The sequence below is a fragment of the Streptomyces sp. NPDC048566 genome, assembly GCF_043199735.1.
Lineage (GTDB): Bacteria > Actinomycetota > Actinomycetes > Streptomycetales > Streptomycetaceae > Streptomyces.
Genome location: NZ_JBICWL010000033.1, coordinates 1 through 56,082 on the forward strand (window position 1 = coordinate 1; position 56,082 = coordinate 56,082).

General features: G+C 72.7%; 52 protein-coding genes and 1 tRNA gene (1 of these 53 only partly in view). 23 read left to right on the forward strand and 30 right to left on the reverse strand.

Annotated features, from left to right (window positions below):
- Positions 1–104: 104 nt before the first annotated feature.
- From fabF to fasR, 5 genes are all read right to left on the reverse strand, one after another.
- Complete coding sequence (fabF, locus tag ACGFS9_RS29860; protein ID WP_393257421.1) at positions 105–1,376, reverse strand: beta-ketoacyl-ACP synthase II; 1,272 nt, start codon at positions 1,374–1,376, stop codon at positions 105–107.
- 127 nt (positions 1,377–1,503) lie between these two features.
- Positions 1,504–1,752 (reverse strand): acyl carrier protein, encoded by a 249-nt coding sequence (locus ACGFS9_RS29865; RefSeq protein WP_028800941.1) that lies wholly within the window; start codon positions 1,750–1,752, stop codon positions 1,504–1,506.
- A 76-nt stretch (positions 1,753–1,828) separates the two neighbouring features.
- A complete protein-coding gene (locus tag ACGFS9_RS29870; RefSeq protein WP_393257423.1) occupies positions 1,829–2,860 on the reverse strand; it encodes a ketoacyl-ACP synthase III in 1,032 nt (343 codons plus the stop codon).
- 13 nt (positions 2,861–2,873) lie between these two features.
- On the reverse strand, positions 2,874–3,791 hold the full coding sequence (locus ACGFS9_RS29875; protein ID WP_393257425.1) for an ACP S-malonyltransferase: 918 nt from the start codon (positions 3,789–3,791) through the stop codon (positions 2,874–2,876).
- An 89-nt stretch (positions 3,792–3,880) separates the two neighbouring features.
- A complete protein-coding gene (fasR, locus tag ACGFS9_RS29880) occupies positions 3,881–5,086 on the reverse strand; it encodes a fatty acid biosynthesis transcriptional regulator FasR (protein WP_393257427.1) in 1,206 nt (401 codons plus the stop codon).
- 94 nt (positions 5,087–5,180) lie between these two features.
- Here fasR and ACGFS9_RS29885 point away from each other — a divergent pair, with 94 nt between their 5' ends.
- Positions 5,181–5,837 (forward strand): pirin family protein, encoded by a 657-nt coding sequence (locus ACGFS9_RS29885; RefSeq protein ID WP_393257513.1) that lies wholly within the window; start codon positions 5,181–5,183, stop codon positions 5,835–5,837.
- Positions 5,838–5,944: 107 nt separating this feature from the next.
- On the opposite strand, the gene ACGFS9_RS29890 is transcribed toward ACGFS9_RS29885, so the two are convergent.
- Together ACGFS9_RS29890 and ACGFS9_RS29895 are read right to left on the reverse strand one after the other, a co-directional pair.
- Positions 5,945–6,763: a serine hydrolase domain-containing protein gene (locus tag ACGFS9_RS29890; protein ID WP_393257429.1), complete on the reverse strand. Its 819-nt coding sequence runs from the start codon at positions 6,761–6,763 to the stop codon at positions 5,945–5,947.
- A 114-nt stretch (positions 6,764–6,877) separates the two neighbouring features.
- Positions 6,878–7,348: a GNAT family N-acetyltransferase gene (locus ACGFS9_RS29895; protein WP_393257431.1), complete on the reverse strand. Its 471-nt coding sequence runs from the start codon at positions 7,346–7,348 to the stop codon at positions 6,878–6,880.
- A gap of 96 nt (positions 7,349–7,444) precedes the next feature.
- On the opposite strand from ACGFS9_RS29895, the gene ACGFS9_RS29900 reads away from it, so the two are divergent.
- Positions 7,445–7,927 carry a MerR family transcriptional regulator gene (locus ACGFS9_RS29900; protein ID WP_393257433.1) on the forward strand — a complete coding sequence of 161 codons (483 nt, stop codon included), beginning with the start codon at positions 7,445–7,447 and terminating at the stop codon, positions 7,925–7,927.
- A 48-nt stretch (positions 7,928–7,975) separates the two neighbouring features.
- On the opposite strand, the gene ACGFS9_RS29905 is transcribed toward ACGFS9_RS29900, so the two are convergent.
- The 3 genes from ACGFS9_RS29905 to ACGFS9_RS29915 all read right to left on the reverse strand — a co-directional run bounded on the left by ACGFS9_RS29905 (position 7,976) and on the right by ACGFS9_RS29915 (position 11,060).
- A complete protein-coding gene (locus ACGFS9_RS29905) occupies positions 7,976–8,839 on the reverse strand; it encodes a DUF4429 domain-containing protein (protein ID WP_393257515.1) in 864 nt (287 codons plus the stop codon).
- Between the two features lie 64 nt (positions 8,840–8,903).
- Positions 8,904–10,112: an alpha/beta hydrolase gene (locus ACGFS9_RS29910; RefSeq protein WP_393257435.1), complete on the reverse strand. Its 1,209-nt coding sequence runs from the start codon at positions 10,110–10,112 to the stop codon at positions 8,904–8,906.
- Between the two features lie 225 nt (positions 10,113–10,337).
- Positions 10,338–11,060, reverse strand: coding sequence for a TetR family transcriptional regulator (locus ACGFS9_RS29915; protein WP_393257436.1), 723 nt, complete (start codon positions 11,058–11,060; stop codon positions 10,338–10,340).
- Between the two features lie 294 nt (positions 11,061–11,354).
- Here ACGFS9_RS29915 and ACGFS9_RS29920 point away from each other — a divergent pair, with 294 nt between their 5' ends.
- Both ACGFS9_RS29920 and ACGFS9_RS29925 read left to right on the forward strand, forming a co-directional pair.
- On the forward strand, positions 11,355–12,977 hold the full coding sequence (locus ACGFS9_RS29920; RefSeq protein ID WP_393257438.1) for an MFS transporter: 1,623 nt from the start codon (positions 11,355–11,357) through the stop codon (positions 12,975–12,977).
- A 275-nt stretch (positions 12,978–13,252) separates the two neighbouring features.
- Entirely contained in the window at positions 13,253–13,555 is a 303-nt protein-coding gene (locus ACGFS9_RS29925) for a small hydrophobic protein (RefSeq protein WP_393257440.1), read from the forward strand.
- Positions 13,556–13,811: 256 nt separating this feature from the next.
- Here ACGFS9_RS29925 and ACGFS9_RS29930 read toward each other — a convergent pair whose 3' ends face one another.
- Both ACGFS9_RS29930 and aceE read right to left on the reverse strand, forming a co-directional pair.
- The gene (locus ACGFS9_RS29930) at positions 13,812–14,597 is read right to left on the reverse strand and encodes a potassium channel family protein (RefSeq protein ID WP_393257442.1); all 786 of its coding nucleotides are present in this window, start codon (positions 14,595–14,597) and stop codon (positions 13,812–13,814) included.
- A gap of 93 nt (positions 14,598–14,690) precedes the next feature.
- Positions 14,691–17,438 (reverse strand): pyruvate dehydrogenase (acetyl-transferring), homodimeric type, encoded by a 2,748-nt coding sequence (aceE, locus tag ACGFS9_RS29935; RefSeq protein WP_393257444.1) that lies wholly within the window; start codon positions 17,436–17,438, stop codon positions 14,691–14,693.
- A gap of 467 nt (positions 17,439–17,905) precedes the next feature.
- Between aceE and ACGFS9_RS29940 the strand changes: the two genes are divergently transcribed.
- The 6 genes from ACGFS9_RS29940 (at position 17,906) to ACGFS9_RS29965 (ending at position 22,551) form a co-directional block, all read left to right on the forward strand.
- Positions 17,906–18,334, forward strand: coding sequence for a DUF3052 domain-containing protein (locus ACGFS9_RS29940; RefSeq protein WP_081217087.1), 429 nt, complete (start codon positions 17,906–17,908; stop codon positions 18,332–18,334).
- A 250-nt stretch (positions 18,335–18,584) separates the two neighbouring features.
- A complete protein-coding gene (locus ACGFS9_RS29945; protein WP_393257517.1) occupies positions 18,585–19,043 on the forward strand; it encodes a peroxiredoxin in 459 nt (152 codons plus the stop codon).
- 113 nt (positions 19,044–19,156) lie between these two features.
- Positions 19,157–19,732 carry a TerD family protein gene (locus ACGFS9_RS29950; RefSeq protein ID WP_393257446.1) on the forward strand — a complete coding sequence of 192 codons (576 nt, stop codon included), beginning with the start codon at positions 19,157–19,159 and terminating at the stop codon, positions 19,730–19,732.
- Positions 19,733–19,833: 101 nt separating this feature from the next.
- Positions 19,834–20,409, forward strand: a complete 576-nt coding sequence (locus tag ACGFS9_RS29955) for a TerD family protein (RefSeq protein ID WP_393257448.1) — start codon at positions 19,834–19,836, stop codon at positions 20,407–20,409.
- Positions 20,410–20,543: 134 nt separating this feature from the next.
- Positions 20,544–21,692 (forward strand): DUF475 domain-containing protein, encoded by a 1,149-nt coding sequence (locus ACGFS9_RS29960; protein ID WP_393257450.1) that lies wholly within the window; start codon positions 20,544–20,546, stop codon positions 21,690–21,692.
- 121 nt (positions 21,693–21,813) lie between these two features.
- On the forward strand, positions 21,814–22,551 hold the full coding sequence (locus tag ACGFS9_RS29965; RefSeq protein ID WP_393257452.1) for a Tellurium resistance: 738 nt from the start codon (positions 21,814–21,816) through the stop codon (positions 22,549–22,551).
- 61 nt (positions 22,552–22,612) lie between these two features.
- On the opposite strand, the gene ACGFS9_RS29970 is transcribed toward ACGFS9_RS29965, so the two are convergent.
- Complete coding sequence (locus ACGFS9_RS29970; protein ID WP_393257453.1) at positions 22,613–23,518, reverse strand: TerD family protein; 906 nt, start codon at positions 23,516–23,518, stop codon at positions 22,613–22,615.
- 194 nt (positions 23,519–23,712) lie between these two features.
- On the opposite strand from ACGFS9_RS29970, the gene ACGFS9_RS29975 reads away from it, so the two are divergent.
- The 3 genes from ACGFS9_RS29975 to ACGFS9_RS29985 are packed head-to-tail and all read left to right on the forward strand — an operon-like array spanning position 23,713 to position 28,261.
- Positions 23,713–24,882 (forward strand): HpcH/HpaI aldolase/citrate lyase family protein, encoded by a 1,170-nt coding sequence (locus ACGFS9_RS29975; RefSeq protein WP_393257455.1) that lies wholly within the window; start codon positions 23,713–23,715, stop codon positions 24,880–24,882.
- Between the two features lie 44 nt (positions 24,883–24,926).
- The gene (locus tag ACGFS9_RS29980) at positions 24,927–27,434 is read left to right on the forward strand and encodes a phosphoribosyltransferase (RefSeq protein WP_393257457.1); all 2,508 of its coding nucleotides are present in this window, start codon (positions 24,927–24,929) and stop codon (positions 27,432–27,434) included.
- Positions 27,434–28,261 carry an HAD family hydrolase gene (locus ACGFS9_RS29985; protein ID WP_393257459.1) on the forward strand — a complete coding sequence of 276 codons (828 nt, stop codon included), beginning with the start codon at positions 27,434–27,436 and terminating at the stop codon, positions 28,259–28,261. Before ACGFS9_RS29980 ends, ACGFS9_RS29985 begins: the two co-directional genes overlap by 1 nt.
- A 215-nt stretch (positions 28,262–28,476) precedes the next feature.
- On the opposite strand, the gene ACGFS9_RS29990 is transcribed toward ACGFS9_RS29985, so the two are convergent.
- Positions 28,477–28,704 carry a zinc ribbon domain-containing protein gene (locus tag ACGFS9_RS29990; RefSeq protein ID WP_393257461.1) on the reverse strand — a complete coding sequence of 76 codons (228 nt, stop codon included), beginning with the start codon at positions 28,702–28,704 and terminating at the stop codon, positions 28,477–28,479.
- Positions 28,705–29,399: 695 nt separating this feature from the next.
- Here ACGFS9_RS29990 and ACGFS9_RS29995 point away from each other — a divergent pair.
- On the forward strand, positions 29,400–31,367 hold the full coding sequence (locus tag ACGFS9_RS29995) for a transglycosylase domain-containing protein (RefSeq protein WP_393257519.1): 1,968 nt from the start codon (positions 29,400–29,402) through the stop codon (positions 31,365–31,367).
- A 93-nt stretch (positions 31,368–31,460) separates the two neighbouring features.
- Positions 31,461–32,759, forward strand: coding sequence for a hypothetical protein (locus ACGFS9_RS30000; protein ID WP_393257463.1), 1,299 nt, complete (start codon positions 31,461–31,463; stop codon positions 32,757–32,759).
- Positions 32,760–33,119: 360 nt separating this feature from the next.
- On the opposite strand, the gene ACGFS9_RS30005 is transcribed toward ACGFS9_RS30000, so the two are convergent.
- Both ACGFS9_RS30005 and ACGFS9_RS30010 read right to left on the reverse strand, forming a co-directional pair.
- On the reverse strand, positions 33,120–34,604 hold the full coding sequence (locus ACGFS9_RS30005) for a hypothetical protein (protein WP_393257464.1): 1,485 nt from the start codon (positions 34,602–34,604) through the stop codon (positions 33,120–33,122).
- A 212-nt stretch (positions 34,605–34,816) separates the two neighbouring features.
- Positions 34,817–35,548, reverse strand: coding sequence for a DUF4097 family beta strand repeat-containing protein (locus ACGFS9_RS30010; RefSeq protein ID WP_393257466.1), 732 nt, complete (start codon positions 35,546–35,548; stop codon positions 34,817–34,819).
- Positions 35,549–36,074: 526 nt separating this feature from the next.
- Between ACGFS9_RS30010 and ACGFS9_RS30015 the strand changes: the two genes are divergently transcribed.
- A tRNA-Val gene (locus ACGFS9_RS30015) sits at positions 36,075–36,149 on the forward strand.
- Positions 36,150–36,293: 144 nt separating this feature from the next.
- On the opposite strand, the gene ACGFS9_RS30020 is transcribed toward ACGFS9_RS30015, so the two are convergent.
- The 3 genes from ACGFS9_RS30020 to ACGFS9_RS30030 all read right to left on the reverse strand — a co-directional run bounded on the left by ACGFS9_RS30020 (position 36,294) and on the right by ACGFS9_RS30030 (position 37,629).
- On the reverse strand, positions 36,294–36,608 hold the full coding sequence (locus ACGFS9_RS30020) for a hypothetical protein (RefSeq protein ID WP_393257468.1): 315 nt from the start codon (positions 36,606–36,608) through the stop codon (positions 36,294–36,296).
- A gap of 67 nt (positions 36,609–36,675) precedes the next feature.
- Positions 36,676–37,122: a hypothetical protein gene (locus ACGFS9_RS30025; protein WP_393257470.1), complete on the reverse strand. Its 447-nt coding sequence runs from the start codon at positions 37,120–37,122 to the stop codon at positions 36,676–36,678.
- A gap of 318 nt (positions 37,123–37,440) precedes the next feature.
- Complete coding sequence (locus ACGFS9_RS30030) at positions 37,441–37,629, reverse strand: hypothetical protein (protein WP_393257471.1); 189 nt, start codon at positions 37,627–37,629, stop codon at positions 37,441–37,443.
- A gap of 139 nt (positions 37,630–37,768) precedes the next feature.
- Here ACGFS9_RS30030 and ACGFS9_RS30035 point away from each other — a divergent pair, with 139 nt between their 5' ends.
- Positions 37,769–38,191: an excalibur calcium-binding domain-containing protein gene (locus tag ACGFS9_RS30035; protein ID WP_393257521.1), complete on the forward strand. Its 423-nt coding sequence runs from the start codon at positions 37,769–37,771 to the stop codon at positions 38,189–38,191.
- Between the two features lie 430 nt (positions 38,192–38,621).
- Here the strand turns inward: ACGFS9_RS30035 and ACGFS9_RS30040 are convergent, their stop codons facing one another.
- From ACGFS9_RS30040 to ACGFS9_RS30055, 4 genes are all read right to left on the reverse strand, one after another.
- A complete protein-coding gene (locus ACGFS9_RS30040; RefSeq protein ID WP_393257473.1) occupies positions 38,622–39,233 on the reverse strand; it encodes a hypothetical protein in 612 nt (203 codons plus the stop codon).
- A 69-nt stretch (positions 39,234–39,302) separates the two neighbouring features.
- Positions 39,303–40,076, reverse strand: a complete 774-nt coding sequence (locus tag ACGFS9_RS30045) for a hypothetical protein (RefSeq protein ID WP_393257475.1) — start codon at positions 40,074–40,076, stop codon at positions 39,303–39,305.
- An 88-nt stretch (positions 40,077–40,164) separates the two neighbouring features.
- Positions 40,165–40,920 carry a hypothetical protein gene (locus ACGFS9_RS30050; RefSeq protein ID WP_393257477.1) on the reverse strand — a complete coding sequence of 252 codons (756 nt, stop codon included), beginning with the start codon at positions 40,918–40,920 and terminating at the stop codon, positions 40,165–40,167.
- A 357-nt stretch (positions 40,921–41,277) separates the two neighbouring features.
- Positions 41,278–41,610 (reverse strand): hypothetical protein, encoded by a 333-nt coding sequence (locus ACGFS9_RS30055; protein WP_393257479.1) that lies wholly within the window; start codon positions 41,608–41,610, stop codon positions 41,278–41,280.
- Positions 41,611–41,783: 173 nt separating this feature from the next.
- Between ACGFS9_RS30055 and ACGFS9_RS30060 the strand changes: the two genes are divergently transcribed.
- From ACGFS9_RS30060 to ACGFS9_RS30070, 3 genes are all read left to right on the forward strand, one after another.
- Entirely contained in the window at positions 41,784–42,248 is a 465-nt protein-coding gene (locus tag ACGFS9_RS30060; protein WP_393257481.1) for a MarR family winged helix-turn-helix transcriptional regulator, read from the forward strand.
- A 551-nt stretch (positions 42,249–42,799) separates the two neighbouring features.
- Positions 42,800–44,170: an MFS transporter gene (locus tag ACGFS9_RS30065; RefSeq protein ID WP_393257483.1), complete on the forward strand. Its 1,371-nt coding sequence runs from the start codon at positions 42,800–42,802 to the stop codon at positions 44,168–44,170.
- 2 nt (positions 44,171–44,172) lie between these two features.
- Positions 44,173–44,760 carry a hydrolase gene (locus tag ACGFS9_RS30070; protein WP_393257485.1) on the forward strand — a complete coding sequence of 196 codons (588 nt, stop codon included), beginning with the start codon at positions 44,173–44,175 and terminating at the stop codon, positions 44,758–44,760.
- A gap of 253 nt (positions 44,761–45,013) precedes the next feature.
- On the opposite strand, the gene ACGFS9_RS30075 is transcribed toward ACGFS9_RS30070, so the two are convergent.
- A complete protein-coding gene (locus ACGFS9_RS30075; RefSeq protein ID WP_393257487.1) occupies positions 45,014–45,928 on the reverse strand; it encodes a ketopantoate reductase family protein in 915 nt (304 codons plus the stop codon).
- Between the two features lie 425 nt (positions 45,929–46,353).
- On the opposite strand from ACGFS9_RS30075, the gene ACGFS9_RS30080 reads away from it, so the two are divergent.
- Complete coding sequence (locus ACGFS9_RS30080; RefSeq protein WP_393257488.1) at positions 46,354–46,584, forward strand: DUF2277 domain-containing protein; 231 nt, start codon at positions 46,354–46,356, stop codon at positions 46,582–46,584.
- Positions 46,585–46,687: 103 nt separating this feature from the next.
- Here the strand turns inward: ACGFS9_RS30080 and ACGFS9_RS30085 are convergent, their stop codons facing one another.
- The 5 genes from ACGFS9_RS30085 to ACGFS9_RS30105 form a co-directional block, all read right to left on the reverse strand.
- Complete coding sequence (locus tag ACGFS9_RS30085) at positions 46,688–47,320, reverse strand: DedA family protein (protein WP_393257490.1); 633 nt, start codon at positions 47,318–47,320, stop codon at positions 46,688–46,690.
- Positions 47,321–47,636: 316 nt separating this feature from the next.
- Positions 47,637–48,092 (reverse strand): DoxX family protein, encoded by a 456-nt coding sequence (locus ACGFS9_RS30090; protein WP_393257492.1) that lies wholly within the window; start codon positions 48,090–48,092, stop codon positions 47,637–47,639.
- Between the two features lie 84 nt (positions 48,093–48,176).
- Positions 48,177–50,126: an FAD/NAD(P)-binding protein gene (locus ACGFS9_RS30095; RefSeq protein ID WP_393257494.1), complete on the reverse strand. Its 1,950-nt coding sequence runs from the start codon at positions 50,124–50,126 to the stop codon at positions 48,177–48,179.
- 178 nt (positions 50,127–50,304) lie between these two features.
- On the reverse strand, positions 50,305–51,966 hold the full coding sequence (locus tag ACGFS9_RS30100) for an alkaline phosphatase D family protein (RefSeq protein WP_393257496.1): 1,662 nt from the start codon (positions 51,964–51,966) through the stop codon (positions 50,305–50,307).
- Between the two features lie 144 nt (positions 51,967–52,110).
- Complete coding sequence (locus tag ACGFS9_RS30105; protein ID WP_393257498.1) at positions 52,111–52,755, reverse strand: HNH endonuclease family protein; 645 nt, start codon at positions 52,753–52,755, stop codon at positions 52,111–52,113.
- 603 nt (positions 52,756–53,358) lie between these two features.
- On the opposite strand from ACGFS9_RS30105, the gene ACGFS9_RS30110 reads away from it, so the two are divergent.
- Both ACGFS9_RS30110 and ACGFS9_RS30115 read left to right on the forward strand, forming a co-directional pair.
- Complete coding sequence (locus ACGFS9_RS30110) at positions 53,359–53,940, forward strand: TMEM165/GDT1 family protein (protein WP_393257499.1); 582 nt, start codon at positions 53,359–53,361, stop codon at positions 53,938–53,940.
- 325 nt (positions 53,941–54,265) lie between these two features.
- Entirely contained in the window at positions 54,266–54,925 is a 660-nt protein-coding gene (locus ACGFS9_RS30115) for an HAD-IA family hydrolase (protein ID WP_393257501.1), read from the forward strand.
- Positions 54,926–54,968: 43 nt separating this feature from the next.
- Here ACGFS9_RS30115 and ACGFS9_RS30120 read toward each other — a convergent pair whose 3' ends face one another.
- Positions 54,969–56,082, reverse strand: partial view of a peptidoglycan-binding protein gene (locus ACGFS9_RS30120; protein ID WP_393257503.1) — the 3' portion only. The gene runs 35 nt beyond the window's last position; 1,114 of the gene's 1,149 nt are visible here — the last part of the coding sequence; its start codon lies beyond the right edge, outside the window; it ends in the stop codon at positions 54,969–54,971.

Consider the following 56,082-nt stretch of genomic DNA (forward strand, 5'->3'; position numbering starts at 1 on the left):
CGAACGCGAAGTCCTCACCCGCTTCAAGGCGGGCCGTCTGGAGCGGGGAGAGGCCGTCCGGATGCTCACCGCCCTGATGTCCGCCGGCCCGCCCGGGGCCGGCGTCAGACCGAGCGGAACGCCAGCACCACGTTGTGTCCGCCGAACCCGAACGAGTCGTTCAGGGCGGCGATACGGCCCTCGACGGGCAGCTTGCGGGCCTCGCCGCGGACGATGTCGGCGGCGGCCTCGGCCTCCGGGTCGAGGTTGTCCACGTTGATGGTCGGCGGCGCGACGCGGTGGTACAGCGCGAGGACGGCGGCGACCGACTCCACGCCACCGGCGCCACCGAGCAGGTGACCGGTCATCGACTTGGTCGCCGACACCGCGAAGTGGTCGGCGTCGTCGCCGAACACCTTGCGCAGCGCCTTCAGCTCGGCCACGTCGCCGGCCGGCGTCGAGGTGGCGTGCGCGTTCACGTGCACGATCTCGGCGGGGTCCAGGTCGGTGTTGTCGAGCAGATTCTGCAGGGCGTGCGAGATGCCGCGGCCCTCGGGCTCGGGCTGCACGATGTCGTGCGCGTCGGCCGAGATGCCCTGGCCCACCGCCTCGGCGTACACCCGGGCGCCGCGCGCCGCGGCGTGCTCGGCGGACTCCAGGACGAGGACGCCGGCGCCCTCGCCGAGGACGAAGCCGTCACGGGCGACGTCGTAGGGGCGGGAGGCGCCCTGCGGGTCGTCGTTGTTCTTGGACATCGCCATCATGTTGCCGAACGCGGCGATGGGAAGCGGGTGGATGGCCGCCTCGGTGCCGCCGGCGACGACGACGTCGGCGCGGCCCGTGCGGATCATCTCGATGGCGTAGCCGATGGCCTCGGCGCCGGAGGCGCAGGCGGAGACCGGGGTGTGCACACCGGCGCGGGCGCCGACGGCGAGACCCACGTTGGCGGACGGACCGTTCGGCATCAGCATCGGGACGGTGTGCGGGGAGACCCGGCGGACGCCCTTCTCCTTCAGCACGTCGTACTGGTCGAGCAGCGTGGTCACACCGCCGATGCCGGAGGCGATGACCGCGCCCAGCCGGTCGGGGTCGACGCTCGCGTCCTCGCCCGCCTTGTCGGTGAAACCGGCGTTCGCCCAGGCCTCCTTGGCCGCGATCAGCGCGAACTGCGCCGAGCGGTCCAGGCGGCGGGCCTGCGGACGGGGAATGACCTCGCCCGGCTCCACGGCGATCTGCGCCGCGATACGGACCGCCTGGTCGGCGGCCCAGTCCTGCTCCAGGGGGCGGACACCGGAACGTCCGGCGACCAGGCCCTCCCAGGTAGAGGCTGCGTCGCCACCCAGCGGTGTGGTTGCGCCGATACCGGTGACGACCACGGTGCGATTGGTCGGGCTCACGGGAATTCTTTCTCCAACGGATACGAGGATTCAGCGGCGCCACCGCCGGGTGGCGGGGCATCAGCCCGGGCGGACCGGGGCACGGGGCCCGGGTGAGCCCGGGCGGTCGGCCCAGGTGACCGGAGGATCAGGCCTGGTGCTTGAGGATGTAGTCGGTGGCGTCACCGACGGTCTTGAGGTTCTTGACGTCGTCGTCCGGGATCTTGACGTCGAAGCGCTCTTCGGCGGCGACGACGACCTCGACCATGGACAGCGAGTCGACGTCCAGGTCGTCGGTGAAGGACTTGTCCAGCTGGACGTCCTCGGTGGGGATCCCGGCGATCTCGTTGACGATCTCGGCGAGACCTTCGACGATCTCTTCCTGAGTGGCGGCCATGTCAGGCGCTCCTTCGGTGTGTTTCCAGCAGGGGTGGCGGTGTTCCGTACGGATGGGATGATCCGGTACGGAGTGCCTAGGGGAGGGTAACGACCGTCGCGGCGTATACGAGACCCGCCCCGAAGCCGATGACGAGCGCGGTGTCGCCGCTCTTCGCCGCTCCGGTCGCCAGGAGCCGCTCCATCGCGAGCGGGATCGAGGCGGCCGAGGTGTTGCCGGTGGTGCGCACGTCACGCGCGACCGTGACGTGCTCCGGCAGTTTGAGGGTCTTCACCATCGAGTCGATGATCCGCTCGTTGGCCTGGTGGGGGATGAAGACGTCGAGGTCGGCCGGGCTGATGCCGGCCGCGTCCAGTGCCTGCTGCGCGACCTTCGCCATCTCGAAGACGGCCCAGCGGAAGACCGCCTGGCCCTCCTGGGTGATGGCGGGGAACTTGACCTCGCCCTTGGAGTCGAGCGGCAGCCCGGAGGCGTCGCCGGCCCGGAAGCGGTCCCAGGAGACCGTCTGCTTGATCGTTCCGGCTTTGTCGCCCTCGCTGCCCCACACCGTCGGGCCGATGTGCGGCTCGTCGGAGGGACCCACGACGACCGCGCCCGCGCCGTCGCCGAACAGGAAGGCCGTCGTGCGGTCCTCCAGGTCGGTCAGGTCGGACAGCCGCTCCACGCCGATGACGAGGACGTACTCGGCCGAACCCTCGACGATCATGCCCTTGGCGAGGGTCAGGCCGTAGCCGAAGCCCGCGCAGCCGGCCGAGATGTCGAAGGCGGCGGCCTTGTTCGTGCCGAGCCGGTCGGCGATCTCGGTGGCGATGGCGGGGGTCTGCGCGAAGTGCGAGACGGTGGAGACGACGACGGCGCCGATCCGGTCGGCGTCGATCCCGGCGTCGGCGATGGCCTTGCCGGACGCCTCGATCGACATGGCGGCGACGGTCTCCTCGTCGGAGGCCCAGTGCCGGGTCTCGATCCCGGAGCGCGAGCGGATCCACTCGTCCGACGAGTCGATCGTCTCCAGGATCACCTCGTTGGGCACCACGCGGACCGGGCGGTAGCCGCCGACGCCGACGATGCGCGCGAACGGGGCGCCCTTGGGTGCCTTGATCTTCGACATGCTCTCGGGCTCCTTAGGCCGCGCCGTGCTCGGCGATCAGCGCGCGAGCGGCGTCCAGGTCGTCGGGTGTCTTCAGGGCCAGCGTCGGGACGCCGGGCAGCGCGCGCTTGGCCAGACCGGTCAGCGTGCCGCCCGGGCACACCTCGACCAGCGCGCTCGCGCCGAGGGACCCGAAGGTCTCCATGCACAGGTCCCAGCGCACCGGGTTGGCGACCTGGCCGACGAGCCGCTCGACGACCTCGGCGCCGGTGGCGACGGTCCGGCCGTCCCGGTTCGACACGTAGGGGACGGACGGGTCGGCGGGCGTCAGGCCCGCGGCGGCCTCCGCCAGCGCCGCGACGGCCGGGGCCATGTGCTCGGTGTGGAACGCGCCCGCGACCTTGAGGGCGACGACACGCCGGACACCCTCGGGCTTGTCCGCCTCCAGGGCGGCGAGCTGCTCCAGCGTGCCGGCCGCGACGATCTGGCCCGCGCCGTTCACGTTCGCCGGGGTCAGACCGAGCTTCTCCAGGTGCGGGACGGTCGTCGCGGGGTCGCCGCCGAGCAGCGCCGACATGCCGGTCTTCGTGATCGCGGCGGCGTCGGCCATCGCGAGGCCGCGCCTGCGCACCAGGGTCAGCGCGGCGGTGTCGTCGAGGACTCCGGCGAACGCGGCCGCGGTGATCTCGCCGACGCTGTGGCCCGCGACGGCACCGGGGCGCACGTCACCGAGGGCGGCGGCGGACAGCAGGCCCGCGGCGACCAGTAGCGGCTGGGCGACGGCCGTGTCGCGGATCGCGTCCGCGTCGGCCGCGGTGCCGTAGTGGGCGAGGTCGAGCCCGATGGCGTCCGACCACGCGGCGACGCGGTCGGCGGCACCGGGGAGTTCGAGCCAAGGAGTCAGGAAGCCGGGCGTCTGGGCGCCCTGGCCGGGAGCGACGAGTACGAGCACTCTCACACTCTCTCTTGTGGACGGCCACGGCCGCCCGTGGGGACAGGGACGAAGAACACGAGGGGGAATTGTAGGTCCCCGACAAAAGGCTAGGTCTGGGGATCTCCGTCGGCGAGACGCCCCAGGATCAGTGCGATCCGCAGCGTGAACGCGGATCGTACATCCGAAGGCGACCAGCCGGTGACGTCAGTCACACGTCGGAGCCGGTAGCGCACGGTGTTGGGATGGACGAAGAGCATGCGGGCCGCGCCCTCCAGGCTGCTCGCCTGTTCCAGGTAGACGCTGAGCGTCTCCAGCAGGGCGGAGCCGGCCTCCTCCAGCGGTCTGTAGATCTCCTCCACCAGCTGCTCGCGGGCCGACGGATCGGAGGCGATCGCGCGCTCCGGCAGCAGATCGTCCGCCAGCACCGGGCGCGGCGCGTCCTGCCAGGCGGTGCACGCCTTCAGCCCGGCGGCCGCCGCCTGCGCGGAGCGGGTCGCCGCCAGCAGGTCCGGCACGACCGGCCCGGCGACGACCGGGCCCGCGGCGTACGGGCCGATCAGCGACTTGGCGACGGCGAGCGGGTTGTCGCTGCCGCCCGCGATCACCACCAGCCGGTCGCCGAGCACGCCGGTCAGCACCTGGAGCTTGGCGTGCCGGGCGGCCCGCCGGATCGCCTCCACGGTCAGCTCGCTGTCGCCGTCGGGCGCCGTGCCCAGCACCACGCACACGTGCTCGGGCGAGTTCCAGCCGAGCGCGGCGGCCCGGGACACGGCGCCCTCGTCCGCCTCGCCGGAGAGCACGGCGTTCACCACGAGGGATTCGAGCCGGGCGTCCCACGCACCGCGCGCCTCCGCCGCCTGCGCGTACACCTGGGCGGTCGCGAAGGCGATCTCCCGGGCGTACACCAGGAGCGCCTCGCGCAGCACCGACTCGTCGCCGGGCGCGGCCACCTCGTCGATGGCCGACTCCATGACCTCGATGGTGGTCCGCACCATCTCCACGGTCTGGCGCAGGGTGATCGCCCGGGTCAGCTCGCGCGGGGCGGTGCCGAAGACGTCGGTGGAGATCGCCTGGGGCGCGTCGGGGTGCCGGAACCACTCGGTGAAGGCGGCGATTCCGGCCTGGGCGACCAGCCCGATCCACGACCGGTTCTCCGGCGGCATGGCCCGGTACCAGGGCAGCGTCTCGTCCATCCGCGTGATCGCCTGCGCGGCGAGGCTGCCGGACGACCTCTCCAGCCGCTTCAGGGTCGCGGAGTGCGCGTGGACGTCGTGCGCGGGGCGCTCGGTGTTGCTGGCTTCGGGTTCGGGCACGGGACAAGACTGCCTTATCAGGACGGAGCCGTGCGGCGGCGGGTCGCCCGTAAAGCCGGGCCGTGCCGGACGCCGGGGCTACGGTGGGGGAGTGATGGACGTCCGCCGCGCCGAGGAGCGCTACCGCGGAGGGGACCCGGCGGCCGGGATCTCCTCGCTCCACGCCTTCTCCTTCGGCCCGCACTACGACCCCGGCAACCTCCGCTTCGCAGCGGTGATTGCCTGCAACGAGGAGCGGCTCGAACCGGGCGCCGGGTTCGACGAGCACCCGCACCGGCACACCGAGATCGTCACCTGGGTGGTGGAGGGGGAGCTGACCCACCGGGACTCCGCGGGCCACGAGTCCGTGCTGCGCCACGGCGACGTGCAGCGGCTGAGCGCTGCGGGCGGTGTCCGGCACGTCGAGCGCAACGACGGCGCACTCCCGCTGGTCTTCGTCCAGATGTGGCTGGCCCCGCTGGAGCCGGGCGGCGATCCCGGGTACGAGATCGTGCGCGGCATCGCCGACTCCACCCCCTACGCGCTGCCCGGGGCCGGCGCCATGCTGCACGTGCGCCGGCTGACGTCGGGCGAGCGCGCCGCCGTCCCGGACGCGCCGTTCGTCTACGTCCACGTCGTGCGGGGCGAGGTCCGCCTGGACGGCGAGGAACTGGGCGAGGGCGACGCGGCCCGCCTCACGGACGCGAAGGGCGTCGAACTCGTCGCCGGCGCGCCCGCGGAACTGCTGATGTGGGAGATGGCGGTCGGCTGACCCCGCGTCCGGCGTTCCCCGCGCGCGGCGCCCCGGCGCGCCGGACGGCACCGGGCGGGCCGGCCCCGGGGAGCGGGAGGCCCGGCGCGCCGGTCTGCGGGCCGGGGTCAGGCGAGGTCGGCGAGGACCGCGTCGGTGAAGGGGGGCCACGCCTCGACGGCCCAGGGGCCGAAGGCGCGGTCGGTCAGGGCGACGCAGGCGGCGCCCGCGACCGGGTCGACCCACAGGAACGTGCCGGACTGGCCGAAGTGCCCGAACGTCCGCGCGGAGGACGAACCGCCGGTCCAGTGAGGGGACTTGCCGTCGCGGATCTCGAAGCCGAGGCCCCAGTCGTTGGGGTTCTGGTGGCCGTAGCCGGGCAGCACGCCCTTCGTCCCCGGGTACTGCACGGTCATCGCCTCCGCGACGGTGCGCGGGTCCAGCAGGCGCGGCGCCTGGAGTTCGGCGGCGAAGCGCACCAGGTCCTCGACCGTGGAGACGCCGTCCTTGGCCGGGGACCCCTCCAGGGTGGTCGCGGTCATGCCGAGCGGTTCGAGGACGGCCTGGCGCAGGTACTCCGCGAAGGGCATCTCGGCCGCCTTCGCGATCGTCTCGCCGAGCACCTCGAAACCGGCGTTGGAGTACAGCCGCCGCTCCCCGGGCGCCGAGGTCACCCGGTGCTCGTCGAAGGCCAGGCCCGAGGTGTGCGCGAGCAGGTGCCGGACCGTCGATCCGGGCGGACCGGCTGGTTCGTCCAGCTCGATCGCCCCCTCCTCGTACGCGACCAGCGCGGCGTACGCGGCGAGCGGCTTGGTGACGGAGGCGAGCGCGAACCGGTGCCGCACCGGGCCGTGGCTGCCTGCCACGGTGCCGTCCGCGCGGACGGCCGCGGCGGCGGCGGTGGGGACGGGCCAGTTCGTGATCAGCGCCAGACTCTGCAAAGACATGCGGCCGAGCCTAGTGCCGCGGCGGGCGGCGTCCGCCCGCCGGGGAGCGGCGGCCGGGGCGGCGGAGCCCGGGCGGGAGCGGGGCCGGGGCGGGGCGCGGGCCGCCCCGGGCGCTCACAGGTGCAGCCGCATCGCGGGGTCCGGTTTGCGGACGAAGCCGAGGGAGGCGTAGAGCGGCTCCGCCTCGGCGGACGCGTTGAGGTCGACCTGCGCGACGCCCCGCTCGCGGAACCAGTCGAGGAGGGTCTCCACGCAGGCGCGGGCGTACCCCCGGCGACGGGCGTCCGGGTCGGTGGCGACGCTGAAGACGTGGCCGACGGCTCCGTGCGGGTTGTCCGCCCGCCCGATCCGGTACTCGACCGTCCCGGCGACGAGGGCGGCGAGCGCGCCGGGACGGTCCGGGTGGTCCACCACGAAGGCCGCGAAGGACCCGGCGGGATCGGCGAGCCGCGCGCGTACGGTGGGCAGCGAGGCGGCGTGCCACGCGGTGGACCCGTCCGCGGCGAAGACCGAGTCGATCATCACCTGGCGCAGGCGCAGCACTTCCCGGGCGTCCTCGGCGGTGGCGCGGCGTACCAGGCTCATGACCGGCACGGTATCGGGCGGCGGGCGGTTGCGTCCGCCGCTTTTCGGCGGCCCCCGCTTGCTTCGAGCGCACTCCAGGGTTCTAGCGTGGGGAGCATGACCGTGACGGAGACCACAGCCGAGACCGCGACCGGCGCCGACACCTGCGCCGGCCCGCCCGAGGAGGTCCGGCGCCCGGACGGCCAGGACCAGTACACGATCAGCGAGGTCGCCGGGTACACCGGTCTGAGCGCGCACACCCTGCGCTGGTACGAGCGGATCGGGCTGATGCCGCACATCGACCGCTCGCACACCGGGCAGCGCCGCTACAGCAACCGCGACCTGGACTGGCTCGGCCTGGTCGGCAAGCTCCGGCTCACCGGCATGCCGGTCGCCGACATGGTGCGCTACGCCGAACTGGTGCGCGCCGGCGATCACACGTACCGCGAGCGCTTCGAGCTCCTGGAGGCGACCCGCCGGGACGTCCGGGCCCGCATCGCCGAGCTCCAGGACACCCTCGCGGTGCTCGACCGGAAGATCGGCTTCTACGGGGACGCCGGGCGGGCCCTGGCGTCGGAACCGTCGCCGGCGCGCACCTGACCCGGGCGGCCGGGCCGGCGGGGAGCGGGGCGCGCCCCCGGGGTCCCGCTACAACTGGGCCAGCAACTCCGCCTTCTTGGCGGAGAACTCCTCGTCCGTGACGAGCCCCGCCTCGTGGAGTTCGCCGAGGTGGCGGATGCGGTCGGCGATGTCGGCCGGGTCGCGGCGCGGCGCGGTGGACGCGGGCGGCGGCGCGGGGCTCGCGGAGCGCGCCGCGGCGAGGACGGCCGCCGCGAACGGCAGCGATTCGTGGACCGGACCGTAGCCGAGTCCGAAGACGACGGACGCGGGGTCCTGGTCGGCCTGTGCGGGCTGCGCGGCGCCGGGCTCGCGCCGCAGCAGGCGCAGATGGCCCTCGAACACCTCCGGCGAGCGCCATTCGACGCCGCTCAGCGCGGAGACGGGGAAGGTCTGGTCGCCGGACTTCCACTTCGCCGAGGAGGCTCCGGTCCAGAACCAGCGGAAGGACACGGACCGGCCGTCGAAGGACGCCTTGCCGTCGTAGGCCTTGAAGGCGAGGGGACCCTCGGGCGGGTCGACCAGGTAGCGCTCGGCCGGCGTCCCGTCCGCGGTGAGCTGGGAGCGCAGTTCGTCGGCGTAGTACTCGGCGAGGGTCTCCCGGTCGGCGGGCAGCACCAGGCGGTAGGGGTCGCACCCCTCCTTCAGCTGTCCCGCCGCGGCGTCCATGAGCGGGTCGGCGCCCGGCCTCGGCTCCGCGCGCAGCACCACCGTGCCCCGCTTCCCCGGCGTCAGGGTCACCCCCGCCACCGCGTCCAGCGGGATGCGGCGTTCGCCGAGTGCCTGGAACAGTTTCGGCGTGCGGATCCCCCGCTCGAAGCGGATGAGCACGGAGTCGGAATCGAACTCCCAGGCGGCATGCATTCCGGCCAGTACGTCACCCATGCGGGCCATCGTATGCGGCACCCCGCCCTCCGTCCCTCTGCGGCCGTACCGCGGCCCGTCCGGTCCCCGCGCGTCAGGCCGGCGTCCCGGCGGGCAGTCCCGCCCGGCAGCCGCCGTCCCGGTGCGCGCACCGGACCGCGCGGTACGCGCCGATGCCGATCTCCGCGAAGTTGCGGAGGCTTTCCGTTCCCGGCTGGAAGTAGCCGCCGTGTCCCTTCGCCCCGTCGGCGGACAGGACGCGTGCCCCGAAGCCCTTCGACACCGGGTCCGCGCCGTGCCCGAGGCCGCCGACCTCCAGGTAGGGCACGTCCTGGATCCAGTCGTCCGCGTCGCGCATCGCCCAGACCCGGGCCGAGGTGTGCAGGTGCGCGGCCTTCGCCGTCCGCATGCCCGGGCTGCCCGCGACCGCTATGTCCGACACCCGGGAGGGCAGGGCGTGGGCGGCCACCCCGCACAGCACCGAGCCGTAGCTGTGGCAGTAGAGGGCCACCGGGGCGCCGCCGGGCAGTGCCCGCAGCAGGGCGTTGAGCCGGACCGCGCCGTCCTGGGCGCGCCGGGCGGTGGCCGATTCGATGCCGAGTCCGCTGGGCGCGGTGTAGTCGGCCCAGGCGATCACGGCCGTCCGCGCGTCCGGTCCCGCCGACCGCTCCGCCGCGTACAGCGAGCGCGCCATGCCGACGGGCGCGGAGTAGGGCTTGTTGGTGCGCTGGAAGGTGAGCAGGTCGGTGTCGACGCCGGGCACCACGACCGAGACGCGCCGTGCGGTGTCGAGGTTGCCGAACACCTGTGCCACCCGGCCCGATCCGTTCGGGTCGAAGGCGAGGACCTTGCGGCCGTCCCCGAGGAGCGCGTCGTAGCGGTGCATCCGGCGGCCGGCGTCCTGCTGGCCCGCGGAGGAGAGGCGTTTGTCGTGCATCCGCTGCCGCTCGACGGTGCGTTCGTGGCGCAGGGCGAGGCGGTTGGCCTGGTACCGCAGGGTCACCGGGGCGCCGTTCATGTTGCCGACGGCGAGCGGGTAGCGGTGCGCGAGCCGGGAGCGCTGGTGGGCGTCGAGCCCGTCGAAGAACGCGGCCAGCCGCGCGGGCGCGGCGTCGGGCTCCGGCAGCGGCCGCCCGGCGAGGGTGCCGTGCTCCCACGCGGAGCGGGACGCCTGGAGCGGGGAGGGGCCCCGGTGGCTGTGGAGCGCGGTCCAGCCACTGGTGGCCAGCATCACGAACACCACGGCCAGCGCGAGCAGTGCGCGCCAGACGTTGAGTTGGGGGGTGGTGTCGAAGGAAGTCACTGGGAGGACACCCTAGGAGAAGCCGGGCGCCTCCCGTTAAACGAGTGATCGGGATCACGTTTCTGGTGGGGTAATTGGGGCAAAGCGGGTTCAGTTTGAGTTAAATAGTCACACTCTGTAGGTGAATTCCGGGGACGGGTGTGCGAGTTGTGACGCTCTGTGCGGGGGTTCGGGGGTCGTCCGCGCGGGCCGTCCCGCGGGGCCGGCCCGGCCCGGGCCGCACCGTCAGTCCGCCCGGGTGTCCCACTTCCGCGCCAACGCGGGTCCCAGGTGGTCGAGATAGCCGGCGGTCAGCTCGCGGATCGCCGCGACGCTGGTGTCCCCGCCCGCGCCCCAGCGGCGCCCCGCCACCCGCATCACCCCGCCGAACACCGCGACCGCGACGCGCGGCCGGGGGTCGGCGTCCACGTCGAGCCCCTCGCGTTCGGCGATCAGGCGGGCGATCTCCTCCTCGATCTCCTCCGAGCGGCGCAGGTGCGCCGCCAGCAGCGCCGGTGTCGACTCGATCAACTGGTAGGTGCGCATGTGCAGTTCGATCGGAACGACGGCCTCGATCGCCTCGCCGATGGTGTCCCAGCTCTCCAGGACGGCCCGCCGCAGCGCTTCCAGCGGGGCCTCGTGCGGGGGCCGTTGGCGCACCGCGTCGATGAAGTGGGACTCGGAGAGCCGGGGCAGGAAGAGGGCCGCGTCCTCCTTGCCGGCGAAGTAGCGGAAGAAGGTCCGCTGCGAGACGTCGACGGCCTCGGCGATCTCGTCCACGGTCGTCCGCTCGTACCCCTGCGTGGTGAAGAGTTCCAGGGCGGCCCGCAGCAGGGCGTCGCGGGTGCGCTGCTTCTTGCGCTCGCGCAGCCCGGGGCGGCGGTCCGGTGGCGCCGCGGCGGGAGCGGTCCCCGCCGGCTCCGCCGTGCCGGGGCTCGCCCCGCCGGTTCCGCCGGCCGTGTCGCTCATGCTCGCAAACCCTCTCTCGTCCACCCCTCCCCGCCGTGTCGGCCCTGCTCAGCCTAAGGGCTGTCCCGTCGTCCCCGGCGGGCGCGCGGCGACGGCCACGGCACCTCGCCGCGTTGCCGGACCGCCCGCACACGCCCGGTGTGAGGAGGCCTCCGCCGTGCGATGCACCGCGTCCGACGCCGTGCGCTGATGCACCGGGGATCGCGGGACGACTCCTGGCTGTGAGCGAGGTGACAGTTACCGACTTGTGAAAGGGTTTGTCAACTGTCAGCGACTGTCACTAGATTCGAAAACATGACTAGTCAGACCACCATCGACAAGCCGGAGCCCGGTGACGGCGCTCCGGTCTCCCCGTCGGACGGGCCCGCGTCCACGGGCCTGCGCGGCCATCCGTGGTTCACCCTCATCACCGTGGCCGTCGGGGTCATGATGGTGGCCCTGGACGGCACCATCGTCGCCATCGCCAACCCCGCCATCAAGGACGACCTCGGCGCGACCTTCGCCGACGTCCAGTGGATCACCAACGGCTACTTCCTCGCCCTCGCGGTCACCCTGATCACCGCGGGCAAGCTGGGCGACCGGTTCGGGCACCGGCAGACCTTCCTCATCGGCGTCACCGGCTTCGCCGCGGCCTCCGGCGCGATCGGGTTCTCCGGCAGCATCGCCCTGGTCGTCACCTTCCGCGTGTTCCAGGGCCTGTTCGGCGCGCTGCTCATGCCGGCCGCGCTCGGCCTGCTGCGCGCCACCTTCCCGGCCGAGAAGCTGAACATGGCGATCGGCATCTGGGGCATGGTCATCGGTGCCTCCACCGCCGGCGGCCCGATCCTCGGCGGCCTGCTCGTCCAGCACGTCAGCTGGCAGTCGGTGTTCTTCATCAACGTGCCGGTCGGCGCACTGGCCCTGGTCCTCGGCGCGCTGATCCTCACCGACCACCGTGCGGCGAACGCCCCGCGCTCCTTCGACCTCCTCGGCATCGCCCTGCTCTCCGGTGCCATGTTCTGCCTGGTCTGGGCCCTCATCAAGGCCCCGACCTGGGGCTGGGGCGACGGCCTGACCTGGACGTTCATCGCCGCGTCCGTCGTCGGCTTCGTGCTCTTCGCCCTCTGGGAGCAGCGTGTCCGGGAGCCGCTCATCCCGCTCGCCCTGTTCCGCTCCGTGCCGCTGTCGGCCGGTGTCGTGCTGATGGTGCTGATGGCCATCGCCTTCCTCGGCGGCCTGTTCTTCGTCACCTTCTACCTCCAGAACGTGCACGGCATGAGCCCAGTCGACGCCGGCCTGCACCTGCTGCCGCTGACCGGGATGATGATCGTGGGATCGCCGCTGGCCGGCGCCCTCATCACCAAGGTGGGCCCGCGCATCCCGCTGGCCGGCGGCATGACGCTCACCGCGGTGTCCATGTTCGGGATGTCCACGCTGGACACCGGCACCAGCAGCCTGGTCATGTCGGTCTGGTTCGCGGGTCTCGGCCTCGGCCTCGCGCCGGTCATGGTCGGCGCCACCGAGGTCATCGTCGGCAACGCGCCCATGGAGCTGTCCGGTGTCGCCGGCGGCCTCCAGCAGGCCGCCATGCAGATCGGCGGCACCCTCGGCACCGCCGTGCTGGGCGCCGTGATGGCCTCCAAGGTGGACAACGACCTCGCGGGCAACTGGGCCGCGGCCAAGCTGCCGCCGCTCACCCCGGACCAGCTCGCCCAGGCGTCCGAGGCGGTCCGGGGCGGTGGCGCGCCGGTGCCCGAGGGCACCCCGGCGGGGATCGCCGCGAGGATCACGGGCGTGGCCCACGACACCTTCATCTCCGGCATGAGCCTCGCCTGCCTCGTCGCCGCGGGGGTGGCCCTGGTGGCCGTGTTCGTCGCGACGCTCACCAAGCGCGGTGTGAACGCCGACGCGGCGGGGGCGGGCGCCGGGCACATCTGACGGGCCGCGAGGCGCCGGACGCCCCCGCCTCCGGCGTCCCGTGGCGCGCCGCCCCGGCCGGGATTCGCCTATCCGGGTGATCACCCCCGGGTTCCCTCCCGGCCGGCGCACGCCGCAGGTCACATTGGGTCATGCCCTCCGTACGGCCTGGAGGGGGACCGGGTCTGCGGCGCGCTGCCGGAGGGGGGCGGCGCGCGCAGGTCTGTCCGCGGGGAACGGGGGTACCCGGACCATCGACCCGAACCGACCGAGAGGTCACGGGAGTTCAGGAGTTGATGATGGCGGGATTCGGTAACGGTACGCGCAGGTACCCCCGTTCACGTGGCCGGATGGGACCACGGACCGGGCCGGACAGCGCGACCCTGGGCATCATCGGAGTCGTGTGCGCGGTGGCCGGCTTCTTCACGCTGGGCATCGTCCTCGGGCCCGTCGCGATGGTCTGCGGCTGGTTCTCGATGGGGCGCCGCTGGACGGGCTCGGGACCGGTCCCGGCCCTGATCGCCCTCGTGCTGGGCGCGATCGACACACTCCTGGCGATCATCTGGCTGGCGGGCGGCGTGGGCAACGGCCTGCTCTGACACCACCCGACCGGCCGTCACTCCATGGGGGCCCGCGCACCGCCGAGAGCGGCGCGCGGGCCCCCAGGCCGTGCCGGGGGCCGGCCGGCCGCGCTCCGACTGTCCCGGCCCGCTTCCTGCGAGCCGCGCTCCGGCCGTCCCGGCCCGCTTCCTGCGGGCCGCGCTCCGACCTCCCGGCCCGCTTCCTGCGGGCCCCGCTCCGGCGCCTGCCGCCCTCGCCGCCGGAGCCCCGCGCGGCGCAGCGGAGCCGGCGCCCTCAGGGGGTGGAGCCGGAGGGTTCCTCGGTGCCCGACGGCAGCGGGCGGGGGAGGAGCCCCGGGGTGCCGCCGAGGGCGGTGACCTCGGCGCGCAGCGCCCGCACCTCCTCGGTGAGGGCCTCGATCGCCGCCGTCTGGCGGCGCTCCTCCACGTCGTCCTTCTCGAACCGGGAGATGAACCAGGCGGCGATGTTCGCGGTGACCACACCGAGCAGGGCGATCCCGGACAGCATCAGGCCGACCGCGAGCACCCGGCCCATCCCGGTGGTCGGAGCGTGGTCCCCGTACCCCACGGTCGTCATCGTCGTGAACGACCACCACACCGCGTCACCCAGCGTCCGGATGTTCCCGTTCGGCGAGTCCCGCTCCACCGACAGCACGGCGAGCGAGCCGAACATGAGCAGCCCGACGACCGTGCCGCCGACGTAGGTGGTCAGCCGGATCTGGGAGGCCATCCGCGCCCGCCGGCCCACGAGCATCAGCGTGGAGACCAGCCGCAGCAGCCGCAACGGCTGGAGCATCGGCAGGACCACCGCGCACAGGTCCGGCCAGTGGGTGCGCACGAAGTCCCGTCGCCGCGGGGCCAGGGCCAGCCGTATGAGGTAGTCGGTGGCGAAGGCGCCCCACACCACCCACTCCGTCACCGTGCAGGTCAGGTTCACCGCGTGGCCCGCGTCGTCGTCCACGATCGGCACGGCGTACGCCAGGGCGAAGGCCACCGCGAGGACGAGCAGGGGGCGCTGGGTGCGCAGCTCCCAACGGGCCTGAGCCGATACATGCGTCATGAGCGCATCGTAGGAACAAACGCGGCGGGGGCGGCGGGCCCACGGCCCGCCGCCCCCGCCGCGTCCTCGCGCGGGACGCCTACCCGGAGAGGGTCACGCGTCGCCGCCGGCCGCGCCCGGGTCGGCCGCCGTGACGTCGAGGAGCTGGTAGCGGTCGACGGCCTGCTTCAGCACCGACCGGTCCACCTTCCCCTCGCGTGCCAGCTCGGTGAGCACCGCGACCACGATCGACTGCGCGTCGATGTGGAAGAAGCGCCGGGCCGCTCCCCGGGTGTCCGCGAAGCCGAAACCGTCGGCACCGAGGGACTGGTAGGTGCCCGGCACCCAGCGCGCGATCTGGTCCGGAACCGACCGCATCCAGTCGGAGACGGCCACGAACGGCCCCTGGGCCTCGGAGAGCTTGCGCGTCACGTACGGCACGCGCTGCTCCTCCTCGGGGTGCAGCAGGTTGTGCCGCTCCACCTCGACGGCCTCGCGCCGCAGCTCGTTCCAGGACGTCGCCGACCAGACGTCGGCGCGCACGTTCCAGTCCTCCGCGAGCATCCGCTGCGCCTCCACCGCCCACGGGACGGCGACGCCCGAGGCGAGGATCTGCGCCGGGATGGTGCCCGAGGCGCCCTCGGCGTAGCGGTGGATGCCCTTGAGGATGCCCTCGGTGTCCACGTTCTCCGGCTCGGCCGGGTGCTGGATCGGCTCGTTGTACACGGTGAGGTAGTAGAAGACGTCCTCGCCGTGCGGGTGCTCCTCGCTGGAGCCGTACATGCGGCGCAGGCCGTCCTGCACGATGTGCGCGATCTCGAAGCCGAACGCCGGGTCGTAGGCCACGCAGCCCGGATTCGTCGAGGCGAGCAGCTGCGAGTGGCCGTCGGCGTGCTGGAGCCCCTCACCGGTCAGGGTCGTGCGTCCCGCGGTCGCACCCAGGACGAAGCCGCGCGCCAACTGGTCGGCCATCTGCCAGAACTGGTCGCCGGTGCGCTGGAAGCCGAACATCGAGTAGAAGACGTAGACCGGGATGAGCGGCTCGCCGTGGGTGGCGTACGCCGAGCCCGCCGCGATCAGCGAGGCCGTGCAGCCGGCCTCCGAGATGCCGTCGTGCAGCATCTGGCCGGTCGGCGACTCCTTGTAGGCGAGCAGCAGCTCGCGGTCCACCGACTCGTACTGCTGGCCGAGCGGGTTGTAGATCTTCGCGCTCGGGAAGAACGAGTCCATGCCGAAGGTGCGGTACTCGTCGGGGGCGATCAGCACGAAGCGCTTGCCGATCTCCTTGTCCCGCATGAGGTCCTTGAGCAGCCGCACGAAGGCCATGGTCGTCGCGATGGACTGCTGACCCGAGCCCTTCTTCACACTCGCGTACGCCTTGTCCTCCGGCAGGGCCAGCGGCTTCGACCGCACGACACGCGTCGGGACGTACCCGCCGAGCGACTTGCGGCGGTCGTGCATGTACTGGATCTCCTCCGAGTCCCGGCCCGGGTGGTAGTACGGCGGCGCGCCGTCCTCCAGTTCCCGGTCGGCGATCGGCAGGTGCAGCCGGTCCCGGAAGCCCTTGAGGTCGTCGACCGTCAGCTTCTTCATCTGGTGCGTGGCGTTGCGGCCCTCGAAGTTCGGGCCGAGCGTCCAGCCCTTGACCGTCTGCGCGAGGATCACCGTGGGCTGGCCCTTGTGCATCTTGGCCGCCGAGAACGCCGCGTAGATCTTCTTGTGGTCGTGCCCGCCGCGCCCCAGGTGCAGGATCTGGTCGTCGGTCATGTTCTCGACCATCGCGCGCAGCCGGTGGTCGTCGCCGAAGAAGTGCTCGCGGATGTACGAACCGGTCTCCGTGGCGTACGTCTGGAACTGCCCGTCCGGCGTGGTGTTCAGCCGGTTCACCAGCACGCCGTCGCGGTCCTGGGCGAGCAGCGGGTCCCAGGTGCGGTCCCAGACCAGCTTGATCACGTTCCAGCCGGCGCCGCGGAACTGCGACTCCAGCTCCTGGATGATCTTGCCGTTGCCCCGCACCGGGCCGTCCAGGCGCTGGAGGTTGCAGTTGACCACGAAGGTCAGGTTGTCCAGGCCCTCGCGGGCCGCGATCGACAGCTGGCCGAGCGACTCCGGCTCGTCCATCTCGCCGTCGCCCAGGAAGGCCCAGACGTGCGACTTCGAGGTGTCGGCGACCCCGCGGGCCTCCATGTAGCGGTTCATCCGCGCCTGGAAGATCGCGCCGAGCGGGCCGAGGCCCATCGAGACGGTGGGGAACTCCCAGAAGTCCGGCATCAGCCGCGGGTGCGGGTACGAGGACAGCCCGTGGGGCGCCTTGGACTTCTCCTGGCGGAACGCGTCGAGCTGCTGCTCGGAGAGCCGGTCCAGGAGGAACGCGCGGGCGTAGATGCCCGGCGAGGCGTGCCCCTGGAAGAAGATCTGGTCGCCGCCGTCGCCCTCGTCCTTGCCCCGGAAGAAGTGGTTGAAGCCGACGTCGTAGAGCGAGGCGGAGGAGGCGAACGTCGCGATGTGGCCGCCCACGCCGATGCCCGGGCGCTGCGCCCGGGAGACCATCACGGCCGCGTTCCAGCGGGTCGCGTTGAGGATCCTGCGCTCGATCTCCTCGTTGCCGGGGAAGAACGGCTCGTTCTTGGTGGCGATGGTGTTGACGTAGTCCGTGCTGCGCATCTCGGGCACGGCCACGCGCTTCTCGCGCGCCCGCTCGATCAGCCGCAGCATGAGGTAGCGGGCGCGCTCACGGCCGCGCTGGTCGACGGCGGCGTCGAGGGAGTCGAGCCACTCCTGAGTCTCCTCAGGGTCGAAGTCCGGGACCTGGCTGGGAAGGCCGCCAATGATGACCGGGTTGCGATCGGATCCGGAAGCCACGCTGTTCCTTCGCTGTCAGAGGGCTGTCTGCGGTGGGTTTTCCCCGTGTTCGCACCGTTCCCCATCGTGTACCTCGGGAACCCGTACGTCATCTCTACCAAGGGGTAACCGAGACGTTCGTGCGGAGCACCGGGACGGGCCCGACCAAAACGCAACGATACGCTCAGTACGTGACGCGTCCCGCAAAGCCGTTCGGTTCACGGAGGCGGCGATGGTTCCGAAGCCCTTAAATGGGGCAGAAGGGTGTGGTGCGCGTCACGTGGCCGGATCATGGCCCTGCGGGAGTTGCGTCGGCACTGCCGGGATCGTCACCGTTTCGGCGGTCTCGACGGCCGGGTACTTGCGCGATCCGCTCCGCCCGTGTGGACTACGGCCAATGCTGCGCGCACGCGCGTGGCTGAGACTCTCCCGAGCTCTGGACGAGCGGGGGGAGACCCCAATCCCGAAACACGATCAGGAGGCAAGCCGTGAGCGCGACCGCGGACCACGCGGAGGAGCGGACCAACCCGGCCGCCAGGCTGGGGTTCGAGCCCGGACAGGTGGTCCAGGAGATCGGCTTCGACGACGACGTTGACCACGAGCTCCGTGAAGGCATCGAATCGCTGATCGGCCAGGACCTGGTCGACGAGGACTACGACGACGTCGCCGACGTGGTGCTGTTGTGGTTCCGCGACGAGGACGGCGATCTCACGGACGCCCTGGTGGACGTCATCGGTCTCCTTGAGGACGGCGGCATGATCTGGCTGCTGACCCCGAAGACCGGCAGGGACGGTTACGTCGAGCCCAGCGACATCAGCGATGCCGCACAGACAGCCGGCCTCTCCCAGACGAAGAGCATCTCCGTCGGCAAGGAATGGTCGGGCACCCGCCTGGCCACCCCCAAGTCGAAGCGCTGAGCCGCAGGCCGTCTGCGAGCAGAGCATCCGTGAGGCCCCCGCCGAGCCACCTCGGCGGGGGCCTCACGCGTGCCCGGGGCCGACCCGCGCCCCGCCCGGGACGGACCGGGCCGCCGCCCTCGTCGCCACCCCCGCGCCCCGCCGCGGAGCCCCCGGCACGTCACCCGGCGGGCCGTGCCGGGGACATCCGGAGGTCACTGCGTACGCTGGTCGTCACCCGAACAGACCCGTGGAAGGGAAGCGCGTGACCATGACCGTCGAGGTGGGCACCAAGGCCCCGGACTTCGAGCTGAAGGACAACCACGGCGCCACCGTGAGGCTCTCGGACTTCCGTGGCGAGAAGAACGTGGTGCTGCTCTTCTACCCGTTCGCCTTCACCGGTGTGTGCACCGGCGAGCTGTGCTCCCTGCGCGACAACCTGCCGCGCTTCACCGAGCGCGACACCCAGCTGCTCGCGGTCTCCGCCGACTCCGTCCACACCCTGCGGGTCTTCGCCGAGCAGGAGGGGCTGGAGTACCCGCTGCTGTCGGACTTCTGGCCGCACGGCGAGGTCTCCCGCGCGTACGGGGTCTTCGCCGAGGACAAGGGCTGCGCGGTGCGCGGCACCTTCGTCATCGACAAGGAGGGCGTGGTGCGCTGGACCGTCGTCAACGCCCTGCCCGACGCGCGTGACCTGAACGAGTACGTCACGGCGCTCGACACCCTGTGATTCTTCGGTTCCAGCCCTGCGGGGCACGGGAACCCGTTACTAGGATCGAATCGTTGATCCGATACGAACGCACCGACGGGGCTCCCCGCCCCTGAACACCATTGGGAGGACTCGTGGGAGTCAGCCTCAGCAAGGGCGGCAACGTTTCGCTGTCGAAGGAGGCCCCGGGACTGACCGCGGTCATCGTCGGACTGGGATGGGACGCCCGGACCACCACCGGCGTGGACTTCGACCTCGACGCCAGCGCCATCCTCACGAACGCGGACGGCAAGGTCAGCACCGACCAGAACTTCGTGTTCTTCAACAACCTGAAGAGCCCGGACGGCTCGGTGGAGCACACCGGCGACAACATCACCGGTGAGGGCGAGGGCGACGACGAGCAGATCAAGGTCAACCTCGCCGCCGTCCCCGCCGACGTCACGAAGATCGTGTTCCCGGTCTCGATCTACGACGCCGAGAACCGCCAGCAGTCCTTCGGCCAGGTCCGCAACGCCTTCATCCGCGTCGTGAACCAGGCCGGCGAGTCGGAGATCGCCCGCTACGACCTCTCCGAGGACGCCTCGACGGAGACCGCGATGGTCTTCGGCGAGCTCTACCGCAACGGCGCGGAGTGGAAGTTCCGCGCCATCGGACAGGGCTACGCCTCGGGCCTGCGCGGCATCGCGCAGGACTTCGGCGTCAACGTCTGAGCCGTACGGCCTCAGCCGCACCGGCCCGGCGCCGCACCCCTTCGGTGCGGCGCCGGGCCCGCTGTACCACGTGAAGATCGACCTCGGGGAGGAACAGCATCATGGGTGTCACACTCGCCAAGGGGGGCAATGTCTCCCTCTCGAAGGCCGCACCGAACCTCACGAACGTGATGATCGGGCTCGGCTGGGACGCGCGCTCCACCACCGGAGCGGATTTCGACCTCGACGCCAGCGCCCTGCTGTGCAACGGCGGCCGGGTGCTCGGGGACGAGTGGTTCGTCTTCTACAACCAGCTCAAGAGCCCGGACGGCTCGGTCGAGCACACCGGCGACAACCTCACGGGTGAGGGCGAGGGCGACGACGAGTCGATCCTGATCGACCTCTCCAAGGTGCCGGCCGAGGTCGACAAGATCGTCTTTCCGGTCTCCATCCACGACGCGGACAACCGCGGCCAGACCTTCGGCCAGGTCAGCAACGCCTTCATCCGCGTGGTGAACCAGGCCGACGGCCAGGAACTGGCCCGCTACGACCTGTCCGAGGACGCCTCCACCGAGACGGCGATGATCTTCGGCGAGGTCTACCGGTACAACGCCGAATGGAAGTTCCGCGCGGTCGGTCAGGGGTATGCGTCAGGACTGCGGGGGATCGCGCTCGACTTCGGGGTGAACGTTTCCTAGGCCCGTCTGTCTCGGCCGGGGGCGGCCCTCTACACTGCGTGGTCAACAGTAGGTAAAGACGAGTGCGGCGCGGAGGAAGCTTTCCTCCGAGCGACCGTTGGGGGTGCCCCCACGACACGATGATTGGGTAGCCAGTGCTTCTGAAAACCTTCGGCTGGTCGTTCGCGATCACCGCGCTCGGCCTGGTCGCAGCGGCCTTCTACGGAGGGTGGACCGCCTTCGGCATCGTGTCGATCCTGGCTGTCCTGGAGATCTCGCTGTCCTTCGACAACGCGGTGGTCAACGCCGGAATCCTGAAGAAGATGAACGCCTTCTGGCAGAAGATCTTCCTCACGATCGGTGTCCTCATCGCCGTCTTCGGCATGCGCCTGGTGTTCCCCGTCGTCATCGTCGCCATCAGCGCCAAGATCGGCCCGATCGACGCGGTCGATCTCGCGCTGAACGACAAGGACCAGTACCAGCAGCTGGTGACCGACGCCCATCCGTCGATCGCCGCCTTCGGTGGCATGTTCCTGCTGATGATCTTCCTCGACTTCATCTTCGAGGACCGCGACATCCAGTGGCTGCGCTGGATCGAGCGCCCGCTGGCCAAGCTCGGCAAGGTCGACATGCTGTCGGTCTGCATCGCCCTGATCGTCCTGCTGATCACCTCCTTCACCTTCGCCGTCCACGCCCACCAGCACGGCGGCGGGCACGTCGACAAGGCGCAGACGGTCCTCATCTCCGGCATCGCGGGCCTGATCACCTACATGATCGTCGGCGGTCTCTCCGGCTACTTCGAGGACCGACTCGAAGAGGAGGAGGAGCGCGAGCACGAGCAGGAGGAGGAGGCCGAGCGCACCGGCAGGAAGAAGCCGGCCGTCGTCCTCGCCGGCCAGGCCGCGTTCTTCATGTTCCTCTACCTCGAAGTGCTGGACGCCTCCTTCTCCTTCGACGGGGTCATCGGCGCCTTCGCCATCACCAACGACATCGTGCTGATGGCGCTCGGCCTCGGCATCGGCGCCATGTACGTCCGGTCGCTCACCGTCTACCTGGTCCGCCAGGGCACCCTCGACGACTACGTCTACCTGGAGCACGGCGCGCACTACGCGATCGGCGCCCTCGCCGCGATCCTGCTGGTCACCATCCAGTACGAGATCAACGAGGTCATCACCGGCCTCGTCGGCGTCGTCCTGATCGCCTGGTCCTTCTGGTCCTCGGTGCGCCGCAACAAGGCGCTCGCCGAGGCGGAGGGAAAAGCCCCGGCCTCGGACGACAAGACTGAGATCTCGTCCGGGGTCTGACACCACCGCACCGTCCGGGGTGTGACAGCCCCCCGGACGCGGAACGCTCTGAACGGGGCGGCCGTCGAGGACAGGTCCTCACGGCCGCCCCGCGGCACACCGAGGAACGTGGGGGGCGAACATGGGCATCTGGCAGGACCTGTGGCGGGGACGTTCGGCGGACTTCGACTCCGGCAGCGCGGCCTCCAACTCCATCGAGCTGACCAAGCGCAACCACACCGTCTCCCTCACCCGGCAGGGCGCGGCCACCGGCAACCTGCGCATCAACCTGTCCTGGCGGATGCGCAGCTCCGACATCGGCGGGCCGCAGCGCGAGAGCCTGCTGCGCCACCCCTTCCGCACCTTCAAGCCCGACGTGGTTCAGGCGCACACCCAGAGCATGGTCAACGTCGACCTCGACCTCGGGGTGATGTACGAGCTGGCGGACGGCACCAAGGGCGTCGTGCAGCCGCTTGGCAACTTCCTCGGCGAACTCAACGCGCCGCCCTTCGTCAAGCTCAGCGGCGACGACCGCTTCGGCTCTGCCTCGGGCGAGACCGCGTACGTCAACCTCGACCACCGCGACGACATCAGGCGGCTGCTGGTCTTCGTCTACATCTACGACCAGACCCCGGCCTTCGACCGTACCCACGCCATCATCACGCTGTACCCGAGCAACGGCCCGCGCATCGAGATCGGCCTCGACGAGCGCCATCCGCAGGCGCGCTCCTGCGCCGTCCTCCTCATCGAGAACAACAAGGGCGAGGTCACCGTCCGCCGCGAGGTGAAGTTCGTGTACGGATTCCAGGCCGAGCTGGACCGGCTGTACGGCTGGGGACTCCAGTGGGGCCGCGGCTACAAGTCGAAGGCCGACCGTTAGGGCCGCCCTGGCCCGCCGCGGCGCCCCCCGGAGGCCGGGCCGGGCGCCCCGCGGGCGGGGCTCAGCGCCCGATGAACTGCGGACCCTGCGGCGGCAGCCGGAAATCGGGGTCCGGGCCGCCGCCCACCGCCTGCGGGAAGCCGTATGCGGGCGGCGCGGCGGGCGCGGTCTGCGGCGGCGGATACCCGTACGCGGACTGCTCGTCCGTCCGGCCCGCGGGCTGCGGATAGCCGTACGCCGGTTCGGTGAGGGCCGCGGCCGGCTGCGGGTAGCCGTAGCCGGGCCGCTGCGGCACCGGAGCGGGCTGCCGGGGGAGCGGCGGCACCTGCTGCTCGGGCGGCAGCGGCCCCGAGGTCTCCGCGGCACCCGCGGGAGCGGCCCACGTCTCGGCCTCGGGGCCGGAGCCGGCCGGCGCCGCGGCCTCGGACTCGTCCACCGAGATCCCGAAGTCGGTCGCGAGGCCGACCAGGCCGTTCGAATAGCCCTCGCCGAGCGCCCGGAACTTCCAGCCCTCGCCGCGCCGGTACAGCTCCCCGCAGATCAGCGCGGTCTCCGCACCGGTCTCCGGGCGGACGTCGAAGTACGCCAGCGGCTCCCCGTCGGCGACGGCGGCGTCGTACAGCACGATGCGCAGGTCGGTCACGCGGTCGAAGGCGACGTCGTCCGCCGACGCGACGAGGAGAATCTGTCCGACACCGGACTCGACACCCGCCAGATCCGTCTGGATCGTGTCGGTGAGACCCTCGGCAGTGCGCTTCTTGCCGAGCCGCCACACCGAGCCCGACGGATGACGGGGCTGGTTGTAGAAGACGAAGTCCTCGTCGGATCGCACACGACCCTCGGGGCCGAGGAGCAGCGCCGAGACATCGACGTCGGGGACGTCCTGGCCCGGCGTCCAGCGCAGGACGGCGCGCACCGCCGTGGCGTCCAGCGGGACGTTCGACCCCTTCAGCATGGCGTGCGTCATGCCGCCATCCTGCCCCCTCGGTCCTGGTCACGACAATGCGGGGTCGCCCCCGACCGAGCGGGTGTCGGACACCGCCGGGTTACCTGAACTTCACGCCCGGCGGGAACCTCCGACATTGATCCATACGTACTATTACCGGCCACATCCCATCCGGCCCACCAGCCGCAGCCCACTAGCCGCCACGGGGGAGTCTCATGCGTCATTTCGGTCACATCGCCCCGCAAGAGCGGCAGCGCCTCTTCCACCGGGAGCCCGGCGACTTCACCGCCGACTCCCCGGCCCGCGTGCTGGCCGCCGCCCTCGGGGCGACGCTCTACAGCCCTGCCACCCGCCCGCGCCTCGCCGACGACATCCTCAAGCAGGCCGCCCGCGGCGTGGTCTCGATGGTGCTCTGCCTGGAGGACTCCATCGCTGACGCCGAGGTCCCGGACGCCGAGGAGAACCTCGTCCGGCAGTTCGCCGAACTCGCCGCCCGCCCCGCCGACGGAGGGCTCCCGCTGCTCTTCGTCCGGGTGCGCCGCCCCGAGCAGATACCCGACCTCGTCCGGCGCCTCGGCCCCGCCGGCCGGCTGCTGTCCGGATTCGTCGTCCCGAAGTTCACCGAGGAACGCGGCATGCCCTTCCTGGAGGCCCTCGAAGCCGCCGAGGCGGCCGGCGGACGCCGGCTCTTCGCCATGCCGGTCCTGGAGTCCCCCGAACTGCTCTACCGCGAGTCGCGCGTGGAGACCCTGGAAGGCATCTTCCGCGCCGTCGACAAGTACCGCGACCGGGTCCTCGCGCTGCGCCTCGGCGTGACCGACTTCTGCTCCTCCTACGCGCTGCGCCGGGCCTCCGACATGACCGCCTACGACGTCCAGGTGGTCGCCTCCGTGATCGCCGACGTGGTGAACATGCTCGGCCGGGCCGACGGCACGGGCTTCACGGTGACCGGGCCGGTGTGGGAGTACTTCCGCGTGCAGGAGCGCATGTTCAAGCCGCAGCTGCGCCGCAGCCCCTTCCTGGAGGGGCGGGCGGAGGAACTGCGCGCGACACTGATCGAGCACGCCATGGACGGTCTGCTGCGCGAGATCGCGCTCGACCAGGCCAACGGCCTGATGGGCAAGACCTGCATCCATCCCTCCCATGTGCTGCCCGTCCACGCGCTGTCCGTGGTCAGCCACGAGGAGTACAGCGACGCCCAGGACATCCTCCGCCCCGAGCGCGGCGGCGGCGGCGTCCTGAGGTCGGCCTACACGAACAAGATGAACGAGGTGAAACCGCACCGCGCCTGGGCCGAGCGCGTCCTGCTGCGCGCCGAGGTCTTCGGCGTCGCCCACGAGGACGTCGGCTTCGTCGAGCTGCTGACGGCCGGACTCGCCCCGTGAGCCGGTCCGGCCGGCCGGACCGCACCCCCACCCCCGAGGAACGGATGGACACCCCCGTGCAGGACCAGAACGACCCGGGCGAGGGGCGGGGACCGGACGGCGCGGCCGCCCCGGCCGCCGGAACGCCCTGGAGCGGCACCTGGGTCGCCGAGCGGCTCGGCGTCGAGCTCTCCGGCGACCCGGGGCTGAGGGAGCTGCTCGGCCTCGCGCTGCGGCGCAACCCCAAGAGGGCCCACCTGCTCGTGTCGAACGTGCTGGGCAAGCACGTGCCCCAGTCGCCGTCCGTCGTGCACGGCCAGGGCGTCGCCCTCGGCCGCAGGGTGCGGGCCCTGCTCGGCACCGAGCAGGCCCGCCGCGCCGTCGTCCTCGGCTACGCCGAGACGGCCACCGGGCTCGGCCACTCGGTCGCCGACGGCGTCGGCGTCGCGCCCTACCTGCACTCCACCCGCCGCCCGGTCCCCGGGATAACGCCGGCGGGCGGCTTCGAGGAATCCCACTCGCACGCCACCTCGCACCTGCTGCTCCCCGAGGACCCGGACCTGCTCGCGGGCCGCGGGCCGCTGATCCTCGTCGACGACGAGTTCTCCACCGGCAACACCGTCCTCAACACCATCCGCGACCTGCACGAGCGGCATCCCCGCGAGCGCTACGTGGTGGTGGCGCTGGTCGACATGCGGTCGGCGTCCGACCTGGCCCGCTTCGAGGAGTTCGCCGGCCGGATCGGCGCCCGCGTCGACCTCGTCGCCGCCGCGTCGGGCACGGTCCGGCTGCCCGAGGACGTCCTGGACCGGGGCCGGGCCCTGGTCGCCGAGCACGAGCGGGCCGACGCGCCGGCTCCCGCCGCGGCGAGCGCCGGCCGGGCCGCGCGGGTCGACCTGGGCTGGCCGCGCGGCCTCCCGGACGGCGGGCGGCACGGATTCACGCCGCAGCAGCGCCGGCGCCTGGACGCCGCCCTGCCCGCCATGGCGGCGCGCCTGGCGCAGGCGCTGCCCCGCGACGCCCGCCGGGTGCTGGTGCTCGGCTTCGAGGAACTGATGTACGCGCCGCTGCGCCTGGCCCGCGCACTGGAGACCTCGGCGGCCGCCGAGGTGCGCTTCTCCACCACGACCCGCTCCCCGGTCCTCGCCGTCGACGACCCCGGGTACGCGATCCGCAGCCGCCTCGCCTTCCCCGCGCACGACACCCCCGGCGACGGACCCGGCCCCCGCTTCGCGTACAACGTCGCCGGAGCCGGCTTCGACGCCGTCGTGGCCGTCGTCGACTCCGCCGCCGACACCCCCGCCCTGCACGCGCCCGACGGCCTGCTGGCCCGGCTGGCGGAGCACACCGGGAGCGTCCTGCTCGCCGTCGTCCCCTCGTACGTCCCCGCCCGGCCGTCCACCGAAAGGCCCTCCATGCTGCCCGAGCCCCTCCGCGGCCCCGCCTTCTCCTCGTACGCCCCCGACGAGGTCGGCTGGCTGCTGCAGGACCTGTCGGACGTGACGCTGGAGGCGCCGACCGAGGAGCGCGAGGAGGCGATCCAGAGCGGCGGCGCCCACTACGCGGAGTCGCTGCCGGTGGAGTACCAGCCGAGCCGGCAGTACCAAGAACTGTTCCAGGCCGCGCTCGGCGCCTCCGCGGCCCGCATCGCCGAGGCGGTCGGCGCCGTCACCGAGGTCGTGCTCGCCGAACGCTCCCCGCGCCCCGTCCTCGTCTCGCTGGCCCGCGCCGGCACGCCGGTCGGCGTCCTGATGCGCCGCTGGGCCCGGGAGCAGCACGGCCTCGACCTCCCGCACTACGCCGTCTCCATCGTCCGGGGCCGCGGCATCGACGCCAACGCGCTGCGCTGGCTGGCCGCCCACCACGACCCGGCCGACGTGGTGTTCGTCGACGGCTGGACCGGCAAGGGAGCCATCACCCGCGAACTCGCCGACGCGGTCAGGGAGTTCGAGGAGGCCGAGGGCATCTCCGGCTTCGACCCGGAGATCGCGGTGCTCGCCGACCCCGGCTCCTGCGTGCGGACCTACGGCACCCGCGAGGACTTCCTCATCCCCTCCGCCTGCCTCAACTCCACCGTCTCCGGGCTCATATCGCGCACCGTGCTGCGTTCCGACCTGGTCGGCGAACACGACTTCCACGGCGCGAAGTTCTACCGCGAACTCGCCGCCGCCGACGTCTCCGCGGAGTTCCTCGACACCGTCTGCGCCCGTTTCGGGGACGTCGCCGAGTCCGCCCGGGACCGGGCCAAGGACCTCCTCGCCGCCGACCGGACCCCCCGCTGGGAGGGCTGGGCCGCCGTCGAGCGCATCAGCGAGGAGTACGGCATCCACGACGTCAACCTCGTCAAGCCGGGCGTCGGCGAGACCACCCGGGTGCTGCTGCGCCGGGTCCCCTGGAAGATCCTCGCGCGCGCCGGAGCGGGCGCCGACCTCGACCACGTGCGGCTGCTCGCCGCGCAGCGCGGGGTGCCCGTCGAGGAGGTCACCGAACTCCCCTACACCTGCGTGGGGTTGATCCACCCGAAGTTCACGCGCGGTGCGACCGGCGCCGACGGCCGGGCGGTGAACGCCTGATGTCCGCTTCCAAGACGCTCGTGGCCAGCGATCTCGACCGCACGCTCATCTACTCCTCGGCCGCGCTCGCGCTGACCATGCCGGACGCGCGCGCACCCCGGCTGCTGTGCGTGGAGGTACACGAGAGCAGGCCGCTGTCCTATCTGACGGAGACGGCCGCCGGGCTGCTCACCGAACTGGGCTGGCTGGCCCACTTCGTGCCCACCACCACCCGCACCCGCAAGCAGTACCAGCGCATCAACCTGCCCGGCCCCGCGCCCGCGTACGCGATCTGCGCCAACGGGGGCCACCTGCTCGTCGACGGCGTCTCGGACCCCGACTGGCACCGCGCCGTCACCGACCGGCTCGCCGCCGAGTGCGCGCCGCTCGCGGAGGTCCGGGAGCACCTCGCGAAGACCGCGGACCCGGCCTGGGTGCGCAAGCACCGGATCGCCGAGGACCTGTTCGCCTACCTGGTGGTGGAGCGGGAACTGCTGCCCGAGCAGTGGGTGAAGGACCTGGCGGTCTGGGCGGAGAACCGCGGCTGGACGGTCTCCCTGCAGGGCCGCAAGATCTACGCCGTGCCGAAACCGCTCACCAAGAGCGCGGCGGTGCGGGAGGTGGCCCGCCGCACCGGTGCCCCCCTGACCCTCGCGGCGGGCGACTCGCTGCTCGACGCCGACCTGCTGCTCGCCGCGGACCGCGGCTGGCGGCCGGGCCACGGCGAACTCGCCGAGGCCGACTGGACGGCGCCCGCGATCACCGCGCTGCCCGAGCGGGGGGTCGCGGCGGGGGAGCGCATCCTCCGCGAGTTCGTGGGCGCCTGCGGCGGAACGCCCTCCGCCTGATTGCCGCCGGTGTGCCCCGGATCGTCCGGTCCGGGGCCTCCGCGCGCCCCCCTTCGCCGGGCTTCGCCGTGCGGTGCGGGCGTGACGGGATGACGGACCGCGAGACGTCCGATGAATGAACGTTCGGGCGGTATGCCGGTTTCGGGCGTGCCGCGTCTCACATCGTGCGGCGCGCTCCGGGCAAACCTGAAGATCTTCTGAGAAATTGTCCGTGCTCAGCCGCAGCAGCCTCCGCCGCAACACCCGCCCCCGCCGCCGCCCGCGCCGGGTGCGGGAGCCGGCGCGGAGGCCGGGCCGCCGGTCGCGACGGACACCGTCGACAGGAGTTTCACCGTGTCGCCGTGACCGGCCGGACAGGCCGCCGGAGCAGCGGATTCGGCCATCGGGCGGCTGACTTCGAAGGTGTCGCCGCAGGTCCGGCAGCGGTACTCGTAGCGAGGCATGCCGACAGGTTAGCGGCAGGCGGCGGCCCGGGCGGAGTGTCGCGCGACCTTCGCCGCGAAGCGGTCGCACCCGGGACGGACCGACCGTCCGCGACCGATACGGGGAGGATGCGTGCGCCTCCCGCGAGGCCGGTGCGTCGCCCTCTGCGCATTTTTGTCGGCTCATTGATCGAAGCGATCTGGGAGACCGCTGATAATTTAATAGTGCCGCGACGAGCCGCAAGGTCGGGGATGGGGGAATCGCAGTCGCGTGAGCGGCCGCTGCATCTACCCGCGCGCGCAATTCGGAAGTGCGGAGGGAGACGCAGTCGTGACCCAGACTCGGCATCGAGCCGCTGCCCGGCGTCCCGTGGCCACGGGGGACGAGAGGGCCGCCCGGCACGGAGGGGCCACGGCCGCCACCTCCGCGGGCCCCGGTTCCCCGCGCCCGCCGCGCTTCACCCCCGGCGCGGCATCCACCCGCTCCGCCCGCGTACCCGGGCACGAGGCGACCGCGGCGTCCGCCGGGCGCACGGCGTTCCCGCGGCCCGCGGAGCCCGCCCGCCGCCCGCGGCCCGCGGAGCCCGCCCGCCGCCCGCGGCCCGCGGAGCCCGCGAGGTCCGGGCAGCGTCCTCACCGCGGAGCGTGCCGTGGTTGACCCGATCGGAGCGCACCGCCCCGGCGGCACCCGCCGCAAACCGCCGCAGCCCAACGCCCTGTCCCGCGGGCTCGCCCGCGGGAAGTCCCTGGCCCGCCGCTGCCGGCCCGCCTACCCCCGTCCCGGCCGGGCCGGCTGGCGGCGCTGGCTGCCCTCCTGGCGCCAGTGGCTCGGCGCCGTCGCCGTCGCCGTCGGCCTGAGCGGCTCGCTGCTCGCCGTCGCCTACGCCGCGACGGACATCCCGCGCAACCTCAACACGTACGCCACCCAGCAGGACAACGTGTACTTCTGGGCCGACGGCACACCGATGGCCCGCACCGGCTGGGTGCGCCGCCAGGACATGCCGCTCAAGGACATCCCCGTCGACGTGCGCTCGGCCGTCCTCGCCGCGGAGAACGAGAGCTTCTACAGCGACCCCGGCATCTCGCTCAAGGGCATCAGCCGCGCCCTCGTCCGCACGGTCGGCCAGGGCGACACCCAGGGCGGCTCCACGATCACCCAGCAGTACGTCAAGAACGTCTACCTGAACCAGAACCGCTCGGTGAGCCGCAAGTTCACCGAGGCCATGATCGCCCTCAAGCTCGACAACAAGATGAGCAAGGACAAGATCCTGGAGGGGTACCTCAACACCAGCTGGTTCGGGCGCGGCACCTACGGCCTCCAGCGCGCCTCCCAGGCGTACTACGGCAAGGACGTGAGCCGCCTCAACGCCAGCGAGGGAGCCTTCCTCGCCTCCCTCCTCAAGGGCGCAGGTCTCTACGACCCCACCCTGAGCGAGTCCAACCACAAGCGGGCCGTGCAGCGCTGGTCCTGGATCCTCGACCGGATGGTCAAGACCGGCAAGCTGTCGGCCTCCGAGCGGGCCACGTACACGAAGTTCCCCGAACCGCTCAAGCAGGGCGTGGCGTTCGACACCGGAAAGCAGAGCGACTACCTGGTCGAACTGGCCTCCCAGTACGCCAAGAAGGCCGGGCACATCTCCGACCGGGACTTCGACCTCGGCGGCTACCAGATCTACACGACCTTCGACCGCAAGCGGGAGAAGACCCTCACCGACACGGTCACCAAGGCGCGCGCCAAGGCCAGGAAGGACGACCCGGACGGCGCCGAGAACGTCCACTACGGCGCGTCCTCGATCGCCACCGACGGCCGCATCCTCGCCGTCTACGGCGGCCCCGACCACCGCCGGCAGGGCTACAACGAGTCCAACGCCACCACCGTCCCCGCCGGCTCGGCCTTCCTCCCGCTGGTCTACGCCGCGGGCCTGGAACACGGCATCCACAAGACCCGTGAGGGAGCGGCCACCCCGGTCACGCCCGACTCCGTGTACGACGGCAACGACGGCGTCCCCGTGACCACCCCGGAAGGCCCCTACTGGGACCGCAGCGGCAAGAAGGTCGCCGCGCACAACGACGGCAACAAGGACTACGGCCAGATCACGCTGCGCCAGGCGCTCGCCTCGTCCGTGAACACCCCGTTCATGCAACTCGGCATGGACGCCGGCCTGGACAAGGTGCGCGAGACGGCGGAGGCGTCCGGCCTGCTCTCCTCCAGCATCGGCCGGCAGGTGCCCACCCTGTCCCTGGGCAGCTCCACGCCCAGCGCCATCCGCATGGCCAGCGCCTACGCCACCTTCGCGGCCGACGGCCGGCACACCGAGCCCTACTCGGTGCGCCGCATCACCCGCAACGGCTACCGGGTCACCCTGGACACCCCGGCATCCCGCCGCGCGATGCGCGCCGAGGTGGCCGGCCAGGTCACCGAGGCGCTCACCGACTCCTTCCGCACCGCCCACCCCGGCGCCGCGCCCGCCACGGCCCAGGTCGCCGGCAAGAAGGGCACCACCCCGGACGACAAGGCCGCCTGGTACGTCGGCACGAACCGCTCCGTCTCGACCGCGGTGGTCCTCTACCGCATCGACCTGTCCAAGAGCCTCGAACCGCTTCCGCTCGAAGGGATCGCCGGCACACCCGAGACCGACGTCCCGTACGGCATCTGGTCCGGCGCGATGAGTCCGCTGCGCTGACCTCGTCGGCCGGCCGCACGGACCGGCCCCCGCCGACGGTCTCCCGCCGGCCGCGCCCCCGCCCCTCGAACCCCCTCGCAGAATGTGCCCCGTATGAACTCGAAGCACAGCCGGCGCCGACGCCGCGAGCCCGAACGGCCCTCCGAGGCGACGTCCGCACGCCAGGGCCTCGCCGCCATGACGGCGTTCCTCGTCGTCACCTCCCTCACGGCCACCTACCTGGCCCTGAACACGGACAACACGGCACCGGCCGCCTCCACCCGCGCGCACGCCTCCGGCGATGCCAAGGCGCGGAAGGAACCGGCGTGGGACGGGAAGACGAAGATCCTCGGCGACGGGTCCACGTCCTACACCGGCCCGCAGAAGGGCGAGTTGAAGGCCGTCCCGCTCAAGCCCGGCCAGAAGCCGCCCCAGTTCGTCGTCTTCTCCTGGGACGGCGCCCTCCAGGGCGACGACCAACTGTTCTCCCACTACCGGGAGATGGCCGAGCAGTACAACGCGCACATGACGTTCTTCCTGACCGGCATCTACCTGCTGCCCAAGGCCAAGAAGACGCTCTACGACCCGCCGATGCACGATCCGGGCGCCGCGGCGATCAGCTACCCCACCGACGAGCACATCCGCACCACGCTCACCGAACTCGGCAAGGCGTGGAAGGCGGGCAACGAGATCGGCACCCACTTCAACGGCCACTTCTGCGGCGAGAAGGGCGGCGGGGACTGGAGCGTCGAGGAGTGGCGGAGCGAGATCGACCAGTTCTTCGCGTTCGTCGACAAGTGGAAGACCAACACCGGCTACACCGACCTGCCGGCGCTCCCCTTCGACCCCGCGAAGGAAGTCAACGGCGGACGCGCTCCCTGCCTCGAAGGGCAGAAGAACCTGCTCAAGGCGATGAAGGCCACGTCGGACAGGTACGACTGGCGCTACGACGCCAGCTCCGCGGGCGACTTCCAGATATGGCCCGTCAAGAAGGAGGGCGTCTGGGACTTCCCGCTCCAGATGCTCCCCTACGAGAACGGCAAGTACCAGGGCCTGTCGATGGACTTCAACTTCCTCTACAACCAGTCCGACGGGGAGACGGACGGGGACGCGGCCCAGTACCCGCAGTGGGAGCAGGAGACCGTCGCCTCGTACATGGCCGGCTTCAACCGCGTCTACTACGGCAGCCGGGCGCCGCTGTTCATCGGCAACCACTTCGAGGACTGGAACGGCGGCATCTACATGAAGTCCATCGACCAGGTCATCAAGAACGTGTGCACGAAGAAGGGCGTTCGCTGTGTGTCCTTCCGTGAACTCTCGGACTGGCTCGACGTGCAGAAGCCGGGCACCCTGGAGCGCCTGCGCAGCCTGGACCCCGCCCAGTCGCCGGACTGGTCGACGGTGGTGAAGTAGCCGGTCACCCCCGCCCCGGCGAGGTCGCCCCGGCGGCGACGAACATCAACTTACCCGGGACATAAGGGACCTGGTTGCACTCCCGCCCAAGTCTTCGCAGGACCGACACGGGTGGGGGGAAGGTGTGAAGGTTCCCCGCGGAGACGGGGCCGGCAGGGCGCCGAGCCCCGGGTGACTGGCGCGTGGTGACGGGGCGGGCGGGGTGCGGCCCGGTTGACTGGCGCGTGGTGACGGAGGTCGGCCGGCGCGGAGATCCGGGTGGCCGGGGCGTGGAACGCACTCCGGCGTCGCCCCGGCGCCCGGTGCGACGCAACCGGTCCGGCCCCGGTGACCCCGCCGTCCGCCGTCCCTCTCGCGACGTCAGACGCCGCCGCGTTCCTCCCGGATCAGGGCGACGACCTGCGCGGCGGTCTGCCGCACGGCCTCCGTCTCGGTCAGGAAGTGCCAGTAGTCGGGATGGCGGCCCTCCAGCGTCGCGACGGCCCGGTCGAGCCGGGCCACGGAGTCGTCCAGCGGGCGCGCGTGCCGCGGGTCGGGGGTGCTGCGGCCCGACATGGCGAGCCGCTGGGCGTCCCGGACCGCGAAACGGGTCCGCTCGATCTCCGCCTGCGGGTCCTTCTGCACGGCGTTCAGCCGGCGCAGCCGGTCACCCGCCGCCGACACGGCCTCGTCCGTGTCGTTCAGGAGCGCCCGCACCGTCGCCAGCAGGGCCGTCGCGTCCGGCCAGCGCTGGGCCTCACGGGCCGCGCGCGCCTCCTTCAGCTTCGCCTCCGCCTGCCGCACGCTCTCCTCCGCGACCTCCGGAACATGCTGGAGGTCCTGCCAGCAGGCCGCGGAGAACCGCCGCCGCAGCTCGCTCAGCACCGGTTCCACCTGCCCGGCGCGGGTGGTCAGCGCCTGGGCGCGGGTCCGCAGCGACACGAGCCGCCGGTCGATCTCCGCGGCCCGCTCCGGCAGCCGCTCCGCTTCGGCTCTGACCGCTGCGGCCTCGCGGGAGACCTGCTCGGCGCGCTCCAGCGTCTCCGGCACGCCGTGCCGTCCGGCGCCCTGGTTCAGCCGTGTCAGCTCGGGCCCGAGCGCGGCGAGCCGGGCCGCCAGGTCGTCCGCCCCGAGCCCCGAGGCCCGGGCGGCGTCGAGCGCGTTCGAGGCGGCGAGCAGCGACTGGCGGGCCCGCTCCACGGCCGGGGCGAGCCGGGCGAGCTGGGTCTCCGCCTTGCCGAGCAGCGGCCCGAGCCCCCGCTCGAACCGGTCCAGCTCGATCTTCACCCGTCCCAGCTCGTCCTTGGCCGCCGTCAGGTCGGTACGGGCCCGCGCGGCGGCCGACGCCTCCAGCTCGTCGCGGTCCAGGTCGTGGGAGTCCACGGCGGTGATGTACCGCCCGCTCGCCTCGTCGATACGCCGTCCCAGCTCCTCGAAGTCGGCGACCACGCGCCGGGCCGCCGGGGAGTCGTCCACGGCCGTGATCGTCTCGATGGAGATCCGCAGATCGCGCTGGGCGGTGTCGAGCTCGTAGAACGCGGCGGCGGCGGCGTCCTTGGCGGCCTGCGCCTCGGCACGCTGCCCCTCTCCCCGCCCGCCGAACCAGCGCCGGGTGCCGCCCCCGGCGAAGGCCGCGGGCAGCGCGAGGGCGGCGAGCACCGGCAGCGAGACGAGGAGCAGGACGTCACGGGCGCCCGCGCGCGGCCGGCGGCGGCGCCGTGCGGACCGCTGCGGGGCGGGGCGCTCGCGCGGCGGGCCGGAAGGGCGCGGCTCCGCCGGCCCGCCGGCAACGGTCCGGAAGCCCGCCACCCTCGGCCCGGCAGCTCGACGGGGGCCGCCCGTCGGCGCTTGGGGCGGACACGGCATCGCAGGCGCCGCGACCGGCGGACCGGGATGCGCAGGCCCCGCGGTCGCTGGACCGGGATGCGCAGGCCCAGTGATTGCTGGACCGGGACGCGCAGACGTCGCGAACGGCGAGTACGGCCTCGAAGGTGTCGCCGTCACATCCCTCTCCCGTGCAGTCATCCGCTTGCCCGGCTGTCATTCTCCCACCCGACAAGGACGAACACACGGGCCGGTCAGTTCGCGGTTCGCACCGTGATCCCTCCGTCGGCGGTGTGAGCCGAGACACGGTGCGGGCTGGAGGCGTCGCGCTCCACGTCCACCCGGACCGATCCGTCGCCGGTGCCGGCCGCCACCCGGTAGCGGGCCCGGGGGAGCACGATCGACACCGAGCCGTCGTCGGTCCGCGCGTCCACGAGGTCGGGAACGGCCGCGAGTTCGAGGTGTACCGAGCCGTCCTCGGTACGGGCACGCACGCGCGGAGCCGCCGTGCCGAGGACCTGGATGGAGCCGTCGGCGGTACGCAGGTCGAGCGGCCCGGAGGAGTCGCCGACCCGCACCGAACCGTCGGCCGTGCGCACGCTCAGCCGCTCGGTGAAGCCGCGCGCGCTCACGCTGCCGTCCCGCTCCCGCACGATCACGGCCACACCGCGCGGCACGACGATCCGGTGGCGGGCGGAGCAGTCGGCGATGACCCCCGAGCACTTCATCCGCAGCACCAACCGGTCCTCGTCCTCCATCGCCCACGTCACCCTCGGGTCCCCGCCGACGGTGACGTGCCCCTGGAACCACCGGGTGACCGCCACCCGACCCGGGTCGGCCGTCTCCGACGTCACGATCTCCAGCGCGGAGTCGTCCGAGTCGACGGTCAGCGTCCGACCGTGCAGGGCGAAGGAGCGGTGATCGGGGTGCCGGTCGTCCGCCGCCGACGCACCGCACCCACCGGCGAGGCCGACGACGACCGCCACGGCACCCGCGACACCGAGGCCCCGACGAGCACGACGGAGGCGCCCGGCGCGGGAGGCCGCGCCGGAGGAGTGCCCAGGGGGTGGCGTGCACGCCGAGGTGTGGAACGGAAGGGAAGCGGGTGCGGGCGGGGGAGTGTGGGCGGGAGAGGAAGAGGGTGCGGGCGTCGGGGTGCGGGCGGGAGCAGAGGGGGGTCCGGGCGGCGGAGTGTGGGCCGGAGGGGAGGAAGGGCCAGGCGGCGGAGTGTGGGCCGCGGTGCGCTCCGGTGTCCCGGTTGGCATGGAGGCGGTCGGTGTACGGGCCATGGTGTCGTCTCCCCCTGAGAGGTCCGCGAGTCGCTCCGCACCCTCGGCCGGACCCGGCCCGCGAAGCCGTCTCCGAAGCTATGCGGCCCCGCCGCCCAGGGGGATCCGGCCCGCTCCCGGACCGCAGGTGGGGCTAACCCCCGGACCCGCACACACCCGCCTGCGCACGGGATACGGGTTTGCAGGTCGGGCCCCCGGGCAATGTAGGCTGTCGACTCGTTCTGGGCGCGTAGCTCAGGGGTAGAGCGCCGCCCTTACAAGGCGGATGTCGGCGGTTCGAAACCGTCCGCGCCCACCAGTCTCAGGACACGACTAGGGCTCCGGACCTCCCAGCTCAGGGAGGGCATGGGGCCTTGTTCGTGCGCCCGCCACGCGTCTCTGGTTACGCAGTGCCTACACCCTCACGACGTGCGCACTATCTAGGGGCGTCCCTAACTCTCCCTTAGAGGATCACGGCCATTGCGCATTTCATGGTGGGGATGCCGCAACTCCCGCGCTCCTGATCGGAGCGCTGGGGTGCGCGCGGAGGACAGATCAGGCCGTACCGGTCGAACAGATCCTCGGCGAACTCCGTCGGGTGGATGGGGGCACATCGGCGGGGTCGGTCGAGTCGCGCGCCGCCCCTGCTCACGGGGTGGATGCAGGCGGCGCTGTCGGCGGCTCCGTGGCCGCAGACGACGCGGACGTCGGATGCGACGAGGGTGCGGGCGCGGAGCTGGTACCAGTGGGACATCAGCTCCCGGAGGTTGGTGGCCACACGTGCCTCCAGATGTGCCGTGGTCCGGCCTGTGTGGCGCGGGCCGGGCCGGGCTCGCGTCGGGGTGTCATCCAATCGAGGGGCAGGCGTCCCAGCGCCACGTGCCGCCTTCACGAGTCCATGCCTGCGACTCGCGATTGAACTGCGGGATGTTCCCGGCGCCGTAGCTGACGCGAGCCAGGTCGCCCGCAATCTGGTCGATGTGTACGCCGGTCGCCTTCTGGCTGCCGTACTGCTGGTGCGCGTCCTTGGCCAGGGTGGTGAATGCGGCCGCGCTCATCTGCTTCTGGCAGCGTGCCGACACCAGGTTGTAGCCGGATGCGTCGCCGCTGAAGAGAGCCGCGGTGTAGTCCCTCACCGCCTGTTCGAGGGTGGCTTTGTCGGCGTCGGTCTTCTTCTTGGCTGCACTACTGCCAGCGGGCGCGGCGTTGGCCTTGTCGTCACTGCCGGATGAGCAGCCGGTGAGCGCGAGCAGGAGTGCGGCGATGAAGGCGAGGGCGGTTCGGGTGCGCATGGTCCCCCTTGGGATGGCTTGCCTGAGGGGGCATCATCGACGATGCGGACCGGCCCCATGCTCGCGTCCCGGATCTGTGACACGTGTGGGTGACGGCCGGATTGTGGGGCGCGGACTGTTCGCCGTCCGTGCTTCCGTCCGGCGTCAAACGTGCACGGCGGCGCCTGGCCGTGCGTTGTCGTCCCTTTGCATGCGTGGTGAGGCTGGCACGGAGAAACCCCGGGCCTGTGGGCTCTCCGGGGCTTCTTCGTGTGTCTGTGGCATCCCGATTCGGGGCGCAGCTGTTCACCGAGGTCGCGACACGGGCCTGACCTGTAGTCAAGTTGCCTTGCTTGTCTGGCGTGCGGCGGCGTCGGGACCGGCGTACCGGGGCTGGTCGGGTGTGCCGCCGGAACGCTTCGGGCGACCGCGTCGGACGAGCTGGCGGGCGCCGTCAAGAGTGAGCCCGAGGTGTCGGGCGGTCTGGTGGGCGGTGACGTAGCCGTGCGGGATGACCTGCGACTGCACGAGACCAGTATGCCCGGATGCGGTTTGCTTCGGCTGGTGGTGCAGTTGAGGAAACGTCTGGTTGACGACGCGGGGTGTTGCGATGGCCGACGGCGGAGGACGGCGCATGCCGGTTCGGAGGCGTTGGGCCGCCCTGGGCATGTCGGCGAAGGTCCTGACCGTTGTGGTGGGCCTGGTGGTCGGGTTCTTGGTTCTGGGCGGGCTCCTGGAGGCGTGCGGAGGCGGTTCCCCGGAGCCTGGGGGCCAGGCGCCGAGCAGCAGTGCCGTGGAGTCGTCTCCGACGGTGGAGGGTTCGCCGAGCGCTGCAGAGCCGGAGAGGGAGGACCCTAATCGGCCGGTGGTCACGTTCACGGAGACGGTCACGGCATCGGAGCCGGTGGAGTCGGCGACGTCAGCATCGGGGGAGCCGGAGTCGTCGTCGAGTGCGGAGGGCGTCTACTACGAGAACTGTGATGCCGCGCGCGCGGCTGGTGCGGCGCCTCTGCACCGGGGTGAGCCGGGGTACAGGGATGGGCTGGATCGGGACGGGGACGGGGTCGCGTGCGAGCCCTACTCCCGGTGACTCGCGCGGGCGCCTACTGCTGCAGCCGCACCTGTGGTGAGTGGGCAGCCACTTGTTGAGTCGTACATGAGTGGGAACATCACGCTTGTCGGTCTGCGGGGCCGGGCGGCGGGGCTGGATGTGCTGCAGAGCCGGATCAGTCAACATTCCCGCAGGTAGAAGCCTCGCCAGCGGGGGGAGGGGAGAGAGATCTGCAGGGCCTGCCGGCGCCGCTGCACGCAGTACCGATGTGCCCGATTCCTGCCCACTCAAGCTGATCTGCCTTTCGGACGAGGAGTAGAGCTTCTCCCTGCGCGTCATCGGAAGAGCGAGCTTCTCCGGCACCGGCCAGTACGATGCCATCCATGCTGAGATTGTGGTCAGTACCGAATTCGTCAGTGGTCGCGGCGAGCTGTTTCTCAACGCGCATGACTTCGATAAGGAGTGTGAGTCAGGAGACCGAGGAGAAATCGATGTAGGTTTGTCTTATGTTGGCCCATTCTGGATGTACGGCATAGTCCCACCGGTCCGCGATATGTAAGCACTTCGCTACCACCTGCCTATAGAACTGCGGTTGCCGGAGGTCGGGAAACTTCCAGACGGTTCCCCCTGCGTCTGTGCAGGCCAGATACGGCCCTTCGGGCGCAGAATCTATGAAGTCGGCCCACGAACGGTACTTTTCCACGCGGCCGGGCGTGGCCCCGGCCAGGTCGTACACCCCCGGAACAAGGTGGACGTGTGCATGGGCGATGCATGACGAATCGAGGGGATCTGATGCGCAGCCCCCGTGCTCGAACATGGTGACGGGACGGCTGTAGACGGCAGACAGGCAAGTGTTGACCGATAGGACGAAGTCCGCGAAATCGCCCCGTTCGCTCGAGGGCAGTAGCGATGCGTTGGGGACATGGCGTAACGGCAGCGCCAGCAGGTAGCCGGGAACGAGCGAACCGACTGCGGGGATCGCGAGAGCAGATCCGGATCTCATCAAAGGATCGTTGAACCAGTGCTGCTCAAGCTGACCCGGGCAGAACTCGCAGGATGCGTTGGTCGACTCGGCGTGCACACGGCTCCTGTCAACCTGTGCCGGATTCCGGACGTATTTTTTCACAGAACGCCGCGAGAAGCGAAAAACCTAGGCATGGCTCATGGAGAAACCTGCCTCGGCATCTTCGAGAGAGGCGAAAAGACGGTCGAATCGGTCGATGTACTCGGATACCAGTCGAGCTCCGGACAGTGACTGCGCATGAACGGTCAGCGGATCGCGTACCGTCGCGTGAGCGGGCTCAGCCGAGTTCGGATGAAAGAGGCCGTCGATAAGGAACTTCGAATCGAATATCGCCGTGTACTGCGTCGGGAAAAATTTGTATCTGCGTACCTCGAGCTGCTTTATTTGACCGTTCGTCACGGCAGCCTTCCACGATCTGAGCTGAGACTCGATCTGCGTCACGAATGCTGCCTCTTCGGCAGGGGGAAGATAGACAAGCAACTGGCACTTCTCGACCGCGATGCCCGAGTGTTGCAGGAAGCTGCTCATCTGGACCCCGCTCAGCGCGTGGAGTCGTAGTACGCCGACACTCGGAGTCAGGGTCGCGGCCACCTGGAATGCGACGGATATGGGCCGAATCTCGAAATTCGAGCTCGCTTCTCCGAGTAGGCGCGGCTGTTCCTGTGCCAGGCTATCCACTGCTGTTTTCAGTTCGCCGAAGACCGTCTCGAATCGTTGGATGCGACTTTCGAGGTACCAGGCGAGAAGAATGAAAGAAAGGGCCAGAGTGGCGATGGCGGCATTTATTTTCATGCCGGCCAGAAATCCTTGCATAAAATTCTGGACCAACAGAATGACGGAAGTGCCGAAGAGTGGGATGTAGGCCGCTATACGTTCGAATCGATGCAGTGTCGACCGCATGTATCCCCCATGATGCCGTCACGGTATTCCATGGCGTCACTCAGGGGACCAACTGTAGCCTCGGCGATGTTGCACTGGGAAGGCTCGTTCACTCCTGCGGCGACTCCAGTACGGAGGACCGCAGTTCGTGCGGGGCGCGGGCCGTCGCGTGGGGGACGGTTTCGTTCCACTGTTCGGCTGCGCCGTCGATCGACTTCTCGAAGGTGTGGCCGAGGCGTCCGCGGAACGCGGGCAGGCCCACGGCGGCCAGCGGGCGCAGGAAGGAGCGGCCGCGCGCCGACAGGACGACGCGTACGTCCCAGCGTCCGTCGGGGCGGGTGCGCGGCCAGGCCCGTACGGTCGCCTCGCCGAGGCGGTGGGTCAGCGTCGCCGTGAGGGGTGCGTGCACGGGGCGCCGGCTCTTCGCGGCCCTCCACCAGGCGTCCAGATCGACGCGGGCGCGTCCCTCCAGTCGCAGGAGGGACTCCCACCGGCCCGGGTACCGAACACAGCCCCGTATCTCCGCCTCGCGCGGATGGTCGACGCTGCGCAGCGCCGCCTCGACGCCAAGCGTCATCTCCTCGTCCGTGACCACCTGTTCGACCCGGAGCGTCGATCCGCGGGTCCAGGAGCGCAGCGACAGCGTCGTGCGGGAGCGTTCGTCGGCGGTCTCGTACACCGCGCCGGGCGTCAGGTGAGTGCCCTTCAGCAGCCGTAGGCCGGGCACGTCGCGGCCACCGGGGAGCAGAATCCGTTCGCCGTGGGCGCGGGTGTCCTGCGCCAGCAGGTAGAGCTCGGCGAGCATCTGCTCGAACCAGCGGCGCGGCACCGGCTCGACGCACACGGTATGGCTGATACGGACCATGCGGACAGCCTGGCCGAGGCCCGGCGGGCCGCGTAAGGGGGTCTCGTCCGCAGTGCGGACGGCGGCTCGCTGCTGGTTTCCGGCAGCCCGAGGCCCCGCTCGTCCGGTGGCGTGGCGGGACGTGCCCCCGTGCGCCCGCCCGCGCCCCGCGTCCGCTGCGTTCGTGCCCGACTGGCAATCGAGGCCGGGGCCGGGGCCGGGGCGGTGCGCCTCGGGGTGAGGGGCCGCGTGGTGAACTACCGCGGCGGATGTCCGGGAGCTCCCGGCGGTCGGGCGAGCGCGAGAGGCTACCGGCGCGTTCCGGCGGGTGCGTGCGGGCGCTCGGGGCTCCGCGTACGCGCTCGGGTGCCTCGGGTGCTACGCGGACGCGTCCCCCGCGTGCTTCAGGCTCATCCGCGCCTCCACCTTCTCCGGCGCGGTCACCTCCGACCAGAAGCGGTGACCGGAGACGAACACGGCCAGCTCCCGCTCCCGTTGCCGGAGTTTCTCGACCTCGGCCTGTTCGTCCGGGGTCCAGCCCGGGGAGGCGGGGCGCTCCACCTTGCGCCAGCCGCCGGTGTCACTGAAGCCGTCCAGCGGTTCGACCGACCAGGGGAGTCGTTTCAGCAGAGCCAGCAGCTCGGCCCGGACCTGATGCAGCTCCTCCTGGCCGGCCAGGAGGTCACTCGGAAAGTCGTAGGTCGCAGCCACATGACAATGCTACGCCTGTTCGATTTTGCGAGGCGAGTTTCTTCCGGGACTTCACGCGAACGAGTGTTCCTCGCCCCGTCTGGCCTGCAAGGGAGGGGTGGGTGGACAGGTGTGCAGGGTCAACTGCACAGGTTGAACTGGACAGTTTCACCTGACTATTTTACGGTGGCGGAATGGCTCAGGACAGCACGCCTCCGTACGACCCGGGCGTCTCGGACTCCGCCGCTCGGGCGGCGCAGGATCTGCGGGTGGCGTTCAGCCTGCTCCGGCGGCGCATCCGCGAGGTCTCCGCGAAGGAGGACCTCACGCCCTCGCAGGTGTCCGCGCTCACGCTGGTGGGCAAGAGCGGCGCCGCCACCGCCAGCGCGCTGGCGGCCACCGAAGGGGTGCGGCCGCAGTCGATGGCCGCCACGCTCGCCGCCCTCGACGGATACGGCCTCATCCAGCGCGCCCCGGACCCCGGTGACGGCCGGCGACAGTTGATCACCCTCACCGAGGCGGGGCGGGAGCGGGTCGAAGGCACCAGGGAGGCCCGGTCCGCTTGGCTCGCCCATGCCCTGGAGGAGCGCTGCACGGAGGAGGAGCGGCAGACGGTCATCGCGGCGATGGCCCTCCTCGAACGGCTGGCCCGTCCGTGATATCCACGCTCCGCAGGCGGTTCCGGCTGCGCGTCGCCCCGGGCGCCCGCACCGGCACCGCCTCCGGTGCAGATCCCGCCTCCGGCACCGGCCGGGGTGCCCGCCCCCACGCTCCCGCTGCCGGCCCCGAGGTCCCCGCTGCCGGTACGGGTCATGTCGCTTCGGGTGCCGGGTCCGCCGCGGCCGGTGTCGACGCCGGCGTCTCCGAGCCGACCGGCCCCGCCTCCGGCGCCGGCCCCGCGTCCGGTACTGCCGGCCGGGGTGCCCGCCTCCACGCCCCCGCTGCCGGTACGGGTCATGTCGCTTCCGGGGCCGGGTCCGCCGCGGCCGGTGTCGACGCCGGTGTCTCCGCGCCGACCGGCCCCGCCTCCGGCGCCGGCCCCGCGTCCGGGACTACCGGCCGAGATGCCGGTCCCCAGGGTCCCGACGCGGGGACGGGGCAGGCTGCTCCGGGCGCCGCTTCCGGTGGCGGCTCCGATCCCGCTCCCGGGGACGGCACCCGCGGAGGCCGTCGGCCGCCCGACCGGTTCGACCGTCGGCTCATCGCGCCGATGGTCCTCGGTTCCGTACTGAACCCCGTCAACTCCTCCATGATCGCTGTGGCGTTGGTGCCGATCGGCGGCGCGCTCGGCGCACCTCCCGCGCAGACCGCCTGGCTGGTCTCCGGCCTCTACCTCGCCACCGCGGTCGGGCAGCCCGTCATCGGACGGCTCGTCGACCTGTTCGGCCCGCGCCGCCTGTACCTCGCCGGCACGGCCGTGGTGGGCCTCGCCGGTCTGCTCGGCTCCCTCGCCCCCACCCTTGGCGTCCTGGTCGCCGCCCGGGTCCTGCTCGGGTTCGGCACCTCGGCCGCGTATCCCGCCGCGATGCACCTCACGCGCGGCGAGGCCGAGCGCACCGGGCGGGACAGTCCGGCCGGTGTGCTCACCGCGCTGGCGGTCTCCGCCCAGACCGTCGCCGTGATCGGACCCACCCTCGGCGGGCTGCTCATCGGGCTCGGCGGCTGGCGCACCATCTTCCTCGTCAACGTGCCGCTGTCGCTGGCCTGTCTGGTCCTCGGCGCCCGCCGCCTGCCCAGGACGCCCCGTGCCGCCGCGTCCGCCCGCACCGCCGCGGCGCGCACCCCCGCGCCCCGCGGCGGCCGGGGCGCGAGGCCGCACGGCATCGACCCGGCGGGGATGGCCCTCTTCGCGGCCCTGCTCGTGTGCCTGATGCTGTTCCTGATGGAGCCGAGCCCGGCGGGCTGGTATCTGCCGCTGCTCGCCGTCGCCGCGGGCGCCGCCTTCGTCCGCCGGGAGCTGCGGGTCGCCGAGCCGTTCATCGACCTCCGCGTCCTCGGCGGCAACGGCCCGCTGCTCGCCACCTTCCTGCGCCAGTTCCTCGGCTACACCACCGCCTACGCCTTCCTGTACGGGTTCACGCAGTGGCTGGAGGAAGGGCGCGGACTGCGCGCCGCGGCCGCCGGGCTCGTGCTGCTGCCGCTGTCGCTGAGCGGCCTGCTGGTGTCCGCCGTCACCGGGCGGCGGGAGGCGGTGCGGGGCAAGCTCGTGGCGGGCAGCCTCGCCCAGATCGTCGGCTGCGTGGCGATGCTCGACCTCCGGGCGGGCAGCGCGATCTGGCTGCCGGCGGCGGTCGCCGCGGTCATGGGCGTACCGCAGGGCCTCAACGGGCTCGCCAACCAGAACGCCCTCTACCGGCAGGCCGATCCCGCCCGGATCGGCTCCGCGGCCGGGCTGCTGCGCACCAGCATGTACCTCGGCGCGATGGCCGCGTCGGCGGCGGACGCGGCCTTCTTCCCGCACGGAGCCGACACCGCCGGCCTGCACCACCTGTCCCTGTTCATGCTCGCCGGAGCCGTGCTGCTCCTGGCGGTCACCGTGCTCGACCGGGCACTTGGCACCATCACCCCCCGAAAGGCCTGACCATGGCAGTCACCACGCTCGACCCCCGCACCGCGCTCGTCGTCATCGACCTCCAGAACGGCATCGTCGGCAACCCGGGCCTCGCCCCGACCCCCGCGGCCGACGTCGTGGCACGCTCGGCGCGTCTGGCGGACGCCTTCCGCGGTCACGGCCTCCCCGTCGTCCTCGTCCGGGTCACCGCCGCCGCCGACGGCGCGGACGCCGTCCCCGGCCGTACCGACGGCCCCGCCCGCGGGCGCAGCTTCCCCGAGGGATGGGACGTCCTCGTCGACGACCTTCCCGTGCACCCCGAGGACATCACCGTCACCAAGCGGAACTGGGGGGCCTTCTTCGGCACCGACCTCGATCTCCAGCTGCGCCGCCGCGGGGTCACCCAGATCGTGCTGACCGGTATCGCCACCAGCATCGGCGTGGAGTCCTCCGCCCGTGCCGCCCACGAGCACGGCTACCACGTCACGCTGGCCACGGACGCGATGTCCGACCTCGACCCCGAGACGCACCGCAACAGCGTCGAGCGGATCTTCCCGCGCCTCGGCGAGACCGGTACCACCGAGGAGATCCTGGAGGTCCTCGACAGGTCCCGTGCCTGACCCGGGGGGTTCGGGCGGGCGCCGTCCGCGGTCGCGCCGGCCCGGCCCACGGTGCCGGGCAGGCCGGTCGGCGCCCGCGCCCGCCCGGGCCGTACGGGCACTAGCGTCCCGCCGGTGCCGGGGCCGGCGCGTCTCCGGAGACGCCGGAGCCCACGTGACACCGCCACCGGGACCGCCACCGCCGGCGGGTGTCGCGTGGGCCGGGGTCGGGGCCCGACTCCCGTCGCGCCCGCCTGCGGTGGCGACGGGCGCCTCAGTTCCGCGTGCCGGCAGTCGGGGTCAGGGCCCGGACGAGGCCGGCCGCCACCGGGACCGGCACGCCCGCCCGCTCGGCGGCCCGCAGCAACGCGCCGCCGATGGCGTCGAGTTCGAGGGCGCGGCCCGATTCCGCGTCGCGCTGCATCGACGACTTGGCGCCCGGCGGGAACGCGTCGTAGCGGGCCAGGGCGGCGGCCGGGTCGACCGGCGCGCCGGATGCCCGGCTGACCGCCGCGGTCTCCTCCACGAGCGCGGTCAACTCCTCGCGATGCAAATCCCGTACGTCCCCCAGGGGCAGTTCGTGGCGGGTCGTCAGCAGGGCGAAGGGCGCCAGGAACGCCATCTTGGCCCACAGGGTCGCCGCCTCGCCGTCCTCGACGCGGACGCCGACCCCGGACTCCTCCAGCGCGCGGGCGAGCGCGTCCACCCTGGTGCGGGGCGCGGTCTCGCCGGTCAGATCGACCTCGGCGAACGGGCTGCCGTGCTCGATCACGCCCGGCGCGACCCGGGTCGACTCCACCCGGATCACCGCGGGAGCCACCCGTTCGGCGCCGTAGCGCTCGCGGAGCCGTGCGGGGTGCTCGACGCCGTTCAGGAAGGGGACGACGAGCGCGTCCTCGCCCGGCGCGTCGGCCGGGACGCGCTCCAGGGCGGCGTCCAGCGACGTCGCCTTGACCGCGACGAGCAGCGCGTCGACGGACTCCCGGAGCACGGTGTCCGTGGACACCCGTGCCGTGAAGTCCCCGAAGAGGGCGCTGCGCACCGTTATGCCGTCGGCGGCCAGCGCCCGCGCGGTGTCCTCCCCGGCCAGGCAGATCACCCGGTGTCCCGCGCGCGCCAGCAGCGCCGCCAGCAGGCCCCCGACACCGCCCGGACCCAGTACCGCCACCGTCAGCCGGTCGTTCGCCATACGTCCTCGCTCCTCCGTCGCAGGGGACCCGGGAGGGACCACCGGGTCGCGCTCAGGACAATCCGCCGGACCGGCGGCCCTATTCCCGGTCCCCCTTCCGCGTCCCCGGACGGTTCCGCGGTGCGGTGCCCGCCGTCCCCGAGCCTCTCGTCCGGCGGCCACCGGGGCCGCCGCGCTCCTCCCGCCCGCCGCCCGCCCGCGCGTTGGTCCGCGCCGTCCGCCCCCGCCCTGCGGCCCCGCCCCCGCCCCTGCCCCGTGCCCGGGCCCGGCGCCCCCGCCGGCCGCGGTCCGTGGCCCGTGCGCGCCGCCCCGGCGCACGCTCGCCGGGGCCCGCGGTCCTCCGGCGCCGTTCGTCCGCCCGGCGCCGGGCGGAGTGTTCCGGCGGCGGGCCGCCGCGATCGCGTCGGGGGCGTCACACTGGAGTCATGTGCCGCAGTATCAAGACGCTCCGTCCCCCGGCCATCCCCGAGGAGGCGACCGACGAGGAGGTCCGCGCCGCCGCCTTGCAGTACGTGCGGAAGGTCTCCGGGTTCCGTGCCCCGGCCGCCCACAACAGGGAGGCGTTCGACCGGGCCGTCGAGGCCGTCGCCGCCGCCACCGCCGACCTGCTCGGCAGCCTGGAGGTACGCGGCGCACCGGCCCGTCGCGCCGGATAGCGGGGCCGTGCGCCGGCCCGCTCGGTGCGCTCGCGTGCTCTTTCCTCCCGGCGGCCGGGCGCCGCCGGGACGGAAACGCACGCCCGGATGGCGCGCCGGGCGGTCAGACGCCGGAGTGCTGCTCCCGCAGGCCCGGCCGGCGGACGAGGTAGGCCGCGCCGGCGCCGGCGATGAGCAGCGCGCCGAACGAGACGCCCGTCGCCAGCCAGGTCGCCCCCAGCCACTGGCCGCCGAAGTAGCCGAGCCCCACGCTGTAGCCGGCCCAGGCGCAGCCGGCGAGCACCGACCAGGGCAGGAACTCGCGGATGCGGCGGTGCGCGGCGCCCGCGCCGAGTGAGACGACCGAGCGGCCGGCCGGCGCGAAACGCGCGACGACCACGAGGACGCCGCGTGCCGGTCCGCCGCGTGCCAGGACGTCGCCGAGACGTTCCTGCGCTGTGGTGAGGCGGCGCGAGCGGGCGATGGCGCGGTCCAGGCGCTCCCCGCCGCGCCAGGCGATGCGGTAGGCGACCAGGTCGCCGAGGACCGAGGCCGTGGCCGCGCAGAGGGTCAGCACCAGCAGGTCGGGGACGGCGTGCGGAACGGCGCCGGCGGCGGAGCCCGCCGCGGCCGTGGCCGCCGTGATCACCAGGACACCGCTCGGCAGGACCGGCAGGAACACATCAAGGACGACGGACACGGCGACCGCCGCGTAGATCCAGGGGCTGCCCGTCAGGGACCCCACACTCTCCAGCACCGAAACTCCCCCGGAATCCCCCGTGGACGCGGACCATGCCGCGATGTCGCGGGGAGCGGCAGGGGCGGCCGGTAACAGCCATACAGCGTACGCCGGGAGAAGGCCCGGAGATCCACGGGGGCCCCATGTATCGGTTACATCACGCTCACGTTCGCGCACGGTCCGGCGTCCGCCGCGACCGGCGGCGCCGTCCCCGGAGGGGGGCGCCGCCGGCGCGGACGGGGCACCGGCGCGGGCGGCGGGGGTGCCGCGCGGCGGCCTGCCCGGCGAACGCCGTGGCCCCCGGCGGCCCGAGGCCCGCGCCGTGCGCCGCGGATCAGGCCGTGATCGGCTCCGCCGGGCGCTGCTCCTCGACGGCCGCGGTGCCGCGGGTGGCGAGCAGCCGGTCGAGACCGAGGGCGCCGGAGCCGGTGAAGACGAGCAGGAGCATGGCCCAGCAGAAGAGGGCGGCGAGTTCGCCGCCGTTCTGGATCGGCCAGAGCGCCGCCGACTGGTGCACGTCGAAGTACGCGAACGCCATCGAACCGGAGGCGACGAACGCGGCGGCACGGGTGGCGAGGCCGAGGAGGACGAGCGTGCCGGCGAGCAGCTGGATGACGGCCGCGTACCAGCCGGGCCAGGTGCCCGCGGCGACGGTGCCGCCGTCGGTGCCCGCGGCACCGCCGAGCACACCGAAGAGGGAGGCGGCGCCGTGCACCGCGAAGAGCAGGCCGACGACCACGCGGAACAGGGCTATGGCGTACGGCTGGGCGCTGTCGAGGCGTCCGGTCATGTGGGGGACTCCTTCGGTCGGATCCGGACCGGGTGGGCCGGACCGTGGGGACGGAACCGAGTGGGTCACCTACGTTAGGTGTGCCTAATCTATACTTGCAAGTTCAACATTCGGCCATGAGTGAGCCCCCGCCGGCGGTTCCGCTCCGGGTGTCGCCGCACGTAGCGCGGCCCGCGCCAGCGCGTCGGCGTCCGACAGCGTGACCGAATCCACTCCGGGGCGCGCTCCGGCGGCCGTCACCCAGTGGACGCCCTCCGTGGGCACGCCGAACGCGAACCGCCGTGCGTGCGCGCGACCGTGACGGTCTATCAGGTGGTAGGGGCGCGCGGACACGTCCAGGCCCCCGGTCTCGTAGCCGTCCACGCGGTGCGGGCGGCACTCTCCCGTCTTCAGCAGCCGGGCCAGCAGCGCGTCACCGGTCCGCCGCACGTCCGGTTCCGGTAGCCGCGCCTCCACGAGGGTCGTCGCGCGGACGGCCGACCCCGGGACGTCGGGCGAGCGGGCCACCCACGCGCCGTCCTCGGCCCGTACGTCGAGCCGCGGGCCGACCACCTCCACGACGCCCGCCTCGATCAGCGCGGCCAGCTCCTCGATCCGGCGGCGCGGCGGACCGATGGAGAGGAACGCGTTCAACGGCGTGTACCAGCGGTCCAGATGCGCTCTGCGGGACTCGCCCGGCAGGCCGCCGTGGTCGACGATGCGGCGCAGTTCGTTGCGCAGGTCGCGCAGCACGTCGAGCGCCGCCTTGAGCGGACCCGCCACGTTGCCGAGCGCGGCCTGCGCGGCGTCCTCGCGCAGATGGCCCAGCAGCCACCCCCGCCAGTCCGCGGGACCGGCGAACTCCCTTCCCGCGTACGGGCGCGAGACGCGGTCCCACGACCAGCGGTCCTCCTGCGCGATCCCGAAGGCGTCCAGCACGCCGGCCTCCTCGGCGCTGCCGTGCGGGGCGGCCTCGAAGCGCTCCCGGAAGCGGTCCGCCCGGCCGGAGGAGGCCAGCAGCCGTTCGTAGTAGACCGTCTCGACCTCCTTGGCGACCAGCGGCCATATCTCCCGCAGGAAGTCCGGCGCGTCCCCGCGGTCCGCGCGCTCGCGGAAGCGGCGGACGACCTCGTCGGTCAGGAAGAGCGGCACGTGCCGCCCGAACGGGCCCTTGGCGTTGTCGCCGCGCGCCTGGTAGGGGATGCCGCGCCGCGAACCCGCGTACACCCGCGGCTCGTCGCCCGAGGGCAGGTAGCGCAGCCGGCCGCCCGCGCGCACGAACCGCCCGCCCCGGCCCTCCGTCAGCAGGGCCACGTGGTCGAAGAAGTTGAGCCCGAGGCCGCGCAGCAGGACCGCCTCTCCCGGCGCGACGGGGGAGAGGTCGACGTCGGCGGGGCCGGCGGGCGGGACGTGCCGCAGACCGTGCCGCCCCGCCTCCGCGGCGAGTTGCTGCTGCGCCGCGTCCGCGAGCACCGGCAGGTGCCCCTGGGCGAGCACCACGGCGGCGAGCCCGGTGAGCGTGCGGCCGTCGGACAGGGTGAGCACCTGACGCCCGCCGGGCCCGTCGGTGAGCCGCAGCGCCCGTGCCGCGTGCACCTCGACCCGCACCCCGGGCGGTGCGCCGCGCACCACCTCGTCGAACACCCACTCCAGATAGCGGCCGTACCGGGCCCGGGTCGGATAGGCGTCCGGGCCGAGGGCGCCGCCGGCCCAGGCGTGCAGGCTCGGCCCCGGGCGGACCGGCCCGGCGCAGTCCACGGTCTCGTCGGTGAACAGGGTCACCTGCGAGGCCACCGTGTTCATCAGCAGGTGCGGGGACTGCCCGGTGCGCCAGACCCGGCCCGCGCCGGGCGGGTAGGGGTCGACGACGTGGACCGTCAGCCGTGCGCCCGGCGTGAGGAGTTCGGGCGCGGAGGCGCAGATGCGCTCCAGGACGCTCGTGCCGCGCGGGCCCGCGCCGACCACGGCCACGGAGACCCGGGGCGGCCCGGCGGGCGCCGGGAACCCGGTCGTGACCGGCGCGGCGGGGCGGTGGGGGGAGGGCTCTGCGGACAAGGGTGTGACTCCCGGGCGTGGGGGCGCAGGACGGCGGACCGCCCGCGGAAGCGGACGGTCCGCCTCATCATGCCGCCGGGCGCCGCCTGAGCGGAGCCCCGGAGCGAAGGAACGGCACCCGGTGTGGGATGCGTCACGACCATCGGGGGCGATCGGCGCGACAACCGGGGAAAAGCCGCTATTGCGGGGTGAGTACGGACTCCTGGACCGTCCGCAGCCGCACCTCCCCTTCCGCCGCGCCGTCGCGCCCCGGGACCGCCTGTTCCAGGCGCAGCGAGGCCGAACGCCCGCGCAGGGACAGGGTCATGAGCTGGTTGCCGAACCACGGGCCGCCCGTCCGGTCCCAGTCCACCGACGCGGGTGCGCAGCGGCCGTGCCGGGCCAGGCCGCGGCCGAGCCGTCGTGCGAGACGGCTCCAGCCGAAGCGGAAGCCGAGCCGTATCTGCGGTGGCACGGAGTTGTGCACGGGGGAACAGGTCAGCTGCACGACGCGCGCCGCCGGCTGCCGGGCGGGCTCGGCCCAGACCGGTTCGGCGACGTAGGCGTGGTGCACGTCCCCCGACAGCACGCACACGGTCGCCGGCGCGTGCTCCCCGGACCCGGCCTCGGAGATCAGGTCGGCCAGGTCCTCGAACGACGCGGTGAACGCCGCCCAGTGCTCCAGGTCGGCGGCGCGCCGCAGCCGCTCGCCGAACCGGGCCCAGCGGGCGCCCCGTTCGCCCCGGCACAGCGCGGCGTCCCACACCTCCGCCTGGTGGATGAGCGGGGGCAGCAGCCAGGGCAGCGACGTGCCGATCAGCAGGTGGTCGCAGGACTCGGGGGCGTCCAGGGCCTGTTCGCGCAGCCAGGCCGCCTCGCCCGGATCGAGCATCGCCCGGTCCGCTTCGTCGAGGACGCGCGCTGCCCGGCTGTCGACCATCAGCACCCGCGTCCGGCCGAAGTCGCGGCGGTAGCTCCAGCGGACCGAGGCGGGATCGGTGTCGGCCTGCGCGGCGAACGCCCGCAGCACGTCCGTGCCGTCCGGAGTCTCGCGCACGGCCGCGTAGAGCCGGTCGGCCGCGAGGTCGTCCGGGGAGAGGTTTCCGAGGTGCTGGTGGACCCAGTACGACATGAGGCCGCCGAGAATCCGCTCGCGCCACCACGAGGTCGCGCGGATGTCCTCGACCCAGGAGGCGCTGGTGTTCCAGTCGTCGATGACGTCGTGGTCGTCGAAGATCATGCAACTGGGCACCGTGGACAGCAGCCAGCGGATCTCGGGGTCGAGCCACGACTCGTAGTAGAGCCGGGTGTACTCCTCGTAGTCCGCGACCTGGTCGCCCGGGGGCCGGGCGGGGTCGCGGCGCGCGGCGATCCACGCGCGGGTCGCGTCCGAGGTCTCGTCCGCGTACACCTGGTCGCCCAGCAGCAGCAGGACGTCCGGGCGTTCGCCGTCCGGCTCGGCGGCGACGCGGCCCGCGAGGGTGTCCAGCGCGTCGGGCCCGACCGGGTCCGTCTCGTCCGCGGGCGGCGCAGCCCAGCGGCAGGAGCCGAAGGTGACGCGGACGGCGGCGTCCTCGCCGCCGAGGGTGCGGACCACCGAGGGCGGGAAGGCGGACTCCGGCGGCGGCCAGACGCTCACCTCGTCGAGCAGCACCTCGTACGCGGTCTCCGTCCCGGGCGTCAGCCCGGCCACCGGCACCAGCGCGTAGTGGTGGCCCGCGATGGTGAACGTGCGGGCCGATCCCGAAGTCCCGTCCGCGCAGCGGACCTCGGCGGTGCACGGGCGGCTGGTCTCGACCCAGAAGGTCGCCGACGAGTCGTCGACGTACCGCAGCAGCGGCCCCAGGCGTAGTTCGGCCATGTGATCACCCTCCTCCGTCGCACCGTACGGTACGGAACGACGGAGGCGGGTGGCGAGATCCCGGTCGCCGCGGGGGTAAGTGGGGGGAGCGGCTCGGGGATCTCCGCCGGCGGGCGGCTCGCGGGGCGCCCCCGCCCGCGGGGATCAGCAGCCGTTCAGGACCGAGCTGAGCTTGGACTTCTCCGCCGAGTCGACCTTGAGGCCGTAGTAGTACTTCACCTGCACCCAGGCGCGGACGTAGGTGCAGGCGTACGAGCTGAGCGGCGGCATCCACTCGGCCGGGTCCTTGTCGCCCTTCGACTGGTTCACGTTGTCGGTGACGGCCAGCAGTTGCGGGCGGGTGACGTCGTTGGCGAAGGCCTGGCGCCGGGAGGTGGTCCAGGCACTCGCGCCGGAGTCCCACGCCTCGGCGAGCGGCACGAGGTGGTCGATGTCGAGGTCCGAGGCGGCGGTCCAGGTGGCGCCGTCGTACACCGAGTGCCAGGTCCCGCTGGTGGCGGTGCAGGCCGAGTTGGTGACGACGTTCGATCCGTCGCGCTTGAGCACGTACTCACGGGTGTTGCAGGTGCCGCTGATCGTGATCCAGGTGGGGAACAGGTCGCGGTCGTACCCGGTGCGGTTCTCGGCCGCGACGGTGAGGGACGCGAGGTAGGTGCGCGCGGTGGCCGCGCTGACCGGGGTGGGCAGGGCTGCGGATGCGGTCGGGCCGTTGAAGACGCCGGCCAGGGATATGAGTCCGGTGACGGCGGCGAGTATGCTCAGCCGTCGACGCGCGTAGACCTTGGGCATGCCAACTCCCTTGGAGTGTGGGGGTGTTGAAGTGCGAGCGACCGAATGCTCGCGGCTGCGTGTTGCCGGGAGATGAGGGCGCGGTGAGAAGCTAGTGACGCGTTCATGACATGGCAAGGTCCGGCGCGGAAGTTTCGCTCCGGGCGGCGCGCCCGGAGCGCGTCCCGGGCGCCCGGACGGTGTGAGCCGGAGATGTGAGGGGTGTCTCGATCGGCCCGGTCCCGCGGTGGCGGCACCCCCGGTGACCTGCCCGGACGACGCGGCCGCCGCCCGCGGTCCCGGGGCGGCGGGGTCGACGGCCCCGCGGGTCCGCGGGGCCGTCGCGTACCATGGACGGCGCAGAAGGGGAGTAGCTCTTCGCCGGACCGTCGACATACTGCTCAGCTCGCCTGAGCCGGCGCCCGGAGGCGGACCTCGTCCAGAGGTCGGCCAGCGAGACCTTCGGCAAGCAGTGCACCGCCCGTGCCGGGCCTTCCGGCGGGGGCTTCATCGTTCGCGCCTCCCGGCGCGTGCGACGCCGTGCGCTGCCGTGCCGAGGTGTCGCGCCGTCACAGCGCGCAAGCGCAGCACTCTCGGTGGGGCAGCCCGACCGATTGAGGAATCTTGATCAGCTTCAGCGTGATGGCGCTCGTCTTCGGTGTCGTCTTCCTGGCCGAACTGCCGGACAAGACGGCCCTCGCGGGCCTCGTCCTCGGTACGCGCTACCGCGCCTCGTACGTCTTCGCCGGGGTCGCCGCGGCCTTCGCCGTCCACGTGGCCCTCGCCGTCGCGGCGGGCAGCGTCCTGACCCTGCTGCCCCAGCAGATCGTGCACGCGGTCACCGGTGTCCTCTTCCTCGGCGGCGCGGCCGTGCTGCTGATGCGCAAGGACGAGGACGAGGAGGAGGTGCGCAGTCCGGAGAACCAGACGTTCTGGAAGGTCTCCGGGGCGGGTTTCATGCTGATCCTCGTCGCCGAGTTCGGAGACCTGACGCAGATCATGACCGCGAACCTGGCGGCACGCTACGACGACCCCCTGTCGGTGGGCCTCGGTGCCGTGCTGGCGCTGTGGGCCGTCGCCGGACTGGGCATCGTGGGCGGCAGGGCGCTGATGAAGCGGGTCCCGCTGGCCCTGATCACCAAGGTGGCGGCGCTGCTGATGCTGGGGCTGGGGATCTGGAGCCTGTACGAGGCCGTCGCCGGCTGACCCCGCGCCCCGCCCCGTCGTGGCCCGCCCCGTCGTGCCCCGCCACGGCCGGCCGGCCGCGGCGGGGCGTGTGTCCGTGACGGTTCGGCCGCGGCGGTCGCCGCGGGTGCCGGAGCCCGCGCAGGCCGGCGGGCGTCCCCTCGTCGGCGAGGGCGCCGGCCGGGGCGGCGCAGGGCCGGGTCGGGGGGCGGTGGCGCCGGGGCGGCCCTGTTTTGTATCGTGAACGAACAAAGTGGCTCCCGCCCGCATCCCCTGACCGGCGGGCGGGGCCGCCTTGTTCCCCGGGGGACAGCTGAAGCCCCTCCTCGCACCCTGGAGCCTGCCGATGACGGCCACGACCGTTCTGACCGCCCGCGCCCTCCTGCTCGACATGGACGGCACCCTCGTCAACTCGGACGTCGTCGTCGAGCGCTGCTGGCGCCGCTGGGCCGACCGCCACGGGCTCGACGGCGACGAGGTGATGAAGGTCGTGCACGGCCGGCAGGGCTACGCCTCGATGGCCGTGCTGCTGCCGGACCGGCCCATGGAGCAGAACCACGCCGACAACGCGCGGATGCTGGCCGAGGAGACCGCCGACATGGACGGCGTCGTCGAGGTCCCCGGCGCCACGGAGTTCCTCGCCTCCCTCGCCGGCGTTCCCCACGCGCTCGTCACCTCGGCGGACGTCGCCCTCTCCACCGGGCGGATGGCCGCCGCCGGGCTCGCCCTTCCCGACGTGCGCGTCACCGCCGAGTCCGTCGGGGCCAGCAAGCCGGACCCGGAAGGGTTCCTCAAGGGCGCCGCCGAACTGGGCGTCGCGCCCGAGGACTGCGTCGTCTTCGAGGACTCCGGAGCCGGGATCGCCGCGGGGCGGGCCGCCGGGATGCGCGTCGTCGGGGTGGGGCCCCGGGCCGGTTTCCACGCGCCGGACGTGCTCGTAGCCGATCTGACCGAGGTCCGGGTCGAGCCCGCCGGGGACGGGACCGTCCGCCTGCACATCGGCTGATCGGGTCCGCCGGGGCGCGGGGCCGAACGGGCGGGACCCCGGCTCAGGGCCGGTACGTCTCCGCCTCCAGGCTCGTCCGCGTCGCCGCTCCGTACACCCCGGACGGGTCCGCCGTGATGCCCCGCGCCCACTGGTACCAGCGCACGGAGTCTTCCAGGCGACGGTCGAAGCGGCCGTTGATGCTGCCCGTGTACATCCTCAACTGGGCCATCCGCAGCTGGAGTTCGGTCACCTCGGGACCTCTGTCACCGCGCTGCAGCGTCGTTGCCGGACCGAAGCCCTGCTGTTCCTGGGTGGCTGCCGGCGAGCCGGTCGCCGTGGCCGTCGGGCTCGGAGCCGCGGACGTGCGGGACGGCGAGGGCGACGCCGAGGCGCGGGCGGAGGGGGAGGAGGACGCGGACGCCGACGGCGAGGGGCTCGCGCTCGCCGACGGCGCGGAGGCGGCCGGGGCCGACGCGGCCGTCGACCCGCTCGCCGACGGCCGTGCCGACGCCTCCTCGGGCGACACGTCCGGCACGCTCGCCCGAACGTCCTTCGGCGACGCCTCGTCCCGCGCGGGCGTGTCGTACGACAGCAGGCTGCCCGCGAACCCGGCGGCGGCGGCCACCGTCACGGCGACGCCGGCCGCGGCCAGCAACCCGCCGCGCCGCAGGCGTCCGGGCCGGTGCGGCGCCGGCGCCGCCGGGGCGGCGGAACCGGCGGGGCCGCCGTCGGGGAAGAGGCGTACGTCGGCGGCGCGTGGCTCCGAGGGCAGCGCCTTGAGGCGCATCGTCGCGTCCGCCGCCTGCACCGGGCCGTCGGATATCGCCGCCAGCCGCATGGTGGACGCGGCGTCGTCCGCTCCCCGCTCCGGCCGGGCCCCCGCGGGGGATGCGGCGTCGGCGCCCCGCCCCGGCGCCGTGCCCGCTCCCGCGTCGTCGAAGGCGCCGTCGTCCCGGTGCCCCGGCGGTGCCGCACCGGCCGCCCCCCGTCCCGGCGCGCCCCCGGACGCCCCGCCCGTGCGGCCCTCTCCGCTCAGGTCCACGTAGGGCCGGATGCGCAGCGGGTCGAAGTCCTCCGTCGCCGCGGCCTGCGCCGACCGGGCGTCCCGCAGGGCGTCGGCGGCGTGGGCGGTGCAGGCGCAGGACGGGGTGCCGTCCGGTGCCCGGCGGGCGGCG

Bases quoted from the DNA above. Each gene is read 5' to 3' on its own strand.
- ACGFS9_RS29920 (WP_393257438.1), top strand. From the start codon at position 11,355: ATGACTAGTCAGACCACCATCGACAAGCCGGAGCCCGGTGACGGCGCT.
- ACGFS9_RS30075 (WP_393257487.1), bottom strand. From the start codon at position 45,928: ATGGCGAACGACCGGCTGACGGTGGCGGTACTGGGTCCGGGCGGTGTC.
- ACGFS9_RS29980 (WP_393257457.1), top strand. From the start codon at position 24,927: ATGGACACCCCCGTGCAGGACCAGAACGACCCGGGCGAGGGGCGGGGA.
- ACGFS9_RS30025 (WP_393257470.1), bottom strand. From the start codon at position 37,122: ATGCGCACCCGAACCGCCCTCGCCTTCATCGCCGCACTCCTGCTCGCG.
- ACGFS9_RS29930 (WP_393257442.1), bottom strand. From the start codon at position 14,597: ATGACGCATGTATCGGCTCAGGCCCGTTGGGAGCTGCGCACCCAGCGC.
- ACGFS9_RS29870 (WP_393257423.1), bottom strand. From the start codon at position 2,860: ATGTCGAAGATCAAGGCACCCAAGGGCGCCCCGTTCGCGCGCATCGTC.
- ACGFS9_RS29905 (WP_393257515.1), bottom strand. From the start codon at position 8,839: ATGGCCCGCATGGGTGACGTACTGGCCGGAATGCATGCCGCCTGGGAG.
- ACGFS9_RS29975 (WP_393257455.1), top strand. From the start codon at position 23,713: ATGCGTCATTTCGGTCACATCGCCCCGCAAGAGCGGCAGCGCCTCTTC.
- ACGFS9_RS30090 (WP_393257492.1), bottom strand. From the start codon at position 48,092: ATGACCGGACGCCTCGACAGCGCCCAGCCGTACGCCATAGCCCTGTTC.
- ACGFS9_RS29965 (WP_393257452.1), top strand. From the start codon at position 21,814: ATGGGCATCTGGCAGGACCTGTGGCGGGGACGTTCGGCGGACTTCGAC.
- ACGFS9_RS30045 (WP_393257475.1), bottom strand. From the start codon at position 40,076: ATGCGGTCGACACTGCATCGATTCGAACGTATAGCGGCCTACATCCCA.
- ACGFS9_RS30105 (WP_393257498.1), bottom strand. From the start codon at position 52,755: ATGCCCAAGGTCTACGCGCGTCGACGGCTGAGCATACTCGCCGCCGTC.
- ACGFS9_RS29945 (WP_393257517.1), top strand. From the start codon at position 18,585: ATGACCGTCGAGGTGGGCACCAAGGCCCCGGACTTCGAGCTGAAGGAC.
- ACGFS9_RS29985 (WP_393257459.1), top strand. From the start codon at position 27,434: ATGTCCGCTTCCAAGACGCTCGTGGCCAGCGATCTCGACCGCACGCTC.
- ACGFS9_RS30080 (WP_393257488.1), top strand. From the start codon at position 46,354: ATGTGCCGCAGTATCAAGACGCTCCGTCCCCCGGCCATCCCCGAGGAG.
- ACGFS9_RS29900 (WP_393257433.1), top strand. From the start codon at position 7,445: ATGACCGTGACGGAGACCACAGCCGAGACCGCGACCGGCGCCGACACC.
- ACGFS9_RS29885 (WP_393257513.1), top strand. From the start codon at position 5,181: ATGGACGTCCGCCGCGCCGAGGAGCGCTACCGCGGAGGGGACCCGGCG.
- ACGFS9_RS30100 (WP_393257496.1), bottom strand. From the start codon at position 51,966: ATGGCCGAACTACGCCTGGGGCCGCTGCTGCGGTACGTCGACGACTCG.
- ACGFS9_RS29990 (WP_393257461.1), bottom strand. From the start codon at position 28,704: ATGCCTCGCTACGAGTACCGCTGCCGGACCTGCGGCGACACCTTCGAA.
- ACGFS9_RS30005 (WP_393257464.1), bottom strand. From the start codon at position 34,604: ATGCCGTGTCCGCCCCAAGCGCCGACGGGCGGCCCCCGTCGAGCTGCC.
- ACGFS9_RS29865 (WP_028800941.1), bottom strand. From the start codon at position 1,752: ATGGCCGCCACTCAGGAAGAGATCGTCGAAGGTCTCGCCGAGATCGTC.
- ACGFS9_RS29955 (WP_393257448.1), top strand. From the start codon at position 19,834: ATGGGTGTCACACTCGCCAAGGGGGGCAATGTCTCCCTCTCGAAGGCC.
- ACGFS9_RS30035 (WP_393257521.1), top strand. From the start codon at position 37,769: ATGTCGGCGAAGGTCCTGACCGTTGTGGTGGGCCTGGTGGTCGGGTTC.
- ACGFS9_RS29895 (WP_393257431.1), bottom strand. From the start codon at position 7,348: ATGAGCCTGGTACGCCGCGCCACCGCCGAGGACGCCCGGGAAGTGCTG.
- ACGFS9_RS29925 (WP_393257440.1), top strand. From the start codon at position 13,253: ATGATGGCGGGATTCGGTAACGGTACGCGCAGGTACCCCCGTTCACGT.
- ACGFS9_RS29915 (WP_393257436.1), bottom strand. From the start codon at position 11,060: ATGAGCGACACGGCCGGCGGAACCGGCGGGGCGAGCCCCGGCACGGCG.
- ACGFS9_RS30115 (WP_393257501.1), top strand. From the start codon at position 54,266: ATGACGGCCACGACCGTTCTGACCGCCCGCGCCCTCCTGCTCGACATG.
- ACGFS9_RS29890 (WP_393257429.1), bottom strand. From the start codon at position 6,763: ATGTCTTTGCAGAGTCTGGCGCTGATCACGAACTGGCCCGTCCCCACC.
- ACGFS9_RS30070 (WP_393257485.1), top strand. From the start codon at position 44,173: ATGGCAGTCACCACGCTCGACCCCCGCACCGCGCTCGTCGTCATCGAC.
- ACGFS9_RS30000 (WP_393257463.1), top strand. From the start codon at position 31,461: ATGAACTCGAAGCACAGCCGGCGCCGACGCCGCGAGCCCGAACGGCCC.
- ACGFS9_RS30060 (WP_393257481.1), top strand. From the start codon at position 41,784: ATGGCTCAGGACAGCACGCCTCCGTACGACCCGGGCGTCTCGGACTCC.
- ACGFS9_RS29970 (WP_393257453.1), bottom strand. From the start codon at position 23,518: ATGACGCACGCCATGCTGAAGGGGTCGAACGTCCCGCTGGACGCCACG.
- ACGFS9_RS30065 (WP_393257483.1), top strand. From the start codon at position 42,800: ATGGTCCTCGGTTCCGTACTGAACCCCGTCAACTCCTCCATGATCGCT.
- ACGFS9_RS30050 (WP_393257477.1), bottom strand. From the start codon at position 40,920: ATGGTCCGTATCAGCCATACCGTGTGCGTCGAGCCGGTGCCGCGCCGC.